Source organism: Streptomyces cyslabdanicus (assembly GCF_052663305.1).
Map to the genome: position 1 here is coordinate 55,715 of NZ_JBQRUW010000045.1, position 55,076 is coordinate 110,790.

At 71.9% G+C, this 55,076-nt stretch carries 51 protein-coding genes, 1 tRNA gene and 1 pseudogene (1 of these 53 cut by a window edge); 25 read left to right on the top strand and 28 right to left on the bottom strand.

What is annotated here, in order from left to right; all coding sequences use genetic code 11:
• The 10 genes from paaN to paaE form a co-directional block, all read left to right on the top strand.
• Window positions 1-303 carry the end of a phenylacetic acid degradation protein PaaN gene (gene paaN, locus ACTYVM_RS26580; RefSeq protein WP_445528381.1) on the top strand. It extends 1,410 nt beyond the left edge of the window, so 303 of the gene's 1,713 nt are visible here — the last part of the coding sequence; its start codon lies off the left edge, out of view; the stop codon is at window positions 301-303.
• On the top strand, window positions 296-1,519 hold the full coding sequence (locus tag ACTYVM_RS26585) for a thiolase family protein (RefSeq protein WP_445528382.1): 1,224 nt from the start codon (window positions 296-298) through the stop codon (window positions 1,517-1,519). The genes paaN and ACTYVM_RS26585 overlap by 8 nt, the downstream gene beginning before the upstream one ends.
• Window positions 1,516-2,268: an enoyl-CoA hydratase/isomerase family protein gene (locus ACTYVM_RS26590; RefSeq protein WP_445528383.1), complete on the top strand. Its 753-nt coding sequence runs from the start codon at window positions 1,516-1,518 to the stop codon at window positions 2,266-2,268. The genes ACTYVM_RS26585 and ACTYVM_RS26590 overlap by 4 nt, the downstream gene beginning before the upstream one ends.
• On the top strand, window positions 2,265-3,125 hold the full coding sequence (locus tag ACTYVM_RS26595; protein WP_400035830.1) for a 3-hydroxyacyl-CoA dehydrogenase family protein: 861 nt from the start codon (window positions 2,265-2,267) through the stop codon (window positions 3,123-3,125). Before ACTYVM_RS26590 ends, ACTYVM_RS26595 begins: the two co-directional genes overlap by 4 nt.
• A complete protein-coding gene (locus ACTYVM_RS26600; protein WP_445528384.1) occupies window positions 3,116-3,967 on the top strand; it encodes an enoyl-CoA hydratase/isomerase family protein in 852 nt (283 codons plus the stop codon). The genes ACTYVM_RS26595 and ACTYVM_RS26600 overlap by 10 nt, the downstream gene beginning before the upstream one ends.
• Before the next feature lie 106 nt (window positions 3,968-4,073).
• Window positions 4,074-5,087 carry a 1,2-phenylacetyl-CoA epoxidase subunit PaaA gene (gene paaA, locus ACTYVM_RS26605; protein WP_445528385.1) on the top strand — a complete coding sequence of 338 codons (1,014 nt, stop codon included), beginning with the start codon at window positions 4,074-4,076 and terminating at the stop codon, window positions 5,085-5,087.
• Window positions 5,084-5,386: a 1,2-phenylacetyl-CoA epoxidase subunit PaaB gene (paaB, locus tag ACTYVM_RS26610; protein WP_225080350.1), complete on the top strand. Its 303-nt coding sequence runs from the start codon at window positions 5,084-5,086 to the stop codon at window positions 5,384-5,386. The genes paaA and paaB overlap by 4 nt, the downstream gene beginning before the upstream one ends.
• A gap of 13 nt (window positions 5,387-5,399) precedes the next feature.
• Window positions 5,400-6,266, top strand: a complete 867-nt coding sequence (gene paaC, locus ACTYVM_RS26615) for a 1,2-phenylacetyl-CoA epoxidase subunit PaaC (protein WP_445528386.1) — start codon at window positions 5,400-5,402, stop codon at window positions 6,264-6,266.
• Window positions 6,260-6,772 (top strand): 1,2-phenylacetyl-CoA epoxidase subunit PaaD, encoded by a 513-nt coding sequence (paaD, locus tag ACTYVM_RS26620; RefSeq protein ID WP_445528387.1) that lies wholly within the window; start codon window positions 6,260-6,262, stop codon window positions 6,770-6,772. The genes paaC and paaD overlap by 7 nt, the downstream gene beginning before the upstream one ends.
• The gene (paaE, locus tag ACTYVM_RS26625) at window positions 6,772-7,893 is read left to right on the top strand and encodes a 1,2-phenylacetyl-CoA epoxidase subunit PaaE (RefSeq protein ID WP_445528388.1); all 1,122 of its coding nucleotides are present in this window, start codon (window positions 6,772-6,774) and stop codon (window positions 7,891-7,893) included. The genes paaD and paaE overlap by 1 nt, the downstream gene beginning before the upstream one ends.
• Window positions 7,894-7,915: 22 nt before the next feature.
• Here the strand turns inward: paaE and ACTYVM_RS26630 are convergent, their stop codons facing one another.
• The 5 genes from ACTYVM_RS26630 to ACTYVM_RS26650 form a co-directional block, all read right to left on the bottom strand.
• Window positions 7,916-8,590, bottom strand: coding sequence for an adenosylcobinamide amidohydrolase (locus ACTYVM_RS26630; RefSeq protein ID WP_445528389.1), 675 nt, complete (start codon window positions 8,588-8,590; stop codon window positions 7,916-7,918).
• A 493-nt stretch (window positions 8,591-9,083) separates the two neighbouring features.
• Window positions 9,084-10,337, bottom strand: coding sequence for an NAD(P)/FAD-dependent oxidoreductase (locus ACTYVM_RS26635; RefSeq protein WP_445528390.1), 1,254 nt, complete (start codon window positions 10,335-10,337; stop codon window positions 9,084-9,086).
• Entirely contained in the window at window positions 10,334-11,770 is a 1,437-nt protein-coding gene (locus ACTYVM_RS26640; RefSeq protein WP_445528391.1) for an NAD(P)/FAD-dependent oxidoreductase, read from the bottom strand. Before ACTYVM_RS26640 ends, ACTYVM_RS26635 begins: the two co-directional genes overlap by 4 nt.
• The gene (locus tag ACTYVM_RS26645; RefSeq protein WP_445528392.1) at window positions 11,767-13,200 is read right to left on the bottom strand and encodes an FGGY family carbohydrate kinase; all 1,434 of its coding nucleotides are present in this window, start codon (window positions 13,198-13,200) and stop codon (window positions 11,767-11,769) included. The genes ACTYVM_RS26640 and ACTYVM_RS26645 overlap by 4 nt, the downstream gene beginning before the upstream one ends.
• Window positions 13,197-14,750: an APC family permease gene (locus ACTYVM_RS26650; RefSeq protein ID WP_445528393.1), complete on the bottom strand. Its 1,554-nt coding sequence runs from the start codon at window positions 14,748-14,750 to the stop codon at window positions 13,197-13,199. Before ACTYVM_RS26650 ends, ACTYVM_RS26645 begins: the two co-directional genes overlap by 4 nt.
• 400 nt (window positions 14,751-15,150) lie before the next feature.
• Here ACTYVM_RS26650 and ACTYVM_RS26655 point away from each other — a divergent pair, with 400 nt between their 5' ends.
• Window positions 15,151-15,912, top strand: a complete 762-nt coding sequence (locus tag ACTYVM_RS26655; protein ID WP_445528394.1) for a DeoR/GlpR family DNA-binding transcription regulator — start codon at window positions 15,151-15,153, stop codon at window positions 15,910-15,912.
• A 103-nt stretch (window positions 15,913-16,015) separates the two neighbouring features.
• Here ACTYVM_RS26655 and ACTYVM_RS26660 read toward each other — a convergent pair whose 3' ends face one another.
• A complete protein-coding gene (locus tag ACTYVM_RS26660) occupies window positions 16,016-16,396 on the bottom strand; it encodes a DUF2511 domain-containing protein (RefSeq protein WP_445528395.1) in 381 nt (126 codons plus the stop codon).
• Window positions 16,397-16,742: 346 nt separating this feature from the next.
• On the opposite strand from ACTYVM_RS26660, the gene ACTYVM_RS26665 reads away from it, so the two are divergent.
• The 3 genes from ACTYVM_RS26665 to ACTYVM_RS26675 all read left to right on the top strand — a co-directional run bounded on the left by ACTYVM_RS26665 (window position 16,743) and on the right by ACTYVM_RS26675 (window position 19,056).
• Window positions 16,743-18,164, top strand: a complete 1,422-nt coding sequence (locus ACTYVM_RS26665) for an amino acid permease (RefSeq protein ID WP_445528396.1) — start codon at window positions 16,743-16,745, stop codon at window positions 18,162-18,164.
• Between the two features lie 407 nt (window positions 18,165-18,571).
• Entirely contained in the window at window positions 18,572-18,757 is a 186-nt protein-coding gene (locus ACTYVM_RS26670) for a DUF6233 domain-containing protein (RefSeq protein ID WP_445528397.1), read from the top strand.
• A gap of 41 nt (window positions 18,758-18,798) precedes the next feature.
• Window positions 18,799-19,056, top strand: coding sequence for a DNA ligase-like domain-containing protein (locus ACTYVM_RS26675; RefSeq protein ID WP_445528398.1), 258 nt, complete (start codon window positions 18,799-18,801; stop codon window positions 19,054-19,056).
• A 67-nt stretch (window positions 19,057-19,123) separates the two neighbouring features.
• Here the strand turns inward: ACTYVM_RS26675 and selB are convergent, their stop codons facing one another.
• From selB to selD, 3 genes are read right to left on the bottom strand one after another with little or no spacing between them, the layout of a single operon-like run.
• A complete protein-coding gene (gene selB / locus ACTYVM_RS26680; RefSeq protein WP_445528399.1) occupies window positions 19,124-20,929 on the bottom strand; it encodes a selenocysteine-specific translation elongation factor in 1,806 nt (601 codons plus the stop codon).
• A complete protein-coding gene (gene selA / locus ACTYVM_RS26685) occupies window positions 20,920-22,302 on the bottom strand; it encodes an L-seryl-tRNA(Sec) selenium transferase (RefSeq protein WP_445528400.1) in 1,383 nt (460 codons plus the stop codon). The genes selB and selA overlap by 10 nt, the downstream gene beginning before the upstream one ends.
• The gene (selD, locus tag ACTYVM_RS26690) at window positions 22,289-23,323 is read right to left on the bottom strand and encodes a selenide, water dikinase SelD (protein WP_445528445.1); all 1,035 of its coding nucleotides are present in this window, start codon (window positions 23,321-23,323) and stop codon (window positions 22,289-22,291) included. Before selD ends, selA begins: the two co-directional genes overlap by 14 nt.
• 108 nt (window positions 23,324-23,431) lie before the next feature.
• On the opposite strand from selD, the gene ACTYVM_RS26695 reads away from it, so the two are divergent.
• Window positions 23,432-23,527: transfer RNA gene (locus ACTYVM_RS26695), tRNA-Sec, on the top strand.
• Window positions 23,528-23,532: 5 nt separating this feature from the next.
• Here ACTYVM_RS26695 and ACTYVM_RS26700 read toward each other — a convergent pair.
• From ACTYVM_RS26700 to ACTYVM_RS26735, 8 genes are all read right to left on the bottom strand, one after another.
• Window positions 23,533-23,790, bottom strand: a complete 258-nt coding sequence (locus ACTYVM_RS26700) for a hypothetical protein (RefSeq protein WP_445528401.1) — start codon at window positions 23,788-23,790, stop codon at window positions 23,533-23,535.
• Window positions 23,787-24,185 carry a hypothetical protein gene (locus ACTYVM_RS26705; RefSeq protein ID WP_445528402.1) on the bottom strand — a complete coding sequence of 133 codons (399 nt, stop codon included), beginning with the start codon at window positions 24,183-24,185 and terminating at the stop codon, window positions 23,787-23,789. The genes ACTYVM_RS26700 and ACTYVM_RS26705 overlap by 4 nt, the downstream gene beginning before the upstream one ends.
• Before the next feature lie 43 nt (window positions 24,186-24,228).
• Window positions 24,229-24,804, bottom strand: a complete 576-nt coding sequence (locus ACTYVM_RS26710) for a hypothetical protein (RefSeq protein ID WP_445528403.1) — start codon at window positions 24,802-24,804, stop codon at window positions 24,229-24,231.
• A gap of 85 nt (window positions 24,805-24,889) precedes the next feature.
• Complete coding sequence (locus ACTYVM_RS26715; RefSeq protein WP_445528404.1) at window positions 24,890-25,231, bottom strand: hypothetical protein; 342 nt, start codon at window positions 25,229-25,231, stop codon at window positions 24,890-24,892.
• Window position 25,232: 1 nt separating this feature from the next.
• Window positions 25,233-25,775 carry a hypothetical protein gene (locus ACTYVM_RS26720; protein ID WP_445528405.1) on the bottom strand — a complete coding sequence of 181 codons (543 nt, stop codon included), beginning with the start codon at window positions 25,773-25,775 and terminating at the stop codon, window positions 25,233-25,235.
• A complete protein-coding gene (locus ACTYVM_RS26725) occupies window positions 25,772-26,320 on the bottom strand; it encodes a MauE/DoxX family redox-associated membrane protein (protein WP_445528406.1) in 549 nt (182 codons plus the stop codon). Before ACTYVM_RS26725 ends, ACTYVM_RS26720 begins: the two co-directional genes overlap by 4 nt.
• A gap of 211 nt (window positions 26,321-26,531) precedes the next feature.
• Complete coding sequence (locus tag ACTYVM_RS26730; RefSeq protein WP_445528407.1) at window positions 26,532-26,843, bottom strand: hypothetical protein; 312 nt, start codon at window positions 26,841-26,843, stop codon at window positions 26,532-26,534.
• 106 nt (window positions 26,844-26,949) lie between these two features.
• Complete coding sequence (locus ACTYVM_RS26735) at window positions 26,950-27,603, bottom strand: hypothetical protein (protein WP_445528408.1); 654 nt, start codon at window positions 27,601-27,603, stop codon at window positions 26,950-26,952.
• Between the two features lie 93 nt (window positions 27,604-27,696).
• Between ACTYVM_RS26735 and ACTYVM_RS26740 the strand changes: the two are divergent.
• A pseudogene (locus tag ACTYVM_RS26740) lies at window positions 27,697-27,941 on the top strand (hypothetical protein); the annotation flags it as partial.
• Between the two features lie 116 nt (window positions 27,942-28,057).
• On the opposite strand, the gene ACTYVM_RS26745 reads toward ACTYVM_RS26740, so the two are convergent.
• The 4 genes from ACTYVM_RS26745 to pgm all read right to left on the bottom strand — a co-directional run bounded on the left by ACTYVM_RS26745 (window position 28,058) and on the right by pgm (window position 35,347).
• The gene (locus tag ACTYVM_RS26745) at window positions 28,058-28,915 is read right to left on the bottom strand and encodes a hypothetical protein (protein ID WP_445528409.1); all 858 of its coding nucleotides are present in this window, start codon (window positions 28,913-28,915) and stop codon (window positions 28,058-28,060) included.
• Window positions 28,916-29,034: 119 nt separating this feature from the next.
• Window positions 29,035-30,096 carry an ABC transporter permease gene (locus ACTYVM_RS26750; RefSeq protein WP_445528410.1) on the bottom strand — a complete coding sequence of 354 codons (1,062 nt, stop codon included), beginning with the start codon at window positions 30,094-30,096 and terminating at the stop codon, window positions 29,035-29,037.
• Between the two features lie 109 nt (window positions 30,097-30,205).
• Window positions 30,206-33,580: a pyruvate carboxylase gene (locus ACTYVM_RS26755; protein WP_445528411.1), complete on the bottom strand. Its 3,375-nt coding sequence runs from the start codon at window positions 33,578-33,580 to the stop codon at window positions 30,206-30,208.
• Between the two features lie 126 nt (window positions 33,581-33,706).
• Window positions 33,707-35,347 carry a phosphoglucomutase (alpha-D-glucose-1,6-bisphosphate-dependent) gene (gene pgm, locus ACTYVM_RS26760; RefSeq protein ID WP_445528412.1) on the bottom strand — a complete coding sequence of 547 codons (1,641 nt, stop codon included), beginning with the start codon at window positions 35,345-35,347 and terminating at the stop codon, window positions 33,707-33,709.
• Window positions 35,348-35,586: 239 nt separating this feature from the next.
• Here pgm and ACTYVM_RS26765 point away from each other — a divergent pair, with 239 nt between their 5' ends.
• The 3 genes from ACTYVM_RS26765 to ACTYVM_RS26775 all read left to right on the top strand — a co-directional run bounded on the left by ACTYVM_RS26765 (window position 35,587) and on the right by ACTYVM_RS26775 (window position 37,988).
• Window positions 35,587-37,122, top strand: a complete 1,536-nt coding sequence (locus ACTYVM_RS26765) for an MFS transporter (protein WP_445528413.1) — start codon at window positions 35,587-35,589, stop codon at window positions 37,120-37,122.
• A gap of 100 nt (window positions 37,123-37,222) precedes the next feature.
• Window positions 37,223-37,651 carry a hypothetical protein gene (locus tag ACTYVM_RS26770; RefSeq protein WP_445528414.1) on the top strand — a complete coding sequence of 143 codons (429 nt, stop codon included), beginning with the start codon at window positions 37,223-37,225 and terminating at the stop codon, window positions 37,649-37,651.
• 142 nt (window positions 37,652-37,793) lie between these two features.
• A complete protein-coding gene (locus ACTYVM_RS26775; RefSeq protein WP_400035786.1) occupies window positions 37,794-37,988 on the top strand; it encodes an antitoxin in 195 nt (64 codons plus the stop codon).
• 117 nt (window positions 37,989-38,105) lie between these two features.
• Here ACTYVM_RS26775 and ACTYVM_RS26780 read toward each other — a convergent pair whose 3' ends face one another.
• From ACTYVM_RS26780 to ACTYVM_RS26790, 3 genes are all read right to left on the bottom strand, one after another.
• Window positions 38,106-38,474, bottom strand: a complete 369-nt coding sequence (locus ACTYVM_RS26780) for a cytochrome C oxidase subunit I (protein WP_400035784.1) — start codon at window positions 38,472-38,474, stop codon at window positions 38,106-38,108.
• Window positions 38,471-40,147: an aa3-type cytochrome oxidase subunit I gene (ctaD, locus tag ACTYVM_RS26785; protein WP_445528415.1), complete on the bottom strand. Its 1,677-nt coding sequence runs from the start codon at window positions 40,145-40,147 to the stop codon at window positions 38,471-38,473. The genes ACTYVM_RS26780 and ctaD overlap by 4 nt, the downstream gene beginning before the upstream one ends.
• A 198-nt stretch (window positions 40,148-40,345) precedes the next feature.
• Window positions 40,346-41,281 (bottom strand): LysR family transcriptional regulator, encoded by a 936-nt coding sequence (locus ACTYVM_RS26790; RefSeq protein ID WP_445528416.1) that lies wholly within the window; start codon window positions 41,279-41,281, stop codon window positions 40,346-40,348.
• A 94-nt stretch (window positions 41,282-41,375) separates the two neighbouring features.
• Here ACTYVM_RS26790 and mdlC point away from each other — a divergent pair, with 94 nt between their 5' ends.
• The 3 genes from mdlC to ACTYVM_RS26805 are packed head-to-tail and all read left to right on the top strand — an operon-like array spanning window position 41,376 to window position 45,752.
• A complete protein-coding gene (gene mdlC / locus ACTYVM_RS26795; RefSeq protein ID WP_445528417.1) occupies window positions 41,376-42,956 on the top strand; it encodes a benzoylformate decarboxylase in 1,581 nt (526 codons plus the stop codon).
• A gap of 49 nt (window positions 42,957-43,005) precedes the next feature.
• Window positions 43,006-44,460 (top strand): benzaldehyde dehydrogenase, encoded by a 1,455-nt coding sequence (locus tag ACTYVM_RS26800; protein ID WP_445528418.1) that lies wholly within the window; start codon window positions 43,006-43,008, stop codon window positions 44,458-44,460.
• Between the two features lie 41 nt (window positions 44,461-44,501).
• Window positions 44,502-45,752, top strand: coding sequence for an MFS transporter (locus ACTYVM_RS26805; protein WP_445528419.1), 1,251 nt, complete (start codon window positions 44,502-44,504; stop codon window positions 45,750-45,752).
• 157 nt (window positions 45,753-45,909) lie between these two features.
• On the opposite strand, the gene ACTYVM_RS26810 is transcribed toward ACTYVM_RS26805, so the two are convergent.
• Entirely contained in the window at window positions 45,910-48,699 is a 2,790-nt protein-coding gene (locus tag ACTYVM_RS26810) for a SpoIIE family protein phosphatase (RefSeq protein WP_445528420.1), read from the bottom strand.
• A gap of 382 nt (window positions 48,700-49,081) precedes the next feature.
• Window positions 49,082-49,651, bottom strand: coding sequence for a TetR/AcrR family transcriptional regulator (locus tag ACTYVM_RS26815; RefSeq protein ID WP_445528421.1), 570 nt, complete (start codon window positions 49,649-49,651; stop codon window positions 49,082-49,084).
• 217 nt (window positions 49,652-49,868) lie between these two features.
• Here ACTYVM_RS26815 and ACTYVM_RS26820 point away from each other — a divergent pair, with 217 nt between their 5' ends.
• Window positions 49,869-51,023, top strand: coding sequence for a S1 family peptidase (locus tag ACTYVM_RS26820; RefSeq protein WP_445528422.1), 1,155 nt, complete (start codon window positions 49,869-49,871; stop codon window positions 51,021-51,023).
• A gap of 104 nt (window positions 51,024-51,127) precedes the next feature.
• Here ACTYVM_RS26820 and ACTYVM_RS26825 read toward each other — a convergent pair whose 3' ends face one another.
• Together ACTYVM_RS26825 and ACTYVM_RS26830 are read right to left on the bottom strand one after the other, a co-directional pair.
• Window positions 51,128-52,414: an FAD-dependent oxidoreductase gene (locus tag ACTYVM_RS26825; protein WP_445528423.1), complete on the bottom strand. Its 1,287-nt coding sequence runs from the start codon at window positions 52,412-52,414 to the stop codon at window positions 51,128-51,130.
• 306 nt (window positions 52,415-52,720) lie between these two features.
• Window positions 52,721-52,933 (bottom strand): hypothetical protein, encoded by a 213-nt coding sequence (locus ACTYVM_RS26830; protein ID WP_445528424.1) that lies wholly within the window; start codon window positions 52,931-52,933, stop codon window positions 52,721-52,723.
• 135 nt (window positions 52,934-53,068) lie between these two features.
• Here ACTYVM_RS26830 and ACTYVM_RS26835 point away from each other — a divergent pair, with 135 nt between their 5' ends.
• Entirely contained in the window at window positions 53,069-53,800 is a 732-nt protein-coding gene (locus ACTYVM_RS26835; RefSeq protein ID WP_445528425.1) for a L,D-transpeptidase family protein, read from the top strand.
• Between the two features lie 129 nt (window positions 53,801-53,929).
• Window positions 53,930-54,769 (top strand): ABC transporter ATP-binding protein, encoded by an 840-nt coding sequence (locus ACTYVM_RS26840; protein WP_445528426.1) that lies wholly within the window; start codon window positions 53,930-53,932, stop codon window positions 54,767-54,769.
• Window positions 54,770-55,076: the final 307 nt, after the last annotated feature.

The window sequence follows — 55,076 nt, forward strand, 5'->3', positions numbered from 1 at the left end:
AGCCTGCGGATCTTCCGTGAGACGGTACGCGCCCACGGCGCGCTGACCGCCGCCGTGCACTCCACGAGCGAGGAGGTCCTCGCCGCCGCCGAGTCGGCGGCCCTGGACGCCGGGGTGCACCTGTCGGAGAACCTCACCGGCCAGGTCTTCGTCAACCAGTCCGCCGCGTTCAGCGACTTCCACGGCAGTGCAGCCAACCCCGCGGCCAGCGCCACCCTGTCCGACCCCGCGTTCGTCACCGGCCGCTTCGCGACGCTCCAGTCGCGCCGCCCCGTCGCCACCGAGGAGAGCACCCATGCCTGACGAGGTCTATCTGATCGACGGGGCCCGCACCCCGCAGGGCCGCTACGGCGGCGCCCTGGCCTCCGTACGCCCCGACGACCTGGCGGCGCTGGTGGTCGGTGAGGCCGTCCGCCGTGCCGCGATCCCGGCCGAGGCCGTGGACGAGGTGATCCTGGGCGCCGCCAACCAGGCCGGTGAGGACAACCGCGACGTGGCGCGCATGGCCGTGCTGCTCGCCGGGCTCCCGCACACCGTGCCCGGCTACACCGTCAACCGGCTGTGCGCCTCGGGCCTGACCGCGGTCGCCTCGGCGGCCCAGGCGATCCGGTCCGGTGAGGCCGACCTGATCGTGGCGGGCGGCGTGGAGTCGATGACCCGGGCCCCGTGGGTGATGGCGAAGCCGGGCACCCCGTGGGCCAAGCCGGGCGAGGTGCACGACACGTCCCTGGGCTGGCGCTTCACCAACCCGCGCTTCGCGGCCGCCGACCGCGCGGTGCCCGCCGGGGCGGGTCCGGACACGGTGAAAACGACCTTGTCGATGGGCGAGACGGCCGAGGAGGTCGCCGCCCTCGACGGCATCACCCGCGCCGACTCCGACGCCTTCGCGCTGCGCAGCCACCAGCGGGCCGTCGCCGCGCAGGAGGCCGGGCACTTCGACCGCGAGATCGTCCCGGTCCCGGTGAAGGACGGCCTGGTGGAGCGCGACGAGGGACCGCGCCCGTCGACGACGCTGGAGAAGCTGGGCTCCCTGCGCACCATCTTCCGCAAGGACGGCATCGTCACCGCGGGCTCGGCCTCCCCGCTGTCCGACGGGGCGGCGGCCCTGGTCGTGGCGAGCGCGGCGGCCGTCGACCGGTACGGGCTCACCCCGCGCGCCCGCGTCGTCACCTCCGCCTCGGCCGGGGTGCAGCCCCACCTCATGGGCCTCGGCCCGGTTCCCGCCACACAGAAGGCACTGGACCGCGCCGGCTGGCAGACCGCAGACCTGGACGCCGTCGAGCTCAACGAGGCGTTCGCCGCGCAGGCGCTGGCCGTCGTACGCCGGCTCAAGCTCGACGAGGACAGGGTCAACGCGGACGGCGGCGCCATCGCGCTCGGCCACCCGCTGGGCTGCTCGGGCGCCCGCATCCTGCTCACGCTGCTCGGCCGCCTGGAGCGCGAGGACACCCGCCGGGGCCTGGCGACGCTGTGCGTGGGCGTGGGCCAGGGCGTGGCGATGCTGGTGGAGCGGGTATGAGCGCGGACGCCTACGAGACGCTGCTCGTCGAGGAGCGTGCGGACCGGGTCGTGGTGACCCTGCACCGCCCCGAGGCGCGCAACGCGATCAGCGGGCTCATGATCCGTGAACTGCACGCGGTCTGCGACCTGCTGGAGGACGATCCGAAGCTGCTGCTGCTCACCGGCCACGGCAACGTGTTCGCGGGCGGCGCCGACATCGCGGAGCTGCTGCGGCGGGGCCGGGACGAGGCGCTGCGGGGGATCAACAGCCGCCTGTTCGAACGGGTGCGCAGGCTGCCGATGCCGACCGTGGCCGCCGTCGACGGCTGGGCACTGGGCGGCGGGGCCGAGCTGTCCTACGCCTGCGACATCCGTATCGCGGGACCCGACGCCGTCTTCGGCAATCCGGAGCCGGGGCTCGGCATCCTGGCGGCGGCCGGGGCGTGCTGGCGGCTTCCGGAGCTGGTCGGCGAGTCGGTCGCCAAGCAGGTGCTGCTGGCCGGGCGGAACCTGGACGCGCGGGCGGCCCTGGCCGCGGGTCTGGTCATCGACGTCGTGCCCGCGGAGGATCTGCTGGACGAGGCGCACGCGCTGCTGGACCGCATGGCGCGGTCCTCGGCCACGGCGCTGCGTCTGACGAAGCTCGTCGTCGACGCGCCGGGCGCGCACCCGGTCGCCGACGACCTGGCGCAGGCCGTGCTCTTCGAGGGTCAGGACAAGCAGGACCGCATGACGCGTTTTCTGGAGAAGAAGAGGAGCAAGGCATGAGCAGTGCGAGCGTGCCCGCCGTCGTCGGTGTGATCGGCGGCGGCCGGATGGGGGCCGGCATCGCGCAGTCGTTCGCGGCCGCCGGCTCGTCGGTGACCGTCGTGGAGAGCGGCGCGCAGGCCGCGGCCGCAGCCGTGGACCGGGTCGCCACCGGACTGCGGCGGGCCGCCGAGCGCGGCCGGCTGGCCGAGCCCGCCGAGCAGGTGCTCGCCCGGGTCACGACCGTGGAGTCCGTGGACGGGCTGGCGCCGGGCACCGAACTGGTCGTCGAGGCCGTGCCCGAGAACGCGGCGCTGAAGGCCGGGCTGCTCGCCGCGGCCGAGGCGGCGGTGGACGACACGACCGTGCTGGCCACCAACACCAGCTCCCTGTCGGTCACCGAACTGGCGGCGGCGCTGAAGGCGCCGGGGCGCTTCCTGGGCATGCACTTCTTCAACCCCGTGCCCGCCTCCGAACTGGTCGAGATCGTCGTGGCACCGGACACCTCGCCCGAGGTCGTACGGGCCGCCCTGGACTGGACCCACGCGCTGGGCAAGAAGGACGTCGTCGTCAAGGACTCCCCCGGCTTCGCCAGCAGCCGTCTCGGCCTGGCGCTCGGCCTGGAGGCGATCCGCATGGTCGAGGAGGGGGTGGCGGAGCCGGAGGCGATCGACGACGCGATGAGCCTCGGCTACAAGCACCCGATGGGGCCGCTGCGCCTCACCGACCTGGTCGGACTCGACGTCCGCCTGGCCATCGCCGAGTACCTGCACGCCACGCTCGGGGAGCGGTTCGCCCCGCCGCAGCTGCTGCGCGACAAGGTCGCCCGGGGCGAACTGGGCCGCAAGTCGGGACAGGGGTTCTACACATGGCAGTGACGCCGCCGGAAGCGGCCACGCCCGACGCGGCGGGGCAGAGTGTCGGCTACCGCGTCGAGGACGGCGTCGCGATCGTCGAACTGCGCAGGCCGGCCGCGGGCAACGCGCTCGACGCGGCCCTGCGGTCCGGGCTGCTGGCCGCCGTCCGCCGGGTGGCCGGTGCCAGTGACGGTGAGGGTGACGGCGAGCCGGTCCGCGCGGTGCTGCTGACCGCCCAGGGCCGGAACTTCTGCGTCGGACAGGACCTCAAGGAGCACGCCGAGGCCCTCGAACACGGCCCGGCGTCGGCGTTCGCCGTGGTGCGCGCCGAGTACAACCCGCTGGTGGAGGCGCTGCACGCGCTGCCCCAGCCGGTGGTCGTGGCGGTCGAGGGCGCGTGCGTCGGGGCTGGACTGGGTCTCGCGCTGTGCGCCGATGTGCGGGTGGCGTCGCAGGGCGCGCGGTTCTCGACCGCGTTCACCGGAATCGGCCTGGCCGCCGACAGCGGTCTGAGCCTGTCGCTTGCCCAGGCGGTCGGCCCGTCGCGCGCCGCCGCCCTCATGCTGCTCGGCGACCGCCTCGACGCCGGGGACGCACAGCTGATGGGGCTGGTGCACCGGGTCGTGCCCGACGGGCAGGCGGCGGCCGAGGCTCTGGCGCTGGCCAGGCGGCTGGCGGCCGGGCCCACCGCCGCGTACGGCGAGGTCAAGGCGTTGCTGCGGGAAGCGGCGGCCGGGGCGGGGCTGAGCGCGGTCCTGGAGCGGGAGGCGGTGGCCCAGGAGCGTCTGGGCGCCACCGACGACCACCGCGGCGCCGTGCGGTCCTTCCTCGCCAAGCAGAAGCCGTCCTTCGAGGGCCGCTGAGCAGGGGCCAGTGAGTACAGGGTCACCGGGATCCAGGGGTTGCCGGGGCCGGAAAAATTCGACAGACTATTACCCGAACGAATGGTCGGTAGGGAAGCTGGTATCGATGACCACGTCACACGGCGCAGTGTCGAGCGGCGACAGCGCGGAGCAACGGCTCCAGGAGCAGTTCGACGCGACGATCGCCAAGGACCAGCGGATCGAGCCCCGGGACTGGATGCCCGAGGGCTACCGCAGGACGCTGATCCGGCAGATCGCGCAGCACGCCCACTCGGAGATCATCGGGATGCAACCCGAGGGTGAGTGGATCACCAGGGCCCCCTCGCTGCGCCGCAAGGCCATCCTCTTCGCGAAGGTCCAGGACGAGGCCGGGCACGGCCTGTACCTGTACTCGGCGGCCGAGACCCTGGGCGCCGACCGCGCGGACCTCACCGACCGCCTCATCGAGGGCCGGCAGAAGTACTCGTCGATCTTCAACTACCCGACGCCGACCTTCGCGGACGTCGGCGTGATCGGCTGGTTCGTCGACGGCGCGGCGATCTGCAACCAGGTGCCGCTGTGCCGCAGCTCGTACGGCCCCTACGCCCGCTCCATGGTGCGGATCTGCAAGGAGGAGTCGTTCCACCAGCGGCAGGGCTACGAGCTGCTGATGACGATGATGCGCGGTACCGACGCCCAGCGCGAGATGGTGCAGGACGCCGTGAACCGCTGGTGGTGGCCGTCCCTGATGATGTTCGGCCCGCCCGACGGCGACTCCCCCAACTCCGCGGCCTCGATGGCCTGGAAGATCAAGCGGCACAGCAACGACGAACTGCGCCGGCGGTTCGTCGACATGACGGTCCCGCAGGCCGAGAAGCTGGGCGTCACCCTGCCCGACCCCGCGCTGCGCTGGAACGAGGAGCGCGGCCGGCACGACTTCGGCACCCCCGACTGGTCCGAGCTCAAGCGGGTGATCAGCGGCGACGGGCCGTGCAACGAGCAGCGTGTGGCACGGCGCAAGGCCGCGCACGAGGACGGCGCCTGGGTGCGTGAAGCGGCGTCCGCGCACGCGGCCAAGCGGGCCGCCGGGACCGGGGCCACCCCGGGCACCCGGAACAACGAGGAAGGAACGGCGGCATGAGCAACACCGAGGGTACGAAGGACAGCTGGCCGCTGTACGAGGTGTTCGTCCGCGGCAAGCGCGGCCTGAACCACGTGCACGTCGGCTCGCTGCACGCGGCCGACGACGCCATGGCGCTCAGCCACGCCCGCGACCTGTACACCCGGCGCAACGAGGGCGTGAGCATCTGGGTGGTGCGCTCGGAGCACATAGCCGCCTCCACCCGCGACGAGAAGGACCCGTTCTTCGCGCCCAGCGCCGACAAGGTCTACCGCCACCCCACCTTCTACGACATCCCCGACGATGTCCCCCACATCTAGGAGCAGGACGGACATGAGCGACGTCACCGACGACCACGTCTACCTGTCCCTGGCCGCGGACCACGGGGAGTCGGACGCCCGCTGGGCCTTCGGCACCGGATTCGAGGACCCGCTGCACGGCGTCGACACCACCGTGCCGGACACGGTCGAGCCCGCCGGGCTGGCCGCGTACTGCCTCGCCCTCGGGGACGACGCCCTGGTCGGGGCGCAGCGACTGGCCGAGTGGTGCACCCGGGCCCCGGAGCTGGAGGAGGAGGTCGCGCTGGCCAACATCGGCCTCGACCTGCTCGGCCAGGCGCGGCTGTTGTACGCGCGCGCCGGCCAGGTCGACGGCACCGGCCGGGACGAGGACGCCTACGCCTACTTCCGGGACGCGGCGGACTTCCGCAACGTCCGGCTCGCCGAACTCCCCAACGGCGACTTCGCGTTCTCCGTCACCCGGCTGCTGATCCTGTCCTGCTGGCGCCTGGCCGTCTTCCAGCGGCTCGCCGCCACCACGCAGGACCCGGTCCTGAAGGCGATCGCGGCCAAGGGCGTCAACGAGCTCGCCTACCACCGGCAGTTCGCGGCGGACTGGGTGGTGCGCCTGGGTGACGGCACGGAGGAGTCCCACCGGCGGATGCGGGCGGCGCTGGCCGCCGTCGGCCGGTACACGGCCGAACTCTTCGAGCCCCGGCCGGGCTTCGGCGTCGACCCGGCGGACGTGCGGGAGGAGACGACCGCGGTACTGCGGCAGGTTCTCGACGCCGCTGGTCTTGAGCTGCCCGAGGCCGAGGCCCTGCCCGGTCAGGGCAGGGAGGGCGACCACACCGAGCATCTGGCCCCCCTGCTGGAGGAGTTGCAGAGCGTGGCCCGCGCGCACCCGGAGGCGACATGGTGAGCGCACTGGACGAGCGGCGCGCGCGGCACGTGGCCGAGCAGGTCCCGGACCCGGAGCTGCCCATGCTCACCCTGGCCGACCTCGGCGTGCTGCGCACCGTCGAGCTCCGGCCGGACGGCACGGTCGTCGCCGGGCTGACCCCCACCTACTCCGGCTGTCCCGCGATGGCGGAGATGCGCGCCGACGTGGCCGCGCGGCTGCGTGCGGCCGGATTCACGCAGGTGGAGATCCGCACGGTCCTCGACCCGCCGTGGACGACGGACTGGATCACCGCGGAGGGCCGGCGCAAGCTCACCGAGGCGGGCATCGCACCGCCCGGCAGCGCGCCCCGGCGGGCCGGCGGCCCCGTGCCGCTGGAGCTGTCCGCCACCCGGCGCACGGTGGCGTGCCCCCGCTGCGGTTCGTCGGACACCGAGGAGACGTCCCGCTTCGCCGCCACCTCCTGCAAGGCACTGTGGCGCTGCCGCAGCTGTCTTGAGCCGTTCGAGTACGTCAAGGAGATCTGATGGCCCCGACCACCACGACGGAGACCGACGCGTCCGCCGCCCCCGCGCGGCGGCGCCGCCGTCCGGCCTTCCACCCGCTGCGGGTCGCCGCGGTGCAGCCGCTGTGCGCGGACGCGGCCGCCGTCAGTTTCGACGTGCCCGAGGAGCTGGCGCAGGAGTTCGCCTACCGTCCGGGCCAGTCGCTCACGCTGCGCCGCGAGGTCGACGGGCGCGAAGAGCGCCGGTCGTACTCCATCTGCTCCCCCGTCGGCGCCCGCCCGCGCATCGGTGTGCGGGTGGTGCCCGGCGGCCTGTTCTCCTCCTGGCTGGTCGACGAGGTCCGCCCCGGCGACACCATCGAGGTGATGGCCCCCACCGGCGCCTTCACCCCCGACCTCGCCGAACCGGGCCACCACGTCCTGATCGCCGCCGGCTCCGGCATCACCCCGATGCTGTCCATCGCCGAGTCCGTCCTGGCCGCCGACTCCCGTTCCCGGGTCACCCTCTTCTACGGCAACCGCCGTACGGACACGGTGATGTTCGCCGACGAGCTCGCCGACCTGAAGGATCTCTACCCCACCCGCTTCCAGCTCGGGCACGTCCTGTCCCGCGAGCCGCGCGAGGCCGAACTCCTGTCGGGGCGTCTGGACGCCGAGCGCCTGGCCGCGCTCATCGACGGGCTCGTCGACGTGAAGAGCGCGGACCACTGGTGGCTGTGCGGCCCGCACGGCATGGTCCGGGACGCGCAGAAGCTGCTCGGGGACCTCGGGGTCCCGGCGGACCGCGTCCACCAGGAACTGTTCTTCGCCGACGACGAGCCGATCCGCGCCGTCCGCCACGAGGAGGACGCCACCGGCGACGGCCCGGTCAGCCAGGTCACCATCACGCTCGACGGCCGCTCCACCACGTCCCCGCTCTCCCGGGAGACGACGATCCTGGACGGGGCGACGCGGGTGCGTCCGGACCTGCCCTTCGCCTGCAAGGGCGGCGTGTGCGGCACCTGCCGCGCCCTGGTCACCGACGGTGAGGCCGACATGCGCCGCAACTACGCGCTGGAGCCCTCCGAGGTGGACGCCGGGTACGTGCTGACCTGCCAGTCGTTCCCCGTCTCCGACTCCCTGACCGTCGACTTCGACAGCTGACGCACAGTCGCCTGCCCGCTCCTCAGTCCCCCGGAGCGGGCAGGGCCGCACGCACCGCGCCGTGCACGGCGCGTGCCAGGCGGGCGCCCCACAGCGAGCGCGGTCCTGCGAAGGCGTGGAGTTCGTCGTCGGTGCGCGGGGTGCGGGCGGCCACGCACACGGCGTCGGTGGGGGTGCCGGAGCAGTCGTAGCCCGCCTCAAGGAGCGCCTGCACCTTGGCCTCGGTCGCGGTGACGACGGCGTTGACCAGTGCGGCGTCCGAGAGGGCGGCCGGAATCGCGGCGACGACGTTGATCGTGCCGGGTGCGCTCGGGCCGGTCGTCCCCGCCGCCGGGGAAGCGGCCCATCCCCGCACCCGGACCCCGGCGGTGGCGACCGCGGTGGCGCCGCCGTCGCCGGCGCTGCCGAGAGCCGTGATGTCGGCGGCGGTCATCAGTCCCACTCCCGCGCCGTGCAGACCGGCCGCCTCGGCCAGGTCGGCGAGGTGGCGTTCGGGGTCGGTGCGCCGATAGCCGTGGGCTACCTGAGCGTTGAGGACCCAGCCGCGCTCTCCGATGCCGCCGCCGAGCACGGCGTTGCTGATCATCCGCCATCCCGGGCCGGCGGGCCACAGCAGCGCGGGCAGCCGCTGCCCGTCCTCCGTACGGGTCAGCAGGCGCGGGGCCGGCAGACCGGCGGGCGCGACGACGGAGGTCACGGGCTCGGAACTCCTTGCGGACGGGACGGGCCCGCTGATGCTACGCGCAGGCGCCCCGGGACGCCGGACCGGGTCCGGGTCCCGCCTCCCGCACGCCCGCGCCTGGGCGCGGCCCCGCGACCTCGGTCAGAACCTGGGCTGCGGGGCCCGGCTCTCGACCAGTTCCGCGGCCTCCTTCGGGGTCGCGACGGAGGGCGGGGAGCCCCCTGGACCAGCCGGAAGAGGATCAGCAGGGTCGGGGCACAGAAGCCGATCGCGGCGTAGGAGGGGATCAGGCCGATGGCGAACGTGCCGATCGCCATCATGATCATGGTCAGGGCGAGGACCCTTGACGGTGATGTCCGTGCGCCGCATGGGTCTCCTCTCTCCCGGGCGTCCTCTGGGCGCGCGGACGTCCATGGGACCGCTTGCTCGCTCAGGGCAGTAGCAAACGGTTCGCCCGGGAGAGAGCGACATTCACCACCCGGGCACCGCGGTGCCCGGGCGGCCGGGATCAGTGCAGGCCGATGTGGACCGGACCTCCGGTGGGCGAGACGTCGTCGAGCAGGGCGGCGGGCACGCGGAAGACGCGGCCGGGGGCGGCGGGCCAGGCGAGGGTGCGGCGGGCGAGGGTCCGTCCGTCCTGGCGGACGGTCACCTTGGGGAAGCGGACGAGCTCGTCGGTCCACAGCAGCAGGCGCCCCCGGGCGGGTGCGGGGTCGTTCGGCCGCAGGAGCTGCGGGGAGATCCAGCGGAAGGGGGCGTCGGCGATCAGGCGGACGCCCTCGGCCGGCCGGTCCTCGCCGTTCAGGTGGTGGACGACCTGCTGGGCGACGTGCCTGCCGTCGAGTGCGGCGACGTCGGCGGTGTCGACGGGGTGCAGCAGATTGCCGGCGGCGAAGACGCCGGGGCGGCTGGTGCGCAGCGCGGTGTCGGTGAGGGGGCCGAGGGTGCCTTCGTCGAGGGTGATGCCGGCGGCGCGGACGAGTTCGTGGTCGGGGATCCAGTCGCCGGTGAAGACGACGGTGTCGCAGGCGACCGTGCGGCGCCGGCCGGTGTCGAGGTGCTCGATCTCCACGGCCTGGCAGCGCCCCTTGCCGATGACGCGGGTGACGCGGGTGCGGGTGGCGACGGGGACGCGCAGGACGGTGCGTCCGGCCGCGTTGAAGGCGGCATAGGACTCCGCCTTCGGGTACTGGCTGACCATGAGGGCGGGGGTGCAGCCGGCCTCGCGCAGGGTGACGGCCGCGGACCAGCTGACGAGTTCGCCGCCGACGATGACGGCACGCTTGCCGACGGGCTGGTGGTGCAGGTGGACGAGGTTCTGCAACTGTCCTGTGGTGTAGACGCCGTGGGGGCGGTCGCCGGGGATGCGGCGTGCGGTGCGGGGCCGTTCGCGGGCGCCGGTGGCCAGCACGATGGCGCGCGGCCGGATCCGGTAGCGGCCGTCGGGGCTGGTGACGTCGACGGTGTGCTCGTCGGCCCAGCCGGTGACCATGGTGCGGGTGCGGATCTCCGCTCCGGCCCGGCCGGCCTGCCCTACGAGGTGGCGGGCGTAGGCGGGTCCTGACATCACACGGCGCAGGTCGCGCAGGCCGTAGCCGGTGTGGTCGCTGTGCCGGGGGATGCCGCCGGCGTCCTGCTCGCGGTCGACGACGAGGACGCGGCCGGCCCGGCGTCCGGCCAGTTCGGCCGCGGCGGTCAGGCCCGCGGGTCCGCCGCCGATGATGAGGACGTCGGGTGTGGTCAGGGGCGGCTGGTGGGTCATCGGTTGTCCTTGTGCTGGCTGCGGCAGCCGTCGTGGGTGTGGTGCTTGTCGCGCAGGGCGGCGACGGCGGCGCCGCAGAAGAAGCCCTGGCAGCGGCCGTTCATCGCGCGGGTGCGGCGGCGCAGTCCCTCCAGGCTGCGGGCGGGTACCGGGGCGTGGCAGGCGTCGCGGATCTCGCCCTCGGTGACCCGTTCGCAGAAGCAGACGATGGTGCCGTAGGCGGGGTCGCGGGCGATGAGGTCGGCGTCCTGGTAGGGGCGCTCGGTGGCTTCGCCGATGTTGGGCATCCGCGGTGGTTCCGGCAGGTCCGCGCGCGGGCGCAGGGCCAGGCCGGCCTCCTCCAGCAGGGTGCGGGCGTGTTCGGCGATGGCAATGCCCGCAGTCAGGCCGGTGGAGCGGATCCCGCCGACGAGGAGGTAGCGCTGCTCGGGACTGGCCTCGATGAGGTAGTCGGAGCGGTCGATGGCGGCACGCAGCCCGGCGTAGCTGGCGGTGACCTCTTCGGCCAGCAGGCGCGGCATGAGGCGTTCGCCCTTGGTGAGCAGGAAGTCGAAGCCGTTCTCGGAGGTGGCGGTGTCGGTGCGGTCGGTGAGGTCCTCGGCGGTCGGGCCGAGCATGACGTTGCCGTAGATGGTCGGGGAGATCAGTACGCCCTTGCCCCGGGAGGTGGGCACCGGGAGCACGATCTTGTTCACCATGGGGCGGGTGAGCTTGTCGAAGACGAAGAGTTCACCTCGGCGGGGGGTGACGGTGAAGCGGTCGTGGCCGAAGAGGCGGTCGATGTGGTCGGCGCCCAGACCGGCGGCGTTCACGACCCAGCGGGCCCGTACGTCACCGGCCGGGGTGTGAAGGGTGGTCGCCTCGTCCTCGTCGTCGACACCGGTCACGGCGTGTTGGAGCAGGATCGTGGTGCCGCGCCGGCGGGCGTCGGTGGCCAGGGCGAGGTTCGTGGTCCAGGTGCAGATGATGGACTCGTCCGGCACGGTCAGCCCGCCGAGCACGCCCTCGCCGAGGTCGGGGACCAGCCGGTACACGTCGTCGGCGCCGATGATCCGGCAGCGGTCGTAGCCGTTGGCCTCGGCCTTCTCCTTCAGGCTGGGCAGCGCCTGGAGCTCTTCGTCGTTCCAGGCCACCAGCACGGCGCCGGTGTGCTCGACGGGGATGCCGGTGGCCTTGGCGTAGTCGCTCAGCAGGTGGTAGCCGCGGGCCACCAGGCGGGATTCGAGCGTGCCGGGCTTGGCGTCGAAGCCGGTGTGCAGGATCGCGGTGTTCGCCTTGCTGGTGGCGTCGCCGACGTCGTCGCGGGCGTCGAGCAGCGCGACGCGGACGTCGTGTCCTGACAGTTCGCGGGCGATCGCCGCGCCGACGATGCCTCCGCCGATCACCGCGACGTCGAAGACGTCGTCGTGGGGACGGTGCGGGGTGGCGGTCATGAATGGTCTCCCTCGGCGGCGCAGGCCGTCGCGGCCTGCGCCCATGCGGTACGGAACTCCTCGGCCCGGTCGGCGGACCAGCGGGGTTCGTAGACGGTGGTCGGCTGCCAGTCGCCGACGGCTTCTTCGAGCCCGAGCGCCGGATCGAGGGCGCAGCGGGCCAGTGCGGCCGCCCCCAGGGGGGTGGCGTGGGCGTGGGGGTAGATGTCGACCGGCATCTGCGCGATGTCGGCCTGGGCCTGCATGAGGACGGCGGAGTTGGTCAGTCCGCCGTCCGCGCGCAGTCGGGTCAGGGGCCGGCCGAGGTCCTTGGCGACCAGGGTGCCCAGCTCGGCGACCTGGGCGGCGATGCCCTGGAGCACGGCCAGGACGAGGTGTTCGCGCCGGGTGGCCAGGGTCATGCCGGTGAGGGAGGCGGTGGCCTCCGGTGCCCACCAGGGGGCGGCGAGCCCGGCGAAGGCGGGCACGCACAGCACGCCCTCGGCGTCGGCCGCGGCCAGCGTGTCCAGGTCGGTCGCGGACTGGATGAGCCCGAGGTCCTGGAGCCAGCGCACCGCCGAGGCGACGGTGTAGACCTGGCCGTCCACGCAGTACGGCGTCCGTCCGGCCGCCCGCCAGGCCACCGAGGTGGTCAGGCCCGCGCTGGAGCGCACCGGGTTCAGGCCGGTGTTCGCCAGCAGGAACGCGCCGGTGCCGTACGTGCACTTCGCGGTGCCCGGTTCCAGGCAGCGCTCCGCGACCAGGGCCGCCTGCTGGTCGACGATCAGCCCGGCCACCGGTACCTCCGGGCCGAAGGCCCGGGTGGTGCCGACGACCTCGTCGCAGGCGGCGATGCGGGGCAGCCGCTCGTCGCCGAGCCCGAACAGGTCCAGGAGTTCCCCGTCCCAGGCGGCGGTGTCCAGGTCGAGGACGAGGGAGCGGCTGGCGGTGGAGGCGTCGGTGACGAACTCCCCCGTGAGGTGGTGCACCAGCCAGGTGTCGGTGGTCGTCACCACCCCGTCGCGGGTGAGGTTGCGTCGCAGCCAGGCCATCTTGGGCGCGGAGAAGTACGGGTCGAGGACGAGGCCGGTGCGGCGGGCGATGCTCTCGGCGTGCTCGGACAGCTCGCCGCAGACGCTCTCCGCGCGCCGGTCCTGCCACACGAGCGCCTGGGTCAGGGGCGTCCCGGTGGCCGGGTCCCAGGCCAGGACCGTCTCGCCCTGGTTGGCCAGGGCCACGCAGGCGATCGGACGGCCAGCCGCGCTCACCGCGCGGCGGCCCGCCCTGAGGACGGAGTCGAGCAGTTCGTGCGGGTTCTGCTCGACCCCTCCGCCGTTCAGGTAGGTGGGGCGGACGGTCTCCTCCGCGATGGCGACGGTGCCTTCCTCGGGGTCGACGACGATGGCCTTCGTGCCCGAGGTGCCCTGGTCGATGGCGAGGATCGCGGTCATCGTGCGCCCCCTTCCGCGGCGGGCCCCGTAGACGTCGCGGCCGTCGCGGCCGAGGGGTCGACGGCGTCCAGGGCGCGGTCGACGTCGGCCATGTCCGGCATGGTCAGCCCGTCCCGCCCGCGCCGGAACAGCAGCCCGGCGAAGTAGACGGCGCCGATGGCGAACAGCACGAGTACGTAGGTCCACGGGGCACGGAAGGAAGCGTCCCGGAAGATCAGCAGTTCGTACACCAGCCAGACGCCCGCGACGACCAGCACCGGCACTTCCCAGCGGCCCAGCGAGAAGCCCTGGGACGCGGGCAGGGAACGGCGCTTGATGGCGTACATCGCGACGGTTCCGGCGTAGATGAGGGCGGGCAGCAGGGTTCCGGCGGAGAACAGCTGGAACAGGGCGTCGGTGGAACGGGAGAAGACCGCCAGGATGATCTGCGCGATGAGCATCATGAACACCGAGGCGTTCACGGGTGTGGCGGTGCGCCGGTCGAGGCGCTTGAGGAGCCGCCAGCCGGGGAAGCGCTCGTCGCGGGACATGGCGTAGACCAGGCGGGTGCCGCTGAGGGTGATCACCAGTCCGCAGGAGAAGATCGACACGACGACCAGGACCAGCAGGATCTTGCCGACGACGGAGCCGAGCACCGCGGTGATGACGGTGGCCACGGGAGTGGCCGACGCGCCGACGCCGTCGACCCGGCCGGCCGCCGCGGTGACCGCCACCAGGAACAGGAAGCCGAGCACGCCCAGGGAGAGCACGGCCTGGACCATGGCCTTGGGGATGACGCGGGCCGGGTTCTTGGTCTCCTCGGCCAGGTTGGCCGCCGACTCGAAGCCGACGATGGTGAACGCGCCGAGCAGGAACGCCAGGGCGAACGGTCCGGCCGTGGTGCCGCCGCCCAGGCCGTAGTAGCCGCTCGCGGGGACGGTCCCGGTGTCGAAGAGGTGCCCGAAGTCGAGCTTGCCGGTGAAGGCGCCCACCGCGAACAGCAGCACGGTCAGGGCGATCATGCCGACGAGCTGCACGGTCACGGCCACGCTGTTGACCCGGTGGGTGGTGCGTGTGGAGGCGGCGACGAGGACGGCCTGGAGCAGGACGACGCCGGCGGTGATCACCCAGGCGTTCTGCGTGGTGCCGACGTAGCGGAACAGCTCCGGAAGGATGGTGGAGGCGATCGTGTAGTCGACGGCGACCAGGACCACGCCCAGGAAGGCGAACGAGATCCATCCCATGATCCAGCCCCATACCGGGCCCACGATCCGTGACACCCACTGGTACGAGTAGCCGCTGATCGGGATGCGTGCGGCGAGGGCGCCGAAGACCAGGGCGATGGAGAGCTGACCGATCACGGAGATCGGCCAGGCCCAGATGCCCCGCGGGCCGGAGGTCGCGAGCACCGAGCCGTAGGTGGTGAAGATGCCGGTGGCGATGGAGACGAACCCGAAGGCCACGGCGAACGAGGCGTACCAGCCGAGTTCCCGCGCCATCTGCGGCTTGGGCTCACCCTTGCCGGGGGCGCCTGTTCCTGATCTCTGGGGACCTGATTCTGCCTGTGCCATGACTCTTTTCCCTGCTTAAGAGTGCCCCGCCGTGGAGTGCGAGAGCCAGTGAACGTGAGCAACCGAACTCGGTCGGCTGAGCGGGCACGCCCCGCGCGGGGTCTGCCGGGGCCTGTCCGCTGGGGAGGCGGCGGGCCCGCGATGGTGCCGCGGGACCCTGACCGGAGCGGTCTCGGCAACCCACCCGGTGACCGTTTCTGTGGATTGTTGACCGCGCGTTACTGGAAGTGTGGACCCCTGCCCGGCTGCCGTCAAGGGTTGTTCACCGTGCTCGGGAACACGAGTCGGCAAGGCGGGAGTCGGCACAGGACTGAGGGAGCCCGGCCCGACCCGGCGTCGGCTGACCGTAGAATGCAGTCACAGATCCACAGAAACGGTCACTCATCCAGGGAGGTGGGACGTGCTCGCCGCCGAGCGCCACCGCAGAATCGTCGCCGAGATCGCCCGGCTGAAGTTCGTCACCACCGACGACCTGACCACGCTGCTCGGCGTCTCCCACGAAACGGTCCGCAGGGACCTCGCCCTGCTCGAACGGCGCGGCGAGCTGTCCCGGGTGCACGGCGGCGCCACCAGCGCCCAGGCACCGGTCGGGGAGGAAGCGCCCTTCAGCGAACGCAGCGGCAGCCTCGCCGCGGAGAAGGAGACCATCGGCCGGGCGGCGGCGGCGCTCATCGAGCCGAACCAGACCGTGGTCATCGACGTGGGCACCACGGCCCTGGAGGTGGCGCGCGCGCTGCCGGCCGACCACGCCGGGGTCATCGCCACCCCGTCCCTGCTCGTGGCCGCCGAGGTCAGCACACGCCCCCGGGTGGAGGTCCTGGTCAGCGGCGGACGGCTCAGGGCGGGCGATCTCGCCTGCTCCAACGCCCAGGCGGTGGAGTTCTTCGGCAATCTGCGCGCGGACGCCGTCTTCCTCGGGTCCGGCGGGGTGGCCCCCTACGGCCTCACCGACTTCCACCTCGACGAGGTCGCCACCAAGCGGGCCATGCTCGCCAACGCGTCCCACCGCTATGCGCTGGCCGACTCGAGCAAGTTCGGCCGTACCGCCGCCCACCGCGTGTGCGAGCTGGACGGCTTCGACACCCTCATCACCGACCGGCCCTGCCCGGCCGACCTGCGCACCGCCCTCACCCGGGCCGGCGCCACGGTCGTCGTGGGCTGATCCCCCCGGAGCCCTGCCCGCCCGCGGTGCGGGGGACGGCGAGCCCGGGCCGCCGCCACGGGCGCCAGGGGTGGGGCGCCCGGAGCGGAAGACGGGACCGGAACTACTTGCAGAGCTCCAGGCCGCGGTTGATGACCGCGTCGAGGGAGATGTTCTTGCCCGGGTTGTTGGGGTCGGCGGCCCAGATGGGGTCGGGCCCCGGGTGCTTCTGCCGGGCGCGGCCGTTGAGACCGTAGGTACCTTCGGCGGTGATGAAGGTGACGGCCTGGTCGGCGCAGGCGAGGTTGCCGGAGGCGACGGTGAACGGCCAGGGGGTGATGGTCCGTTCGGTGATGTAGCCCGTCGAGTCGCCGTCGCCCTGGGTGGTGGCGGGCTGGGCGTTGTCGGTGGATTCGCGATGGGCGGTGCCGTTGCCGCCGGTGCAGCCGGCCAGGGCGAGACAACCGAAGGCCGCGGCCGCAAAGGCGGTGACACGGATGCGCATGATCCCCCTTGGACAGGTGATGAGGCTGAAAACAACATCATCGGGCCGGTGAACAACAACGGTAGATGCCATGTCGGCTCTGTGATGGGATCGTGACGGTCAGTTGAGGCGGCAGCGTACGGGCCGGGCCGGCAGGCCGACCTGACGGCAGAGTGCGGCACAGGACGAACAGAGACCGGCACAGGACGATGGGCGGCTCAGGGCGCGCGATGGCTCATCTTTTGCGGTGCCGCACGGAACCATACAGAACAAAAATGTGCGATTTGGTGCGATGCCGGGGCATCGCCGACCATGGGGTCCGTCCCGGCGACCCCGGGCACCAGCTCGAAGAGAGGCGCACCACCCCATGCACGTCACCGGAACCGTCCCGTCGGCTCCGGCACCGCGGGAGACCCCCGCGGCCCCCGCACCCGCAGAGGACCCCACCGGAAGCTCCGGCAGACACGCCCGGCGCTTCGGACTGCCCGTCGCCACCGCCCTGGTCATGGGCAACATCATCGGCGGCGGGATCTTCCTGCTCCCGGCCTCCGTCGCCCCGTACGGCACGGTCAGCCTGGTCGCCTTCGGTGTCCTGACCCTCGGCGCCATCGCCCTCGCGCTGGTCTTCGGCCGCCTCGCGGAGCGGCACCCGCGCACCGGCGGACCCTACGTCTTCGCCCGCGAGGCCTTCGGCGACTTCGCCGGCTTCCTCGCCGCGTGGGCGTACTGGATCACCACCTGGGTGTCGAACGCGGCGCTCGCCGTCGCCGCCGTCGGCTACCTCGACGTACTGATCCCGGTGGGCGGCCACCGCTGGACGGCGTGTCTGGCCGCGCTCGCCCTCCAGTGGCTGCCCGCGCTCGCCAACTTCGCGGGCACCCGGTACGTGGGCGCCGTGCAGTTCGTCGCCACCGTGCTGAAGTTCGTGCCGCTGCTGCTCGTCGCCGTAGGCGGGCTGTTCTTCTTCGACCCGCGCAACCTCGGCCCGTTCCACGCGGGCGGCGGCAGCACGATCGGCGCGGTGTCCGCCGCCGCCGCGATCCTGCTCTTCTCCTACCTGGGCGTGGAGTCCGCGGCAGTCAGCGCGGGCGAGGTCAAGGACGCCCGGCGCAACGTGGGACGGGCCACCGTCATCGGCACCGCGGGCGCGGCGCTCGTCTATCTGCTGGGCACGCTCTCGGTGTTCGGCACGGTGGCGCACGATCGCCTGGTGAAGTCCACCGCGCCCTTCTCGGACGCCGTGAACGCCATGTTCGGCGGCTCCTGGGGCGGCTGGGCCGTCGCGCTCGCCGCGCTGGTGTCGATGACCGGCTGCCTCAACGGCTGGACCCTGCTGAGCGCGCAGACCCCCTACGCCGCGGCCCGGGACGGCCTGTTCCCCGCCGCGTTCGCGCGCCGACGGCGCGGCGTCCCGACCGTCGGCGTCGCCGTCACCGTCGTGCTCGCCTCGCTGCTCACCGTCTACAACTACACGGCGGGTTCGGCGAAGGTCTTCGAGGTCCTGGTCCTCGTCACCACGTTCACCGCGACCGTGCCGTACCTGCTGGCCACCGCCGCGCAGATCTTCCACCTCGTCTCGGGACGGCGCGAACGGGTCGACCGGGCACGCCTGGTGCGCGACGCCGTGGTGGCGGGCGGCGCGGCCGCCTTCTCGCTGTGGCTCGTCGCGGGCGCCGGGTACGCGGCGGTCTACCAGGGCGTGCTGTTCCTGTTCGCGGGCGTCCTCGTCTACGCGGTGATGGCGGCCCGCCGGAACAGGGCTGCAGAGGGCCCCTCGCACATGCTCTGACCTGCGGTTTCTCTCCGACCTGCGGAAACTTCCACGCTTCGGCTCGCGCCAGACCGTTCCGGCCCGCCTCGGGATGGCATCCGTGTTCCCGTGGGAACACCACACGGGAACACGGCAACGCGCGGTGCCCTGACCAGCCCGTACCCCCTCCAGGGCTCCACGGCCCCGCACCGGCCGCCACCTTGGCCGAAGTTAGCGCGCGCCCGTAGGCGGTCGGACGCCGCAGCGGCCTCGGAACATGTGAGCGATGCCGTGCCTTCCCGTCTGGAGCTGCTGCAGTTCGCGCGGCGCGTGGTGATCCAGCAGGCGCGGGCGAGTCTGGCGCAGCTTGACCGGTGGATGGCGGAGGAGGAACGCCAGGAGGTGGAGCGGCGGCGTGGCGGAAAGGCACAGCCGACGCCACCGGAGTGGCTGGTCGAGCACGGGCTGAACCGCCGGAACGTGGTCGCCGTGCATGCCGGGGACCGCTGGACGGTCCGCAACAGCGGGCGGGGCGTGCCAGTGGGCAGGGGCAGGCGCTTGAGGCGCTGCGGCAGCAGGTGCCGGCGTGCTCGCAGTGCCGTCCGGACACGATGCTCGGTTTCCTGGAGTAGCCCGATGGGCGCACCGGGCGTCGGCGGCGGAGGGCGGTCGTGTGGAGTGGCCCGTTCAGATCGCGCTCGCTCAGCCGGTGGCGACGCTGCCGGCTGGGCGGGGCTGGTGGCATGAGATCAAGCTGGATGGTCACCGCACGGTGCTCGGGCGGACGGCCGAGACGGAGCGGTCGCAGGCGCGTTCGGGGCGGGACGTCACCGCCTGGTGGATGGACATTGCGCTGGCCGGGATGGACCTGCCCGCTGGGGTGGTCCTCGATGGCGAGGCGGTTGTCGTGGTGGACGGGCGGATCTCGTAAGGCGTGGTGCCTCCGAGGTTGCGGTCAGATGCCCGACGATGTGGATGACGCGGCCATTGCCGCATCGTCACCGGTCACTGCACCGGGAGCGCAACTCGCGGTGGATGGTGTCGATTCGTCGAGTGGTTCCCGACCGGTCGAGCAGCTCCAGCAGGGGCAGCACCACCCGGCGGCTGGAGCAGAGCATTCGACGGACATCGCTCACGGTGAACTGCGGTGGCAGTTCTGCCATCCGGCGTACCGCCTCGTCGAGCGCGTCCGGCAGCAGGTGGATTCCATCTGTTATCCGGAGCAGTAGGCCTTCGCGGACAGCGGCGGCGAGTTCTGCGGGGCCCAGCCCGGATTCCACGAGTTCTGCGGCTGTCGGTGGGGCGAACGGGGCACTTCGGAGTTGCTCGGTGAGCGTGCGCAGTGCTTTTTCGACGGCAGGGGTGAACACGACCTTCGCGTCGGGTCTGCTCACCCCGAAGGCGCCGATGATCAGATCTGCTGCGGATGTCAGTGGGGTGAGCAACTCCGGGATGGGCAGGCCGAGAGCCTCGCACGCGGCGTGCCGGGGCAGAGCAGGTGCTATGGGGTGCTGGACGGCCCATTTGTCGACGGCTTCGGTGAGCTCGCAGGTCCACCGCTCCCAGCGGGGGCGGTGGATGAGCCAGTCGCCGATTGGCATCGCGTAGCGGGGCGCGGGTGTTCCACCGGGCAGGAGCCCGGTTTCCGTCGCCCAGGCCCGTCGTACTGTGCCTCTGCGGGCCAGCTCGCTTTGCAGGCTGGGTACTTCGGGCAGGACGGCGAGCTCGCGGGCGCGGGACGCTGCCGCCCCACGGCGCCGCAGTTTCGGCGGTGCCACGTCGAGTACGATGGCTCCTGTGAGGATCTGCTGGCCGCCGGGGTCCCGCAGCACCACCCGCTCGCCGAGGTGCACCGGTACCGGCGTCGCCAGCGTCAGTCGCGCTGCGCTCGGGGTGACGCCAGGCAGTACCCGGACGCGTGCCGGGAGAGCGGCCGACCCCAGGTGCACGACGACTTGCTCGGGGATGCGCTCCCCAGCGTGCAGGAGCCGGACGTCCCACACGGTGCCGGTTGCCCATTGACCCGGCCGTACCAGCACATGCCCCCGGCGAAGCCGCGATGCTCCGTCTCCGCGTAGGTTGACGGCTACCCGGCTGACCGCGCTGGCCTGGGGCACGGGCTGTTTGAGGCACTCCATCGCCCGTATCCGCACGGTGTCGCCGGTAGGTTCCGCGCGAAGCTCGTCCCCGACCTGCATTGAGCCGCTGGTGAGGGTTCCGGTCGCGACGATACCGCTGCCGCGTACGGTGAACGCCCGGTCGATCCACAGTCGTTCCGGTCCGTCCTCCGAGGGCGCGGGCAGTCTCTGATCCAGTCGGCGCAGCGCGGCGCGCAGCTCACCGAGCCCGGAGCCGGTGACGGCGCTGACCGCGACGGTTTCGAGCCCGTGCAGCAGGTCGGTGTCGGCCAGCCGGTCGTGTGCCTCCGCGGTCGCGAGGTCGGCGTCGCCGAGGTCGGACCGGGTCACGGCCAGGACTCCGTGCCGGATCCCCAGTGCGCGCAGCGCGGCGACGTGTTCCTCGGTCTGCCGGCACCAGCCTTCGTCTGCGGCGACGACGAGCAGGACGGCGGGGGCGGGGCCTATGCCGGCCAGCATGTTGCCGACGTACCGTTCGTGTCCCGGCACGTCGACGAAGGCGATGGTGGGGCCGCTGTTCGGCAGGGTGGTCCATACGAATCCGAGGTCGAGGGTCATGCCCCGGCGCCGTTCCTCGTCCCAGCGGTCGGGGTCCATGTCGGTCAGCTTCCGCAGCAGGGTGGACTTTCCGTGGTCGACGTGTCCGGCAGTGGCGATCACTCGCATGTGCTGTCCTCATCGTGATCGAAGTTCTTTGCCGCGGCTGCCACCGCCGACAGCAGCCGGGCGTCGTCCTCTGCAGGTACGCACCGCAGGTCCAACAGGCAGGCGCCGTGCTCGACGCGTCCCACCACGGACGGGCTGCCTCTGCGCAGTGCAGCCGCGTAGCGTTCGTCCAGTCGCACCGCCCACCCCTCCAGTGAGACGCCCGGTGCCCCGCCGCCGCCCACGAGTCCCGTGCTGGGCACCGTGCGCGCGTCGACGCCCAGGCCGGTCAGCTCGTGGACCGCGGCGTCGACGCGTGCCCGCAGCCATGTGGGATCGGCGTGCACGGCCTGGGTGACCGGCGTTCTGGGGCCGGTGAGGGTGGCTTCAAGGGCGGCCAGCGCCAACTTGTCCGGGCGCAGCGCGCGTGCGAACGGATGCCGGCGCAACTGGGTGATGAGGCCGGTGCTGCCCAGGAGCAGACCGGCCTGCGGCCCGCCGAGCAGTTTGTCGCCGCTGGCGGTTACCAGGGCGGCGCCCTGACCGAGCCAGTCGGCCGCGTTCGGTTCGTCGGGCAGTAGCGGGTCGCGGGCCAGGAGGCCGGAGCCGATATCGCCGACCACCGGGACGCCGAGCCCGGTCAGTTCGTGTACGGGAACGGCGTGGGTGAAGCCCTCGACGCGGAAGTTCGAGGGATGGATCTTGAGGATGAATGCTGTGTCGGGGCCGCAGGCGTGGGCGTAATCGGCCACGACGGTGCGGTTGGTGGTGCCGACCTCGCGCAACCGGGCGCCGGTGCTGATCAGCAGGTCCGGCAGGCGGAACCCGTCACCGATCTCGATCAGTTCGCCACGGCTGACGATGATCTCGCGTCCGGCGGCGAGGGCGGCGGCCGCCAGCGCCAGTGCGGCAGCACCGTTGTTGACGACATGCGCGTCCTCGGCCGCCGGCACGGCCGCCAGGAGCGCGGCCAGGGTGGCGCGGCCGCGTCGGGCCCGAGTACCGGTCTCGGTGTCGTACTCGACGTCGACGTAGCCAGCGGCGGTGGACAGTGCGGCCACCGCCGCGGCCGACAGCGGCGCGCGGCCGAGGTTGGTGTGGACCACTACGCCGGTGGCGTTGAGCACGGAGGTCAGCGTGGTCGCGGTCGTGGGCAGCAGACCGGCGGCGGTGTGGGCGACCGCCTCCGGTGCGATCTCCCCTCGCCGGGCGCTGTCCTGGGCACGGTGGATCGCGTGCTTGACTGCCGCAGCGCCCAGCCGGTCCACGGCATCGGCGAACGGCGCCCCGGCCAGCAGCACGTCGGTCCGGGGGATCCGACGCCGGGCGTCTGCGGTGGTTGCCGACCGGTCACCGCCCGCTCTGTGACGGCTGTGTTCGTCAGCGGACGACAACAGGGTGCTCTCCGGCAGGAACGAGCTCTCCGATGACGGGGGCCCCAGGGATCTCTCCGGCGACCAGCAGGCCGCCCGAGGTCTGGGCGTCAGCCAGCAGCAGCCGTTCATTCTCGCTGAGGCCCGGTCCCCACGCCGTGTGGGGACTGGCCCAAGCGAGGTTGCGGTGAGTGCCGCCGCTGACGAACCCGTCGCGTACCGCCTGGCGCGCGCCATCGAGGTAGGGCACGGTAGCGGAGTCCAGCACCGCCGTGACGCCACTCGCACGCGCCAGTTTGAGCACGTGGCCCAGCAGGCCGAAGCCGGTGACGTCCGTGGCGCACTCGACGCCTGCCGCCAGCGCGGCCCGTGACGCCTCCTGGTTGAGCGCCACCATCGTCTCCACCGCGTGTGCGAAGCGCTCCCCGGTTGCCTTGTGACGGGTATTGAGGACGCCGATGCCAAGCGGCTTCGTGAGCGTCAACGGCAGTCCGGGGCGTCCGGCGTCGTTGCGCAGCAGCCGGTGGGGGTCGGCGAGGCCGGTCACCGCCAGGCCGTACTTCGGTTCCGGATCGTCGATGCTGTGCCCCCCGGCCAGGTGGCAGCCCGCAGCCTGCGTCACCTCCAACCCGCCCCGCAGGACTTCACGCAGGAGTTCGACGGGGAGCTCCTCGCGGGGCCAGGCGACCAGATTGACCGCGGTCAGCGGGGTACCACCCATGGCATACACATCCGAGAGGGCGTTGGCTGCCGCGATGCGGCCCCAGTCGAAGGCGTCGTCAACGACAGGGGTGAAGAAATCCGTTGTGAGGACGACGGCGTTGTTCTCTCCGAGGGAGACGACGGCAGCGTCGTCGCCGTTCTCCAGGCCGACGAGCAGAGCCCCGGCGCCCTCCGCGACCAGGGGCGCGACGTGCCTCCCGGACAGGTCACCGACGAGAGCCTCGAGCTCGCCGGGAGGCAGCTTGCAGGCGCATCCGCCGCCGCGCGCGTACTGCGTCAGCCGGAGCGGATCGCGGTGGGCCGTCTCGGATGCGGGCAAGGAGCCGGGTGCGGTCACGGGTGATGCTGCTTTCGTCGATGGGTGAGTTGCGTCGGCCGCTTCCCGGGAAGCCCCCGGAAACCGGCCGAGTCGTTTAGAGTGACGAGCGGAGGCGTCAGGGTTCCTGGTGGGCCTCCCCGCCTTCAAAGCGGGAGGGACGGGGCATCCCCGTCCGGCGGGTTCGATTCCCGTCCGCCTCCGCCACTTCGTCACCGGTCGACGCGAATGCGCACCACTTCGTCGGCCTCGGAGCGGACCAGCGTCGGCTCCGAGGTGCGGAGCATGCTGCCCGCCTTCACGGTCCGCACGGCGTTGCCGAGGTCGACTGCCGGCCGGTTGTAATGGACGGAGACGATTTTGTCGGGGTTTCCGTCGGCCTGGAGTGTCGCGGCGACCAGGACGTCGATGGTGCCGTCACTGTTGTTCTTGATGAACGCGTAGCCCTTGTCGACGGGGGTGATGGTCATGGCTGGCTCCTCCGGTCTGCGTGCGATGAGTGGTGTGGTCGGGCAGGGGAGGCACCGATCGGGCGGATCGGCTCCTCCCCTGCGTCGACCGGGGTCTCGAACATGACGTTCCGCCAGTCCCCCCGGTAGCTGTAGATCCCGCAGGCGGTGGCGGCGCGCAGCCGCCCCGGTATGCGGGCGGCGGAGACGTGCCGCGTCACCTGCCCCATGTCGTAGATGCTCCCCAGGCTGTCCCACACGGAGAAGCTGAGCAGGGTTCGCTGCCGCCACTGGACGTACGTCGTTCCGCCGAGGTAGCCACCGGCGTAACGGCGCACATCCTTCTTCACCGTGCGGTGGAGCAGGCGGATGAGCAGCAGGGCATACAGGCTCCGACACTCGAACCTGGTGATCACTATCTGTCCGCGTGGATCTTCGGCTCGTACTCTCTCGCTCATCTCATCCGCCCTGTACGGCGATCGCCGCAGCCAGCGCCATCAGCGCGATACCCGCGACACGTCGCATCGGCAGGAACCACGTCCGGTCGCGGTCGCCGACGAGCGCCGGACCACGCAGGGCGAAGAGCACACTGCGACCGGCGATAGTGACCACCGACACCATGGTCATCCCGATCAGCACCGCCCAGGAAGCGGACGGTGAGATGAGGACGCACCCCGTCAGCGCACCCCATGTCAGCGATGTGCTCTTCTGCGTGGTGAACAGCAGCGACAGGTCGAACCCCCACACCGCCCCAAGCCGCCACGGCGGCAGGGTGCGCACCAGAGCCTGGGGAACCTGGCGCCAGATGTGCGGCGTACGACCGGCGACGTCCAGGCCACCGAACACCGCGAGCGCGATCGCCGCTGCGATGTACCGAGGTGTGTCCGGCAGTACCGTCCCGACCAGTGTGCCCAGAGCAAAGAACACCGCGGCCAACAGGGTCGACGCGAGGGCTCCTCCGGTCATCAGCCCCAGCAGGAACCTCGTCCCCTGCGCTCGACTGCGGCTCAACATCGGGCCGGCGACCCCGGCCATGGACTGGCCTCAAGGGCTGAATACCTGGAGGATTGCACCGATCCCCCCGACCACGAGCCACGTCACCATGTCCACTCCCCATCCGTCAGTTGTACTGGCACTGCGCTGCAGACAGCTTGTTGCCCGCCGTCTCGCAACAGGCGCAGTGCAGGTAGGGGTTTGCACTGCAGTACCAGATGTAGGCGGCGTGAGCACTGCAGTACGAGTAGGTGGTGTTCTCGGGGTAGTTGGCGAGGCTGCAGCACAGGGGTTGGGCGGACGCCTTCGTGGCCGCGGCGGTGCCGACGAACACGGCGGCGGACGTGGCCAGGCCGGTAGTACCGATTCTGCTCAGCAGCCGCCGACGGCCGAGCTTCTTCCCGTCGCTCCCATGGCCGTCGGGCTGTGCGTTGTCCGCCGCCGTGTTCCTCGCACGCAGATTGAACATGTCAGTGTGCCCCTTCCAGTATGGTTCCGATGAACTGTTCCCGGATGGCCTGTACGGTGCCGAAGGTGTAGGCCTCGGTGAGCACTCCCTCCTCGAAGACGAGGGCCGACGGGCTGGAATTAACGCCGAAATTCCCGGTGACCCACGACCCACCTTCGTCGACCAGATGTGGCATGCGCCCCAGTGCATACTCGGCCACGAACGCCTCGCCCGTCTCTCTGCTACCCGTGGAGACCACCAAGCCGACGGCTTCGCCGAGCGCGCCGTCGGGAAGCTGACCTAGCTCCCCCGCGACCTTGGTGCACGTGGTGCATATCGGGCTGAGAACGAGGACCACTGCACGCTCCATCCCGGCGAGCGGGAGGAGCCCGGCCGGCCATGCGGCGGCAGTGGCACCAGGACGGTAGTCCTTCAGCGGTCTGATCTGATCGGCGGCGGCTTCGTTCTCGGCCGGCAGTCTGGACGACAGTTCACCCAGCATCGCGTAGAGCAGCACGACTGCCGCGGTAAGTGCAAGCAGCGCGGTGGCCAATATGATGGTCATGCGGTTCTTTCCCCTCCGTTGGTGGCGTGGCGAAGAACGGTGCGGAGGTGTTGCCGAGCGCCGACCAGCAGCCACCCGGCCGAGAGGGTGACTGCCAGCAGGGCCGTCGCCGATCCGAACGACGCGTCGTTCGCCGTCCCTCGAAGTGCGAGGGCAAGAACCGTGAAACCGGTGAAAACTGCACCGATCGCGATGTTGGCAGGGCCCAGCGGGCGGCCGCTCTCGGCCCCGAAGCAGCCGCACGGCTTGCCGGTCCCTCGCGCCATACCTCCCGCTCCGGCCGCGGCGAATCCGAGCCCGAGAACCAGCACCATCATGAGTGCCGCAAGACGCAGCACGGGCAGCACAGTCGCGATCGCCGCTGTCATTTCGACTACCCCGAGGGCGCGTATCCAGGCGGTGGGGACGGGGCCATGACTCCGCTTCAGCTCGCCTACCGCTGCCGCAGCGACAGCGGGTGCAGCCAGCTTGGCTGCACCCGCACGGACGAGAACCGCGATCACGGCAGCATGGGCGGCAGCCAGGAACCACGCAACTGCGCTCATCGGGCACCTCCGGCACCCGAGGCAGATCTACCTGACGGACCTTCCATCACGCCCCCCACGCCTATCCAGGGATGGTCAACACCCTTGATATCAATGCCAGTTGAGAAGTATCCGCGAGTCACCGTAGAGGCTCTTCACAGAAAGCGCCATCCTTCGTCACCAGTCAGTTCGACAACCGGCTCATAGCTGACGAAGGCCGCGCCGCACGACATCACGCGGAGCGATAGGAGAGATCGACGGTGTCGGTGTGGCCGCTCCACCGCAGGGTGAAGGTCCAGCAGCCCGCCGCGGGCATGTCAATGATGGAAGGTCCTGGTCCGCCGCGGATGGTCCGCTCAACCACCTGTCCCGAGTCGGCCGCCTCGGCCGTAATGAGCAGGTTCCCGTCCCCACCGGTCGTGTCATTGCCGTCCCGAGCCACCCAGAGGATCTTGTTCTGGCGGCCTTCCCCGACCGGGGCGTGCAGGGGGTGACCGAAGATCACCCCTGCGATCTGGCCGTGGTTACCGACCACGTACTTCACCTCGCTATCGCTGCTGAATCCACTCCGCGCCCACTCGGGGGGCTGCCCCGAGCGGACCTCGGGATGGCAGCCAGCGGCGCTGCGCGTACCGTCTCCACCTCCGGAGTCAGTTGCGCTCGCCGTCCCGTCCTCCCCGGTGCACCCCGTCAGGGCCATCACACAAGCAACAGCGATGCCAAGCAGCCCATGCCTCTTCGTTCCCGTACATCCGGGCGTTCTCATCCGGTCTCCGTTCCGTCGCCCGCCTCTGGTGGCGACGGAACGATCGAACATCCTCCCCCCAGCGCACACAACACCGCGTACGCCCCTGATATCCGCCTGGGACCCTGCCCTTGCCGGAAACCTCGTCCCCCAGGTCACGCTGCGTGTCCGTACTCGTGGGGATGCCGCCGAGGCGCTCGCGTCTGCGTATGTCGAAGCGGGTGATCCGCTCTGGCTCGTTGATCGCTCGGGGCAAGGGGTGCAGCGGTCGGGCGTTTGCGATGCCCTGATGCGGCCCATGGGAATCGTAGAATCGCTCGAACTCCCACAGAGCGCGGCAGAGGTAGCGCTGGCTCCAGATCAACGTGCGGTCCAGCAGCTCACGCCGACACGTCTGCACCCACCTCTCCATGGTCGAGTTCATTCGCGGCATCTGGACCCCGCTGAGCACGACCTCGACCCCCGCGTCCTTCAAGATGGCGTCGAACAGCTCAGGAAACTTGCCGTCCCTGTCCCGGATCATGAAACGCGCTCGGCAACCCACGTCCTCCAGGTCCATGACGAGATTCTTCGCCGCCTGGACCACCCAGACCACGGACGGGTGCGCGGTCGTACCCACAATCCGGACGCGGCGGCTGGCGTGCTCGATCCCGCGCCCTTCTCGGACGCCGTGAACGCCATGTTCGGCGGTTCCTGGGGCGGCTGGGCCGTCGCGCTGGCCGCGCTGGTGTCGATGACCGGCTGCACGCGGCCGCCTTCTCGCTGTGGCTCGTCGCGGGCGCCGGGTACGCGGCGGTCTACCAGGGCGTGCTGTTCCTGTTCGCGGGCGTCCTCGTCTACGCGGTGATGGCGGCCCGCCGGAACAGGGCTGCAGAGGGCCCCTCGCATATGCCCTGACCTGCGGTTTCTCTCCGACCTGCGGAACTTCCACGCTTCAACCCGCGTCAGCCCCTCCCGCCCCGCCTCGGGCCGCCTCGAACCGTCGCTCGCGTTCCCGTGGGAACACCGCGTGGTCACCACGAACGCGTAGTGGACTGGACGGCGTAGCTGTCGACGAGGGAGAAGGCGGCCACGTAGCGGTGCGCGGTGTAGGCGGAGCGACTCACCGTGTCGGTCAACAGGGGGTGCCAGGCGAGGTAGACGGTCCCGTCGACCCCGGACTTCTCCACTGTGCCGCCGATTTGGATGTCGCCGGTGTCCGCTCTGGGCGTGCACGGACGCTCCGCCACCGCCACTCGCAGCCGGACGCCGAGCCCACCGTGCGGAATACCGTGCTTCCGCGTGCCCGGGTTGTACGTCGTGGACAGGCAGATCGGCTGCGAACCCGGGGGTTCGGTGCTTCCCCGCTGCGACGCGGCCGGGGACGGGTCACCGCCGGCCTGGCTCATCCAGGTCGCAGTCCCGGTCAGCGTGTTCGGGGACGAACCCGAGCCCACCCACGCCTGTTCGGCCAGCACCCCGTCGAGTTGGTGGAGGTGCGTGCGGATGTCCCCGTCGAACGCGAGGTAGAGGACGCTGCTGCGGACGCAGTTGATCGGTGCCCAGTCCGCTGGGCCGAAGAACGGGTTCTGGTCCTCCGTCCGGCAGGAGTCCGCCACCGATGTGCCGAGCGGAACGGCCCAGGGCAGCGCCGACGTCAGGCTCGTCAGGCGCGCTGAACTCGTCCGTGCCGCGGCCGCGTCGGCGGCCCGGGTGGCGGCGGAGTGCGCGAAGGCGCCGACGTCGGGCGGCGTACGGTCCAAGGTGCGGTGAAGCTGCCACAGCGCGCAGAGCACCAGCGCGCACACCACGCCGACCGCGACCAGCACGGTGATCACGCATCCGCGTGCCGGCGCCCCCGCCCGGCCGCGTCCCCCCGTTGGATGATCCATGTCTGCATGGTCGCGGGCCGACACCGGGTTCGGGACAACAAACCGGTCTCCTTACGGTCTCGCCAACCGGAACGGTGCGTGGACGGTGACCGATCGCCACCACGGCGTTGCGGTCCGGCTCAGGGAGTCGCGTGGGCCGGGTGGCCCGGGCGGCCGCCGGGGTGGCGGCGGTGCCGGAATCCGAAGACCGTGCAGGAGACGACGATCCAGCCCGCCAGGACCAGGAACGGGAAGGCGTGCTGGTGGCCCGGGAAGTACACGGCGGTGTGCTGGGCGTTCACCGAGGCCCCGGGCGGCAGCCAGCGGCCGACGACTCCGAGCGGGGAGGGCAGCAGCGGCCAGGAGACCGCGCCGCCCGAGGACGGGTTGCCGAGCATCACCAGCAGAACCCACGTCGGCAACATGGCCCAGCGGCCGAACAAGGTGTTGAACATCGTGAAGACCATGCCGGTCGTGAACATCGTCAGCGTCAGGATCAGCCAGGACTCGACGAACGGCAGACGCAGCGCAACGAGCAGCCAGTCCACCACCGCGGCGATCACGAATCCGCCGAGCAGGGCGTAGACGACGGTGAAGGCGATCCGCGCCACCGGGTTCAGCGCGGCCGCGTGCACGCTCAGCTGGATGGCGCCGATGAAGCCGATGACGACGGCCGCAAGCGAGATGTAGAAGATCGCCAGCCCGCGCGGGTCGCCCTGCTGCAGCGGCTTGAGGTCGTGGACCACGACCGGTACGCCGGCGGCCTTCCCGGTCGTCATCGCCGCCTGAGTCAGCACCTGGGCGACGGTCGCGCCCGACGCGCCGGACACGTCCACGGTGATGGCGCGGCCGGGCGTGGGAACGTCGAGCACGGCGAACACCCTCTGGTCGTCCACCGCCTGCTCCGCCGCGCTCCGGCTGCCGAACGCGTGCAAGCGCAGGGAAGCGGCCAGGGCCTTCTCCATGCCCGCGACGAAGCGGACGCCCTGCGGCTGGTCGTAGGCGCCGACGACCGCGACGGGGACGGTGTGCGGGGTGGGGTTCGCCATGGCGTACGTGTAGGACCCCGCGAACAGTCCGGCCGCGGCGGCGAGGATCAGCGTGAGCACGGTCGCGGGCAGGAAGGGCGACACCCGGAAGGCGGCCCAGCGCTCGGCGAGGGTGGGCGGTCGGCCATGAACACCATGCGGCAAGTCGGGCATATCACCCACGCTAGATGATCACGCGACCGAGCCACCCTCCGACGGAACGCGGCAGACGGCTGCGGCACGTCACCACGCCGACGGACGCTCGTACGGCGGCGCCGGCGGCTCAGCCGATCTCGACGAGCAGGTCGCCGCCCTCCACCTGCTGGATGCGGTTGATGGCCGGCCTGGTCACCCGGCCGGCCCTGGGGGCGGTGATGGCGGCCTCCATCTTCATCGCCTCGATGGTGGCCACGGTCGCGCCGGCCGCCACCTCGTCGCCCTCGGCGACCGCGAGGGTCACCACCCCGGCGAACGGTGCCGCCACATGGCCGGGGTTGGCCCGGTCGGCCTTCTCGGTCACGGGGATGTCGGAGGCCGCCGCGGCGTCGCGCACCTGGATCGGGCGGAGCTGGCCGTTCAGCGTGGACATCACGGTGCGCATCCCGCGTTCGTCCGCCTCGCCGATGGCCTGGAGCTCGATGAGGAGCCGCACGCCGGGTTCGAGGTCGACGGCGTACTCGTAGGCGGGGCGCAGCCCGTAGAAGAAGTCCTTGCTGTCCAGCACGCTGGTGTCGCCGTAGGCCTGGCGGTGGGCCTCGAAGTCCCGCGTCGGACCGGGGAACAGCAGCCGGTTGAGCGTGGCGCGGCGGGACTTCTCCAGGCCGGTGCGGTCCTCGGCGCTCAGCTCGGTGACGGGCTTGGCCTCCGCGCGGCCCCGCAGCGCTTTGGTGCGGAACGGCTCAGGCCAGCCGCCGGGCGGCGTGCCCAGCTCACCGCGCAGGAAGCCGATCACGGAGTCGGGGATGTCGAACCGGTCCGGCGCCGCCTCGAACTCCTCCGGGCCCACACCGGCGCCGACCAGGTGCAGGGCGAGGTCGCCGACCACCTTGGACGAGGGGGTGACCTTGACGAGGCGGCCCAGGATGCGGTCCGCGGCGGCGTACATCGCCTCGATGTCCTCGAAACGATCGCCAAGGCCCAGCGCGACCGCCTGGGTGCGCAGGTTGGACAGCTGACCGCCGGGGATCTCGTGGCGGTAGACGCGCCCGGTCGGCGAGGCCAGTCCCGCCTCGAACGGGGCGTAGACCTTGCGGACGCTCTCCCAGTACGGCTCCAGGTCGCCGACCGCCCTCAGGTCGAGGCCGGTGGGCCGGTCGGAGTGGTCGGTGGCGGCGACGATCGCCGACAGCGACGGCTGGGAGGTGGTGCCGGCCATGGAGGCGACCGCGCCGTCCACGGCGTCGGCGCCGGCCTGGACGGCGGCGAGGTAGGTGGCGAGCTGACCGCCGGCGGTGTCGTGGGTGTGCAGGTGGACCGGCAGGTCGAACTCGCGCCGCAGCGCCGAGACGAGCCGGGCCGCGGCGGGCGCGCGCAGCAGCCCCGCCATGTCCTTCACGGCCAGGACGTGCGCTCCGGCGGCCACGATCTGCTCGGCCAGACGCAGGTAGTAGTCCAGGGTGTACAGGCGCTCGGCGGGGTCGGACAGGTCCCCCGTGTAGCACAGGGCGACCTCGGCGACCGCCGTCCCGGTCTCGCGTACGGCGTCGATGGCCGGGCGCATCTGGCCCACGTCGTTCAGGGCGTCGAAGATGCGGAAGATGTCGATGCCGGTGGCGGCGGCCTCCTGGACGAAGGCGTCGGTCACCTCGGTCGGGTAGGGGGTGTACCCCACGGTGTTGCGGCCGCGCAGCAGCATCTGGAGGCAGAGGTTGGGCACCGCCTCGCGCAGGGCGGCCAGGCGCTCCCAGGGGTCCTCGGCGAGGAAGCGCAGGGCGACGTCGTAGGTGGCCCCGCCCCAGCATTCCAGGGACAGCAGCTGGGGCAGGGTCCGCGCCACGACCGGGGCGGCGGCGAGGAGGTCCTTGGTGCGCACCCGGGTGGCGAGCAGCGACTGGTGCGCGTCGCGGAAGGTGGTGTCGGTGACGCCGATGGTCGGCGACTCGCGCAGCCGGCGGGCGAAGCCCTCGGGGCCGAGTTCGACGAGCCTCTGCCTCGAGCCGGGGGGCGTCTCGCCCGCGGGCAGCGGCGGCAGCTTGGTGACCGGGTCGATCAGCTCGGGCCGTTCCCCGTGGGGCTTGTTCACGGTGACGTCGGCGAGGTACGTGAGCAGTTTGGTGCCGCGGTCGGCGGAGGAGCGCGCGGTCAGCAGGTGGGGGCGCTGCTCGATGAACGACGTGGTGACCCGGCCGGCCTGGAAGTCGGGGTCGTCCAGTACGGCCTGGAGGAACGGGATGTTGGTGGCGACCCCGCGGATGCGGAACTCGGCCACGGCGCGCCGGGCCCGGCCGATCGCGGCCTTGAAGTCCCGTCCGCGGCAGGTGAGTTTGACGAGCATCGAGTCGAAGTGCGCGCTGATCTCGGTGCCCGCGTGGGTGGTTCCGCCGTCCAGGCGGATGCCGGAGCCGCCCGGGGAGCGGTAGGCGCTGATGCGTCCGGTGTCCGGGCGGAAGCCGTTGGCCGGGTCCTCGGTGGTGATGCGGCACTGCAGGGCGGCGCCGCGCAGGGTGACGGTGTCCTGGGAGAGCCCGAGGTCGGCCAGGGACTCGCCGGCGGCGATGCGGAGCTGGGCCTGGACCAGGTCGACGTCGGTGACCTCCTCGGTGACCGTGTGCTCGACCTGGATGCGCGGGTTCATCTCGATGAAGACGTGGTTGCCGTCGCGGTCGAGCAGGAACTCCACGGTGCCCGCGTTGCGGTAGCCGATCTCCCGGGCGAAGCGCACCGCGTCGGCGCAGATCCGCTCCCGCAGGGCGGGGTCGAGGTTCGGCGCGGGGGCGAGCTCGATCACCTTCTGGTGGCGGCGCTGGAGCGAGCAGTCGCGCTCGAAGAGGTGGATGACGTCGCCCTGGCCGTCGGAGAGGATCTGCACCTCGATGTGGCGCGGGTCGACGACGGCCTTCTCCAGGAACACGGTGGGGTCGCCGAACGCGGACGCCGCCTCCCGGGACGCCGCCTCGATGGACTCGCGCAGCGCGGCGGGGTCCTCCACCCGGCGCATGCCGCGCCCTCCGCCGCCCGCGACCGCCTTGACGAACACGGGAAAGCCGATGTCCTCGGCGGCGCGGACCAGTTCGTCGACGTCGGTGGAGGGCGCGCAGGAGCCGAGCACCGGCACGCCGGCCGCGCGGGCGGCCGCCACGGCGCGGGCCTTGTTCCCCGTCAGCTCCAGCGTGGCGGCGTCCGGCCCGACGAAGGTGATGCCCGACTCCTCGCAGGCGCGGGCGAGTTCGGGGTTCTCGGACAGGAACCCGTAGCCGGGGTAGACGGCGTCCGCCCCCGCCCGGCGTGCCGCGCGGACGATCTCCTCGACGGAGAGGTAGGCGCGGACCGGGTGCCCCGGCTGGCCGATCTGGTAGGCCTCGTCGGCTTTCAGCCGGTGCAGCGAGTTGCGGTCCTCGTGCGGGAAGACGGCGACGGTTCGCGCGCCCAGTTCGTAGCCGGCGCGGAACGCGCGGATCGCGATCTCGCCGCGGTTGGCGACCAGCACCTTGCGGAACATGCTTCATCCCTTCGGCCTGCCGGTGAAAGGACCCATGGTGTCGGGCATGCCCCCGTCATGCCATGTGAGCCGGGCCACTCGTCCCGATTGTCTCCCGCGCTCCCGCCGCTGTCGTCGGTGCCGTCGTCATCCGCCCAGTGCCGCGTGGACGACGCGTTCGGCCTCGTCCTGGACCTGGGAGAGGTGGTCGGGGCCCCGGAAGGACTCGGCGTAGATCTTGTAGACGTCCTCGGTGCCCGAGGGGCGGGCCGCGAACCAGGCGTTCTCGGTGGTCACCTTGATGCCGCCGATGGGTGCGCCGTTGCCGGGCGCCTCGGTGAGGACGGCGGTGACCTGCTCCCCGGCGAGGGTGTCGGCGGTGACCTGGGCCGGGGACAGCCTGGCCAGACGGGCCTTCTCCTCGCGGGTGGCCGGCGCGTCGACGCGGGCGTAGGCGGGTTCGCCGAAGCGGGCGGTGAGTTCCGCGTAGTGCTGGGACGGCGTCCGGTCGGTGACGGCCGTGATCTCGGAGGCGAGCAGGGCCAGGACGATGCCGTCCTTGTCGGTGGTCCACACCGAGCCGTCCCGGCGCAGGAACGACGCTCCGGCGGACTCCTCGCCGCCGAAGCCGAGCGAGGAGCCGATCAGCCCGTCCACGAACCACTTGAAGCCCACGGGCACTTCGACGAGCCGGCGGCCGAGGTCCGCGGCGACCCGGTCGATCATGCCGGAGGAGACCAGTGTCTTGCCGACGCCCGCCTCGCCGGGCCAGCGGGTGCGGTGGGCGTAGAGGTAGGAGATGGCCACGGCGAGGTAGTGGTTGGGGTTCATCAGCCCGGCGTCCGGGGTGACGATGCCGTGCCGGTCGGCGTCGGCGTCGTTGCCCGTGGCGATCCGGAAGCGGTCGCGCTGCCCGATGAGCGAGGCCATCGCGTACGGCGAGGAGCAGTCCATACGGATCTTGCCGTCCCAGTCCAGCGTCATGAAGCGCCAGGTGGGGTCGGTGAGCGGGTTGACCACGGTCAGGTCGAGCCGGTGCTGTTCGGCGATGCGGCCCCAGTAGCGGACGGAGGCGCCGCCCAGCGGGTCGGCACCGATGCGCACACCGGCGTCCCGGACCGCGTCGAGGTCGAGCACGCTCGGCAGATCGGTGACGTAGGCGCCGAGGAAGTCGTGGCGGCCGGTGCCGGGCGCGGCCAGCGCGCGGGTGTACGGGACGCGCCGTACGTCCTTCAGGCCGCCCGCGATGATCTCGTTGGCCCGGTCCTGGATCCAGGAGGTCGCCGCCGAGCCCGCCGGGCCGCCGTTGGGCGGGTTGTACTTGAAGCCGCCGTCACCGGGCGGGTTGTGCGACGGGGTCACGACCACGCCGTCGGCGAGGCCCGAGGTGCGCGAGCGGTTGTGCGTCAGGATCGCGTGGGAGACGGCCGGGGTGGGGGTGTAGCCGTCCGCCGTGTCGACGAGGACGGTGACGTCGTTGGCCGCGAGGACCTCCAGCGCGGTGACCCGCGCGGGCTCGGACAGGGCGTGCGTGTCCGCGCCCAGGAAGAGGGGCCCGTCGGTACCCTGGCGTGCGCGGTACTCGCAGATCGCCTGGCTGGTCGCGGCGATGTGGTCCTCGTTGAACGCCGTCGCCAGGGACGATCCGCGGTGTCCGGAGGTTCCGAACGCCACCCGCTGTCCCGTCTCGGCCGGGTCGGGGTGCAGCGCGTAGTACGCCGTCACCAGCCGGGCGACGTCGATCAGGTCCTCGGGTCCGGCCGGCTTGCCCGCTCGCTCGTGCCGCATGCCACCCACGCTCCTCCGCGTCGTCGTGCGTCTGCTGTCCGCTCGCGCTCTCATCTTCCCCCCGGGCGCGGGGCGTGAGTCGGGCTCGCGCCGGTCCCGGGTCATGGACCGGTGGTCGAGGGCGTGAGGAACGCCGTTGGGGGCAGCCGCTCCCACACGCACCGGGAGCCGATTCCCCGCAGAATGCCCATACCTCGTACATCCACACACTCATCCACGCACAAGGGCAAGGTGACGCGGTGGTGAACGTGACACCCGACGGGCAGGCCGGTCCCTGCGGCCCGCCCGGGCCGCGGGAGGCCGCCGCGCGGCTGCCGCGGCAGGTCCGCGAGGAGTTGACCCGCCGGCTGCGGCGCAGCCGGCGCGCCCTGCGCGAGGAGGACGTGCAGATCGTCGAGCCCGCGCTGCTCAGGCGTGCGGTCGGGGCCTCCGCCCTCGGCAACTGCATGGAGTGGTTCGACTTCGGCGTCTACAGCTACCTCGCCGCCACCATCGGGAAGGTCTTCTTCCCCGGCGCCTCCCCGGGCGCCCAGGTGATCTCCTCCTTCGCGACCTTCGCCGCGGCGTTCGTGGTGCGGCCGCTGGGCGGCCTCGTGTTCGGTCCGCTCGGGGACCGGATCGGCCGGCAGAAGGTGCTCGCCACCACGATGATCATGATGGCGCTCGGCACGTTCGCCATCGGCCTGATCCCCGGCTACGGAACCCTCGGCATCGCCGCCCCGGTCCTCCTGCTGCTGGCCCGCATGGTCCAGGGCTTCTCCACCGGCGGCGAGTACGGCGGCGCGACCACCTTCGTCGCCGAGTACTCCCCCGACCGCCGCCGCGGTTTCCTCTCCAGCTGGCTCGACTTCGGCACCTTCGTCGGCTACGCGCTGGGCTCCGCCCTGGTCACCGCGCTGACCCTGCTCCTCACCGACACCCAGATGACCGCCTGGGGCTGGCGGGTCCCGTTCCTGATCGCCGGTCCCCTCGGCGTGATCGGCCTGTACATGCGGCTCCGGCTGGAGGAGTCGCCCGCCTTCCAGCAGCAGCTGGACGAGCACGAGCGGAGTCTCGCCCAGAAGTCGGCGCGCAGCGAGCTGCGGACCATCGTCAAGGAGCGCTGGGGCGCCCTGCTGATCTGCATGGGCCTGGTACTGCTCTACAACGTCACCAACTACATGGTCACCGGCTACCTGCCCACCTACCAGACCGAGACCCTGCACCGCTCCAGCAGCTCCGCCGGCCTGCTGGTGCTGCTGGGCATGGTGTGGATCGTGCTGCTGATCACCTTCGTCGGCCGGCTCAGCGACCACGTCGGGCGGCGCCCGGTCTACGGCGTCGCGGCCGCCGCGATGATCGTCCTCGCCATCCCCTCGTTCCTGCTGATCAAGGCGGAGGGGACCTGGGCGCCGGTCTGCGGCGTACTGATCCTGTCCACCCTGCTGGCCTGCTTCGCCGCGCCGAGCGCCGCCACCCTGCCCGCGCTCTTCCCGACCGCGGTGCGCTACGCGGCCATGGGCATCGGCTTCAACTTCGCCGTCGCCGCCTTCGGCGGCACCACCCCGCTGGTGAGCGCGGCCCTGGTCGACGTCACGGGCGACGACATGATGCCCGCCTACTACCTCATGCTGGCCGGCGCGATCGGCCTGCTGACCGTGAGGTTCCTGCCGGAGAGCGCCCAGGTGCCGCTCAGCGGCTCCCGGCCGATGGTGGGCTCCGCGCGGGAGCGGCGTGAACTGCTCATCACCTCGCGGGCCCTGTACCGGGCCACCCGCGGGACGTCCGGGCCCTGAGGACGGTCCCGCTCCGTCCCTGCCCAGGGCCTCGTGCTCGTACGGCACCTCCGCCATGGGAGAGTGGTCCCCTACACAGGGCAGGTCGGGAGGAAGAGCAGTGCCGGAAGGGCGCCCGAAGCGTTCGAGCAAGTCACGTCTCGCGGTGATCGCGCTGGTCGTCGGTCTGGGCACCTGGCTGGGTGTGGTGTGCTATTCGATCGCGACGGAACCCCCGCCCGGCGCACCGAGCGTGGCCGCGCTGGCCGACGGGGTCCAGAAGGCCGCCGCCGACCGGGACGCGGACGGCCTCCAGGGCCTGTTCGACGAGGACACCGTCTCCGACGACTACGCCGCCGACTACCTGGACCGGCTGGGAGAGCACGCCCCCGCGTTGCAGGCCCGGGTGGAGCACCGCGACGGCGACGACTTCCTGCTGCTGCGCTCCGCGCGGGACGACTCCCTGTGCACGGCCTGGCACATCACCGAGCGGGACGGCCGCCGGCTCCTCGACGGTGTGCCACCGGCCGAGAACCTGTGTGCCCGCTGAGCCCGTCCGCCCTTCGCCCTTGAGCGCGCCCGCTGCCGGAGAACCGGTGTTCCCGCAGCTCAACCGCACTGTTCCGGTTGCGGATGCAGTCCCTACCGCCGTCGGCCATGCTGAGAGGAACCACGGTGCGAAGGAGTATGCGATGAGCATGCTGGACAAGCTCAAGGGACTGCTGAAAGGTCACGAGGAGCAGGCCGGCAAGGGCATCGACAAAGCCGGTGACTACGCCGACGAGCGGACCCAGGGAAAGCACCGGAGCCAGGTCGACACCGGCGAGGAGAAGCTCAAGGAGCAGCTCGGCCGACCGGACCCGGGCCAGGACGAGCCGCCGCAGTGACGCTCCCGTGATCACGACCGCCGGCACGGTGGGCCGGCACAACACGCTCGGGCCGCCCCCGTGAGGAGGGCGGCCCGAGGTTGTTCGGCACCGGCCGGACGGGACGGATCCGCGCTCTCAGGGCCGTGCGAGGGCCAGGGCCAGGACCGCCGCCGCGGCCAGCACGGCGAGGGCGACGAGGACGAACGCGAAGCACCGCGCCCGCAACTGGCGGTAGCGCTCCTCGTACTCGCCGCGCAGTGCCCGGCACCGTTCGGCGATCCGCTGGAGGTCCGCCCGGGCCCGCAGCAGGCAGTCGGAGACGTAGTGCTCCTCGATCTCCTCGCGCTGCGCCGTGGTCAGCCACTGCATGGGCTCGGTGAAGGCCTGGGCCCGCTGCTCGGCCTCGGCGACGCGGGCCTGCCACAGCAGATAGCCCTCGACCTGCTCGGCCAGTCCGGTGGGCCCGGCCGGCTGCCCGTCCGGGCGGTTCGCCGCGTCGGTCATCCGGGCAGGCCCAGGTTCTCCCGCTTGTCCGTGACCGAGACCTCCGGGTGGTGCAGGTCGAAGGCCGGGGACTCGCTGCGGATCATGGGCAGGGTGACGAAGTTGTGCCGCGGGGGCGGGCAGGAGGTGGCCCACTCCAGGGAGCGGCCGTAGCCCCACGGGTCGTCGGTCTCGACCCTCTTGCCGTACCTGGCCGTCTTCCAGATGTTGTAGAAGAACGGCAGCAGCGACAGCCCCAGCAGGAACGAGCCGATGGTGGAGATCTCGTTGAGCGTGGTGAAGCCGTCGCTCGCCAGATAGTCGGCGTACCGGCGCGGCATGCCCTCCGCGCCCAGCCAGTGCTGCACCAGGAACGTGGTGTGGAAGCCGACGAACAGCGTCCAGAAGGTCATCTTCCCCAGGCGCTCGTCGAGCATCTTGCCGGTGAACTTCGGCCACCAGAAGTGGAATCCGGCGAACATCGCGAACACCACGGTGCCGAAGACGACGTAGTGGAAGTGGGCCACCACGAAGTACGAGTCCGAGACGTGGAAGTCCAGCGGCGGCGAGGCCAGCAGGACGCCGGTCAGACCGCCGAAGAGGAACGTCACCAGGAAGCCCGTCGCCCACAGCATCGGCGTCTCGAAGCTCAGGGAGCCCTTCCACATGGTGCCGACCCAGTTGAAGAACTTCACCCCGGTCGGGACCGCGATCAGGAAGCTCATGAAGGAGAAGAACGGCAGCAGCACGCCACCGGTGACGAACATGTGGTGCGCCCACACCGTCACCGACAGGCCCGCGATCGAGATGGTGGCGCCGATCAGGCCCATGTAGCCGAACATCGGCTTGCGGGCGAAGACCGGAATGACCTCACTGACGATGCCGAAGAACGGCAGCGCGATGATGTACACCTCGGGGTGCCCGAAGAACCAGAACAGGTGCTGCCACAGCAGCGAACCGCCGTTGGCCGCGTCGAAGACGTGGGCGCCCCACTTGCGGTCCACCTCCAGGCTGAGCAGCGCCGCCGCCAGGACCGGGAAGGCCAGCAGCACCAGGACGCTGGTGAGCAGCACGTTCCAGGTGAAGATCGGCATGCGGAACATGGTCATGCCCGGGGCGCGCATGCAGATGACCGTGGTGATGAAGTTGACCGAGCCGAGGATGGTGCCGAAGCCGGACATGCCGAGGCCGAGGATCCACAGGTCCGCGCCCAGGCCCGGGGTGTGGACGACGTCGTTCAGCGGGGCGTAGGCGAACCAGCCGAAGTCGGCGGCGCCCTGCGGGGTGAGGAAGCCGGCCACGGCGATCAGCGAGCCGAACAGGTACAGCCAGTAGGCGAACATGTTCAGCCGTGGGAAGGCGACGTCCGGGGCGCCGATCTGCAGCGGCATGATCCAGTTCGTGAACCCGGCGAACAGCGGCGTCGCGAACATCAGCAGCATGATCGTGCCGTGCATCGTGAACATCTGGTTGAACTGGTCCGTCGACAGCAGTTGCAGGCCCGGCCGGGCCAGCTCGGCGCGCATCAGCAGCGCCATGATGCCGCCGATCACGAAGAACGTGAAGGAGGTGATCAGATACAGCGAGCCGATCGTCTTGTGATCGGTCGTCGTCACCCACTTCACCACCACGGCACCGGGCCGCAGGCGACGGGGAGCGGCGGTTTCCCGCGCGGTGTGCTGGACGTCTGTCATGCGGCCCGTGACACGCTTTCTCTCGGGAGGTGGTTACGCGAAGGTCCACACGGTCTCCCGCAGGGCCCGGCTTCCATCCTTCCGCCTCGCGCCGCAGAACCGGAGGCCGTCGTCGCCGAGACGGAGTAACGCCCGGCGAATTGCACCCGGTTGGCCTACGCGCCTCACGCTCATGGCGGGCACGGCGCGCGGACCGGCCTACCGGGCGACGGACGGGGGCAGTTGGGCCGGGCTCACCCGCTCTCCCAGGACCTGGGACATGAACTGCACCAGCCACCGCTGGGAGGGGCTGCGCGAGGACTCGTGCCGGGCGTACAGCGCCACCTCGATCGGCTCGGTGTCGAACGGGAGCCGTACCAGGCGAAGTTGGTGGGAGGAGGCGAAGACCTCGCCGACGTACTCGGGGACGATGGCGATCAGGTCGGTCTGTTCCAGCAGGTAGGGCAGCGTCGAGAAGCGGGTGGCGTCCACCACCACCCGGTCGAGGAGCCCGTGCGCGGCGAGCACGGCCCGCGGGACGACGTGCCCACTGGGGCCGAAGACGGTGGCGTGGGACTCGGCGGCGAGCTCGGCCAGGGTGACCGACTCGTCCCGAACGCGGGGGTGGCCGGCGGCGACCATGCCGACGTAGCGCTCGTGGAAGAGCGGGATCCGCACGGTCCGGTGGGAGGTCAGCACCGGGGTGGCCACGAACACGTCGATGTCGCCGCGGCGCAACTGGTGCTCCGCCTCGTCCACGTCCAGGGGGCGCACGGTGAAGGACACCCCGGGCGCCTGCTCGCGGGCCGCGGCCAGCAGGCGTGGCAGCAGGGTGACCTCTCCCAGGTCGGACAGCGCCACCGTGAAGCGGCCGGACATGACCCGCGGATCGAAGACGTCGGCCTGGCGGACGGTGCCGTCGATGTCGGCCAGGGCGCGCTGCAACGGCTCGTACAGCCGGCGGGCGCCGGCGGTCGGCGTCAGTCCGCGTCCGGTGCGCCGGAACAGCTCGTCGCCGAAGTGCCGGCGCAGCTTGCCCAGGCTGTAGCTGACGGTGGGCTGGGTGACGTGGAGCGTGTCGGCGGTGACCGTGACGCTGCCCGTCTCGTACAGCAGCACGAAGACACGGGCGAGGTTGAGGTCGAAGTTCCTCATATCGAAGAACTCTATATCGCGATGGTAAAAGATTTATTGGTGCTCATGTCGGGGCTTGCCTAGCGTGGCGTGCGTCACTCCGAAGGGAACGTCTGTGCCTTCTGTACGCCGCCTCTCCCACGAATTCCTGGAGCGCCAGGGCCTCACCACCGTGTTCGGCAACCCCGGCTCCAACGAACTGCCCTTCCTCGCCGAACTCCCCGACGGCTTCCGCTACGTCCTGGGCCTGCACGAGGGCGCCGTCGTCGGCATGGCCGACGGGTACGCGCAGGCGACCGGCCGTCCCGTCCTGGTCAATCTGCACGCGGCCTCGGGATCGGGGAACGCGATGGGCGCGCTGACGAACGCCGTGGCCTCCCGCACCCCGCTCGTGATCGTCGCCGGCCAGCAGGTGCGCTCCGCCATCGGCCCGGAGGCCAACCTGTCCAACGTGGACGCGCCGGCGCTGATGAGGCCGCTCGTCGGCTGGGCCGCCGAGCCGGCGTGCGCCCAGGACGTGCCGCGCGCCCTCGCGCAGGCCGTCTTCGAGGCGCGGCTCCAGCGGCGCCCGACGTATCTGTCGGTCCCCTACGACGACTGGGCCGCCGAGGCCGGCGACAACGCCCTCGCGATCCTCGACCGGCGGGTCGGCCGTGCGTCCGTCCCCGACGGGGAGCAGGGCCGCCGGCTGGCCGAACGGGTCGCCTCGGCCCGGCGGCCCGCGCTGGTGCTGGGCGGGGACATCGACTCGGCCGGCCTGTTCGACGACGCCGTCCGGCTGGCCGAGCGTCTGGGCGGCCCGGTGTGGGCGGCCCCCTCGCAGTTCCGGCTGCCCTTCCCCAACCGGCACCCGCTGTTCCGCGGGGTGCTGCCCGCCGGCATCGCGCCGATCTGCGAGGCGTTCGAGGGCCACGACCTCGTCCTGGTGCTCGGCGCGCCGGTGTTCCGCTACCACGAGCACCTCCCCGGCCGGTACCTGCCCGAGGGCACCCGGCTGGTCCAGGTGACCGAGGACGCCTCCGCCGCCGCGCGGGCGCCGATGGGCGAGGCGCTGGTCGCCGACCCGGGAGCCGTCATCGACCTGCTCCTGAAGCAGCTCGGCGGCCCCGAGGCGTCGTCCGGTGCCTTCCGGCCCGTTCCCGAGCCGCCCGTGGGCGACGGCTCCCGGCTGCACCCCGAGCAGGTCTTCGCCGCGCTGCGCGACGAACTGCCCGAGGACACCGCGTACGTGGTCGAGTCGACGTCGACGAACGCCTCCTGGTGGCGCCAGATGGACCTGCGCCGGCCCGGCTCGTACTACTTCCCGGCAGCCGGCGGACTCGGGTTCGGGCTGCCCGGCGCGGTCGGGGTCGCCATGGGGCAGCCCGGCCGGCCGGTGGTCGGCGTCATCGGTGACGGCTCCGCCAACTACGGCATCACCGCGCTGTGGACGGCCGCCCAGCAGCGCCTCCCGCTGACCGTCGTCCTGCTGCGCAACGGCACCTACGGGGCACTGCGCTGGTTCGGCGGCCTGCTGGGTGTGCCGGACGCACCCGGTCTGGACATCCCCGGTCTGGACTTCGTCCGGATCGCCGAGGGATACGGCGTCCGGGCCCGGCACGTCGCCGACGCCGAGGAACTGCGGGCCGCCCTCGCCGAGCGTCCGGACCACCCGCGGCTGCTCCAGGTGGACACCGCGCTCACCACCCCGTCCTGACCCGACCGCACGAAAGACCGCACAAAAAGAAGAGAAGAGAGGACAGCCGATGGCACTCCTGGACAGCGCCGTCTGGGGCAAGAGGTTCTTCAGCGACGGCTGGAGGGACGCCGCCGGCGAGCAGCCGGTCGTCGAGCCCGCGACCGGAGAACAGCTCGCGACGGCGGGCCTGGCCACCGCCGAGGACGTGACCCGCGCGTCCGCCCGTGCGGCCGAGGCCCAGCGCGTGTGGGCGGCGACCTCCCCGCAGCGGCGGGCCGCCGTACTGCGCCGGGCGGGCGAGCTGCTGGCCGAGCACGCCACCGAGATCGAGGACTGGCTGGTGCGCGAGGCCGGGTCCGTACGGGCCAAGGCGGCCTTCGAGGCGCAGCTCGCCGTGGGCGAGTGCTTCGAGTGCGCGGGCCTGCCGACGCACCCGCAGGGCGAGGTGCTCACCTCCGAGGACGCCCGCTGGTCGATGTCCCGCCGCCGCCCCGCCGGTGTCGTCAGTGTCATCGCGCCCTTCAACTTCCCGCTCGTCCTGGGCCTGCGCTCGGTGGCTCCGGCGCTCGCCCTGGGCAACGCGGTCCTGCTCAAGCCGGACCCGCGCACGGCGGTGAGCGGCGGTGTCGTCATCGCGCGCGTCTTCGAGGAGGCGGGCCTGCCGGCCGGTGTGCTGCACCTGCTGCCGGGCGACGGCTCGGTCGGCCGGGCGGTGGTCGAGGCGCCCGAGGTCCGGGTGGTCTCCTTCACCGGGTCCACTCCGGTCGGGCGGGCGATCGGCGAGCAGGCCGGACGCCTGCTCAAGCGGGCCCACCTGGAGCTGGGCGGGAACAACGCGCTGGTCGTGCTGCCCGGGGCGGACGTGGCGAAGGCGGCCTCAGCCGGCGCGTTCGGCTCCTATCTGCATCAGGGGCAGATCTGCATGACGACCGGCCGCCACATCGTCCACGAGTCGCTGCTGGAGGAGTACACCGCGGCGCTCGCCGCGAAGGCGGCGGCCCTGCCGGTCGGCGACCCGGCCCGCGAGGACGTCGCGCTCGGCCCGCTCATCGACCGGCGCCAGCTCGAACGGGTGCACGGCATCGTCACCGACAGCGTCGCAGCGGGCGCGACTCTCGCCGCGGGCGGCGAGATCGTCGGCGCGGGCTACCGGGCCACCGTGCTGAGCGGCCTGACGACCGACATGCCGGCCTGGCGCGAGGAGATCTTCGGGCCCGTGGCCCCCGTCATCGGCTTCTCGACGCTGGAGGAGGCCGCCCGGATCGTCAACGACTGCGAGTACGGGCTGTCCGTGGGGATCCTCGGCGACGTGGGGACGGCGATGAAGCTCGCCGACCGGATCGACTCCGGCAAGGTCCACATCAACGAGCAGACCGTCAGCGACGAGCCCAACGCCCCCTTCGGCGGGGTCAAGGCCTCCGGCACCGGGTCCCGGTTCGGCGGCGCCGCCGCCAACGTCGAGGCCTTCACCGAGACCCAGTGGGTCACCGTCCGGCCCGACATCGCCGACTACCCGTTCTGACGCCGCCCCGTCCGCTTCCGTCCCCAGGGGGGAACGTCCTGATGACATCCGCCGTCTCGTCCCGGACGACCGCGCAGACCGGCACCGCCGGGCGCGGCACCTGGACCGTGGTCCTGTGCTGGATCACCGTCATGCTCGAGGGCTACGACCTCGTCGTCCTCGGCGCCATCATCCCGACCCTGCTCAAGACCCACCACCTCGGCATGACCGCGGGCGACGCCACCATGATCGCGACGCTGTCGCTCGTCGGCGTCGCCATCGGCGCCGTCTGCGTCGGCCCGCTGGCCGACCGGCTGGGGCGCCGCCTGCTGCTCATCGCGTCGGTGGTGGTGTTCTCGGTCTTCACGATCCTGGTGCCGCTGGCCGGCTCCGTGACGATGTTCGCCGTCCTCCGGCTCATCGCCGGTCTGGGCCTCGGCGCCTGCATGCCGGTGTCGCTGACGATGATGGCCGAGCACATGCCCGCCAGCCGGCGTGCCCGGGCCAGCACCCTGACCATGACCGGCTACCACACCGGTGCCGTGGTCACCTCCCTGCTGGCCCTCCAGGTGACCGACAACTGGCAGATCCTGTTCTACGTGCTCGGCGTGGCCGGACTCGTCGTGGCCGGCATCCAGTGGTTCCGGCTGCCGGAGTCGGAGGCCTTCGTCCAGGCCAAGGAGGCGATCGGCGCGCAGCGGGTCCCGTTCACCGAGCTGCTCAAGCCGGTCTACCTGCGCGCGGGCATCGGCATCTGGGTCGCCTCGTTCATGGGACTGCTGCTGGTCTACGGCCTGAACACCTGGCTGCCCAAGCTGATGAACGACGCCGGCTATCCCGTCCCCACGGCCGTCACCCAGCTCCTGATACTCAACGTCGGTGGAGTCGTCGGCCTGGTCGTCGGCGGCTTCGTCGCCGACCGGCGGGGCATCAAGGGGACCATACTCGGCTGGTTCGCCGTGTCCGTGGTCATGCTCGGCTGCCTGAGCATCAAGATGAGCAGCGACTCCCTGCTCAACCTCGTCGTCTTCTTCACCGGCGTCTTCGTCTTCTCCGCCATGGTGCTCGTCTACGCCTACGTGACGCACTACTACCCGGCCTCGGTGCGCGGCACCGCCCTCGGCTCGGCCTCCGGCATCGGCCGGATCGGCTCGATCGTCGGCCCGACGATCACCGGGGCCCTGGTCACCGCCGGCATCGGCCACCCCTGGGGCTTCTACTTCTTCGCCGCGGTCGCGGTCCTCGGCTTCCTGGCCGTGCTGACCCTGCCGCGCCACGCTCCGCGGCCGGAGGCCGCCGGGGTCACCGCCTGAGGCGTCCGTCCACCCCTCACGACGGCGCGGGACCGCCCTTCTGGGTGGTTCCGCGCCGTCGCTGCTTCGAGACGGACCGACCGATCGATCGACCGCACCCGTGCACCGTGCACCTGCGCCGGGGCGGGGACCACGCGCCCCGGCCCGATCACGCCCGTCACCCGGACCAGTCGCCCGCTGCCTGGCCTGGAAGCACGGGTGTCCGCGAGGCGGCGGGGCAAGCGTCGGCGGGGTGGGCGGCCGTCCCCGACCTGGTCGCCGCGGGGCTCCCGACGCTCTCGGGCAGGGCCAGCTCCGCCCAGATCACCTTTCCGTGCGGGGAGTAGCGGGTACCCCAGTGCTCGGTCATCTGCGACACCAGGAACAGCCCGCGGCCGCCCTCCTCGGTCGTCGCGGCATAGCGCAGATGCGGCGAGGTGCTGGTGCCGTCGGACACCTCGCAGATCAGCGAGCGGTCGTGGATCAGCCGGACGTGGATCGGCTCGCCGCCGTAGCGCATGGCGTTGGTGACGAGCTCGCTCAGCACGAGTTCCATGCTGAAGCCGAGCTCGGACAGGCCCCACTCGTCGAGCGTGCGGGCGGCCGCGACGCGGACCCGGGCGACGGCTGCGGGTTCGGGCGGCACGTCCCACTCGGCGACCCGGTCGCGCGGCAGTGCCCGGGTCCGGGCGACGAGCAGGGCGACGTCGTCCTTGGGACGCGCGGGCAGCAGCGCGTCCAGCACCGCCTGGCAGCTCTGCTCGGGCGTGCGGTCGGGGTGGCCGGCGAGCGCCTGGCGCAGCATTTCCATGCCGACGTCCAGGTCCCGTCGGCGGTCCTCGACGAGGCCGTCGGTGTACAGGACGAGCTGGGTGCCTTCGGGAAGCTCCAATTCGGCCGTCCTGAAGGGCATGCCGCCCAGGCCGAGCGGCGGCCCGTGCGGCAGATCCGGGAAGGTGACGCCGCCGTCCGGGCTGATCAGCGCGGGCGCGAGATGGCCGGCGCGCGCCATGGCGCAGCGGCGGGTCACGGGATCGTAGATGGCGTACAGGCAGGTGGCTCCGACGACGGCCGCGGCGGCGCCGGTGGAGGCCTCGTCCTGGTCGATGCGGCTGACGAGGTCGTCCAGGTGGCTCAGCAGTTCGTCGGGGGGCAGGTCGAGCGTGGAGAAGTTGTGCACCGCGGTCCGCAGCCGTCCCATGGTGGCGGCGGCGTGCAGGCCGTGCCCGACCACGTCCCCGACGACCAGGGCGACCCGTCCGCCGGGCAGCGGGATCACGTCGAACCAGTCACCGCTCACGCCCGACTGGGCGGGCAGATAGCGGTAGCCGACCTCCAGCGCGCTCAGCTCGGGCAGGGCCCGCGGCAGCAGACTGCGTTGCAGGGTGACCGCGAGCGCGTGCTCGCGGGCGTAGCGGCGGGCGTTGTCGATACTGACCGCGGCCCGGGTCACCAGCTCCTCGGCCAGGGACAGCTCCTCCTCGTCGAACGCGCCGCGCTCCTTGCAGCGCCAGAAGTTGGCCATGCCCAGCACGACACCGCGGGCCCGGATCGGGACGGAGAGCAGCGAGTGGATGCCGTAGTCCACGATCGCCTCGGCGCGCTCCGGGTCCTGCGCCTGCCAGCCGTACGCCGACGACAGGTCCGTCACCAGTTCCAGGTGGCCGGTGCCGTAGCTGCGGGCCATGGGCGTGGACGGCAGGAAGTCGATCAGCCGGCCCTTCTCGTAGAGCGGCGAGTCGTCCTGGACACCGCGTACGGCGATGCGGCGCAGGCCGGTCGCGGTGGCTGCGGGCTCCTCGCCCTGGAGCACGCCCTCGGCGAGGTCCACGGAGACGTAGTCGGCGAAGCGGGGGACGGCGACCTGGGCGAGTTCGTCGGCGGTGCGGGTCACGTCGAGGGTGGTGCCGATGCCCAGTCCGGCGTCGTAGAGCAGTTCCAGCCGTTCCCGGGCGACCTGGGCCCGGCCGGAGATGGCCTGGAGTTCGGTGGAGTCGCGCAGCGTCACCACCGTTCGTCCCGGGCTTCCGTCCTGGTGTGTGGGCCGCTGGTTGACGGCCAGCAGCCGGGATCCGGCGAGGTGCACCTCGTCGGTGGCCATACGGCCGGAGGTGAGCAGTTCGACCGTCTCGGGTTCCAGCGTCGGGAAGTGCGCCACCTGCCTGCCCTCGGCGTCAGCCGGCAGGTCCAGCAGCCGCCTGGCCTCGTCGTTCGCGAGCAGCAGCCGCCCGTCGTCACCGATGATGAGCACTCCTTCGCGTACGGAGTGCAGCACGGCGTCGTGGTGGTCGTACATGCGGGTCATCTCGTCCGGGGCGAGGCTGTGCGTCTGCCGCCGCAGCCGCCTACCGACGAGGGCCGTCACGCCGGTGGCCAGGCCCAGCGCCGCCGCGCCGGCGCCGAGGATGATCGGAACCTGTCGGTGCACCTGGCTGGTCACATGCTTGACCTGGAGCCCGGCGGAGACCAGTGCCACGACGTGGCTGCCGTCCCTGACGGGAACGGTGGCCTGTACCTCGTCGCCGAGCGGCCCGTGGACGGTCTCGGTGTAGACCTTTCCCTCCAGCGACGGCTTGATGGTGCCGATGAAGCGCTGACCGATGCGGTCCGGCAGGGGGTGCGTGTAGCGGATGCCGCTCGTGTCCATGACGACGATGAAGTCGACCCCCGCGGACCCGCGCGCCGCCTCCGTGAGGGGCTGGAGCACCTTCGACGGATCGGGCGTCCGCAGCGCGCTCACGACGCCCGGGGAGTGCGCGAAGGTCTGCGCGACCGCCACGGAACGGCGCTTGGCCTCGGCGTTGATGTCGCGCTGCGACTGAAGGACGAGGGCGAAGACGGCGAAGGCCACAAGCAGCGCCACCAGCGCCACCTGCAGAACGAACACCTGTCCGGCGACGCTTCGCGGGCTTCTCCCCAGCAGCGGGCGCCGCGATATGCGTCGAAGACGGGTAAAACGGTCGACCATCCGGCATTTGTAACATCCGCCACGCCCCGCCGTCACGGCTTGCACGGTTGATCGCTCGCCAGGAGCCCTGCCCGAAACCACCCGGGAGACACCGAATGCCAGGCGTCACGGCGAGGGAAAGCGCTGTCCCCGGCAACGGGGACGATTCCGGCGAAGCGCTCGTCAGGGTCGCGCCGGACCCAGGAATCCGACCGCGGTTCGCTCACGGACGGCAACGGAGCGCAGCCGACGACTACAGGCGCGCGGGCTCGTCTCACGGACGGGCGGCACGGGACTCAGCTCCGCGCGAGCCACGTCCACGCGCGACCGACGGGCAAGCGCCGCGGGTGAACGCGCGCCGCCCGGCCATGCGGGCGGCGCGCGCGTGTCGTGCTGAGGGCGGTCACCTCGGGGGCCAGGTGCGCAGCATCGTGTCGAGGCGGTCGAGGATCCAGGTCCAGGTCTCCTGCGAGTCCGGGGCGCTGTGGGCGAAGCCGCCGGCCAGTTCCAGGCTGACGTAACCGTGGAAGACGCCGCCCAGCAGCCGGACGGCGTGGGTCTGGTCCGGCTCGGGCAGGTCGTAGCCGCGCAGGATCGCGCGGGTCATCTGCGCGTGCCGGCCCCCGGCGCTCACAGCGGCGGTCTCCGGGTCGAGCCGGAGCCGCGCCGCCGCGTACCGGCCGGGATGCTCCCGAGCGTAGTCGCGGTAGACGTTCGCGAAGGCGGTGAGGGCATCCCTGCCGGCCCGCCCGGCCAGCGCGTCGGCGGCCCGGTCCGCGAGTTCCTCCAGGGCGAGCAGGGCGATCCCCGTCTTGAGGTCCTGGGAGTTCTTCAGGTGCGAGTACAGGCTCGCGGCCTTGACGTCGAACCGCCGGGCGAGGGCCGAGACGGTCACCTGCTCGAAGCCGACCTCGTCCGCCAGCTCCGCCCCCGCCCTGACCAGGCGTTCCGTGGTCAACCCCGCACGCGCCATACCGCTCCTCACACCCCAGCACACCAAGAACCTGAAGCCATTGAATATCCACCTAAACCCATTAGGCAAACAGGACGGCGTGGGGCCCGGCGCGAATCCCACCATTGGCATGGACCTGATGACCTGGCCCCGCTAAGCTTCCCCCGACCCGGATGAGAGCGCTCTCAGGTCGCGGTTGTTCCACCCCCACCTCGCTGGAACGACGAAGGGCACCCCTGTGAGACGCACCCGACTCCACCACGTGGCCGTGGCCGCACTCGTGCTGCTCGGCAGCTGGGCCGTGGCGGGCACCACGCCGGCCGGAGCGGCGACCCCCGCCGCCGCATCCCCCACCACCTCCCCCGGCCTGATCCAGGCGATGCAGCGGGACCTGGGACTCTCCGCGCGGCAGGCCGAGGCGCGGCTGGCGGCGGAACGCACCGCCACGGCCGTGGAACCGAAGGCCCGCGCGGCCGCGGGATCCGCCTACGGCGGCTCGTGGTTCGACGACGCGACCGGCCGGCTCACCGTGGCCGTCACCTCCGACGCCTCCGACTCGGCCCTGCGCGCCGTCCGGGCCACCGGCGCCACCGTCCACAGCGTCCAGCACAGCGCCCGGCAGCTGGACACGGCCAAGGCCCGCCTGGACAGCACGTCGGCACCGCGGGGCGTCAGCGGCTGGCGGGTGGACCCGAAGGCCAACACGGTCGTCGTGGACGTCGTCCGCTCCGCGCGCTCCGACAACGATGTCCAACGCTTCCTCGCCCAGGCCCGCACGGCCGGACCCGTCACCGTCCGCACGGTCTCCGCGGCGCCGCGGACCTTCGCGGCGGGCACGGTCGGCGGCGACCCCTACTACACCGGCAACGTCCGCTGCTCCATCGGCTTCTCGGTGTACGGCGGCTTCGTCACCGCCGGACACTGCGGTCGGCCCGGCGCCGGGGTGAGCGGCTGGGACGGCTCGTACATCGGCACCTTCCAGGGATCCTCGTTCCCCGACAACGACTACGCCTGGGTCAGCGTCGGCAGCGGCTGGTGGACGGTTCCGGTGGTCCTCGGCTGGGGCACCGTCCCGGACCAGCTGGTGCACGGCTCCGCGGTGGCACCCGTCGGCTCCTCGGTCTGCCGCTCCGGCTCGACGACGCACTGGCACTGCGGCACCGTGCTGGCGCAGAACGAGACGGTCAACTACGCCGAGGGCGCGGTGCACGAGCTGACGAAGACCAGCGTGTGCGCCGAGCCGGGCGACTCCGGCGGCTCCTTCATCAGCGGTGACCAGGCCCAGGGCGTCACCTCCGGAGGCTGGGGCGACTGCTCCGGCGGCGGGGAGACCTGGTTCCAGCCGGTCAACGAGATCCTCAACCGCTACGGACTGACCCTGCACACCGACTGACCCGCGCCGAGGGGGTTCCGGCCAGGCTCGGCCGGAACCCCCTCGGCGACGGACGGAGTACGTGGTCGGCGGGCGGCACGGCCGGTCGACCGACGACACGCCCGTCAGCGGGCGTCGGCCGCCCGGCGGGCACGGTCCAGGGCGACCCGGGCCGCGGTGTACCCGGTGCCGGCGACGAACCGCAGCATCGGCCCGAACATCGGGGCGGCGAGCGACCCGGTGAAGTACAGACCCGGCACCGACGATTCGAACCCCGGAGTCAGCCGCGGCGCCCTCGACCCCGGCACCAGCCTGAGCGCCTGGCGCACCGCCGGCGCCAGGAACGGCACGGAGTCCAGGTCCAGACGGTAGCCGGTGGCGGCCAGGACGTGGTCGACGTCGAGCGTCTCGGCCACGCCGCCCGGCCCGGTGAGGTCCAGCCGTACGACGGACCCGGCGGTCTCGGCCCGGACGACCCTCCGCGAGGTCCGCACCGGCACGACGCCCTCGACCCGGTCCCGCAGCCACCAGCCGCCCGAGGGCCGCAACGCGCGCCGGAACAGCAGCAGTCGGGCCGCGGCCGGCAGATGCCGTACCGCGCCGGGGGCCCGGCACACCGCGGCCAGGATCCAGCCCGTGCCCAGGGGCGAGGCGGGCCTGCCGATCCGTCGCGCCCAGGACCGGGCCCGCTCCGGGACCGTCCCCCACAGCACTTCGCCCTCCCGGACCAGCACCTGCGCCCGGGCACCGGACTCGTGGAGCAGGGCGGCGCTCTCCAAGGCCGACTGGCCCCCGCCGACAACGGCGACCCGGCGGCCGGCGTACCGGGACAGGTCGGTGTGCTGGCTGGTGTGCGACACCGGCGCCTCGGGTCCCGGGCCTTCGGGCGCCAGGCCGCGCAACTCGGCGGGGATGTGGGCCAGTCCGTTCAGGCCGGTGGCCACGACGACGGCGTCCGCCGCGAGTTCCTGTCCGTCGTCCAGCCGTACGGCGAACCCCGTGCCGGACGTGGCCAGGTCGACGGCCGCCACCCGGGCCGGCTCCACCTCACCGACGTACTGCTTCTGGAACCACTGTCCGTAGCGTACGAACACCTCGCACGGGATGGGCGTCAGCTCGGTCAGCTCCGGCTCGCCGTGCACCCGGAGGAAGTCCGCCAGCCGCCCGCCGGGCGCCGGCGCGGACAGGTCGACGGCGTCCGGTGTCGACTTCAGGAACATCCCGGTCGCCATGGCGTGCCGCCAACTGCCCATGACCTCCCCGAAGACCCGCACCGGGACCCCCGCCGCGCGCAGGTGCGCGGCGACCGACAGCCCGTACGGCCCGGCACCCACCACCACGACCGGAAGCGCCCGGCGCCCCGACCGCGCTCCCCCGCGGGCAGGCCGCTGCCCCGGAAGCGACTGCGTCATGCATCCCCCCGCTGGTCCGCTCGCCGCCTCCCCCGAGGCCGGCGTGACACTCCGGGATGAGCGCGCCGGCACGACGCCGCCGCACGTCTCCCCCCTCCGCCGCTCAGTGTTACCCATCGACCGGTGCCGGAATGCGATATCGGGTCACGTTGCCAAAAATTGGCCCAAGCATTGACCGGCCGCACCCGCGAGCCCGAAGGTGCGAGCCTGACGGAACGTGCCTGACGGAACGAGTTCGCTAGGGACGGGGGAAGCACACCCGGCTCCCGTCCTCGCGGCGGAGGACGGGAGCCGGGTGTGCAGGACCTACTGGTCCGTGGCGGCGGGAGAAGCGACCGCGGATGGTGCGGTCATCAGCTTCCCGAACACCGCCATGCAGCTGGAACAGTGGCCGGCCCGCTGTGCGCTCGCGCCGTCGACATGCCGGCCCAGTTTCTGGCCGCACAGGGTGGTGGTCGTGTGCTTGGCCATGACGTGCCAGACCAGAGCCCCACCGGGCTTCTCTACTCCTGCACACATCTCATACATGATCGGCTCCACTCCCTCGATGGACGCCTCTCTCACTCAAGGAGATACCGAGGGGGCCATCCGCACGCAGCCACGGACGGCCATTCAGGTGAAAAACGCGCCGGGGGCGGTGCCATCATGGGGCTCATGCGGAAAGGCGGAGCGTTGCGGACGGCGGCCGTGGTGGCGGTCGGTGGGGCACTGGCGATGTCACTGACGGCCTGCGGCGGCCCGGGCCACCGGCGCGCGGCCGGCCACGGCGGCCAGCCGGAGCACGCGCCGGGGCGCGACGCGTCCACGCGGCGGGTACCGGGCATCGGCGACCGGATGTGGCATCGGGTGCCGGCCGGGTCCCGCCAGGTGGTCGCCGTCTACGGCGCAGGGCCGGACTCCCCCGACTCGACGGTCGAGTTCTTCACCGAGCACGGCTCGCGCTGGGAGCGGACCGCCTCCTGGCCGGCCCACAACGGCAGGAAGGGCTGGACGACGGACCATCACGAGGGCGACCAGCGCACCCCCGTGGGGGTGTTCACGCTGAGCGACGCCGGTGGCGTGCTGAAGGACCCCGGGGCGAAACTGCCGTACACCCGGTCCGCCGCGTTCCAGGCTCCCCGGTCCTGGACGAAGAACGCCTGGCACGACTTCGACTACGTCATCGCCATCGACTTCAACCGCGTCAAGGGGACGCCGCCCAACGACCCCACCCGGCCGGAGGGGCAGTCCAGGGGCGGCAGCATCTGGCTGCACATGGACCACGGCAGCGGCACGTCCGCCTGCGTGACCCTGTCCCAGTCGGCGATGCGGTACCTGCTGCGCTCCCTCGACCCGCGTCAGCACCCGGTCGTGGTCATGGGAGACAGGCCGGAACTCCAGGCCTGACGCCGCGCGGCCGCGAGACGGCGGACCCGCCGCGTCCACGACCCGGACAGATCGGCGACAAGACGGCGAACGCACCTACCGTTCGTGGTGCCGGTCGAGCGACGGCCTCGGCACCGAGGGGAGCACAGGATGGCCGAGGACACCGCGGAGCGGGCGCCGCAGGGGCACGGTGCGGTCGTCGCCCTCCGCGCGGTGGGCGTCCGCCGCTACACGAGCGGGCAGGTGATCCTCGACGGCGTCGACTGGACGGTGCGGACGGGCCAGCACTGGGCACTGCTGGGCGCCAACGGCGCCGGGAAGACCACGCTGCTGCGGCTGCTCGGCGCCCTGATGCACCCCACGACCGGCAGCGTCGAGGTCCTCGGCGCGCTGCTGGGCCGCGTCGACGTACGGGAACTGCGCGCCCGCATCGGGCACGTCACCACGGCGCAGCGCGTACCCGGGGAACTCGACGCGCACGCGGTCGTGCTCACCGGTCACACGGGCACGGTGCAGCCGCTGTGGCGGATGTACGACGAGGAGGTGCGGCAGCGGGCCCACGAACTGCTGGCCGAGCTGGAGATCAAGGACCTCGCCGACCGGCCGTACGGAGTCTGCTCGGGCGGGCAGCGGGCGCGGATCCTCATCGCCCGGGCCCTCATGGCCGAACCCGCGCTGCTGCTCCTCGACGAGCCGTTCAACGCACTTGACCTGCCGTCCCGCGAGGACCTGGTCGAGGCCATGCACCGGCTCGCGGAGGGACGACCCCGGCTCGCCACCGTGACGGTCACCCACCACCTCGAGGAACTCTCCCCCGCCGTCAGTCACGCCCTGCTGCTGCGCGAGGGCCGGATCCTGTCCCAGGGACTCGTCGAGGACGTACTGACCGGGCCGTGGCTGACCACGTGTTTCGGCCGCCCCATCGCGGTCAGCCGGCACGAGGGCCGCTGGTGGGCCTATTCCGGGCGGCAGAGCCCCGGGAGCGCGTGACGCGGGGAACCCGCCCGATCCGTCCCGCACAGGGGTCCGACGCCGCTTCCCTCTACCCGGAGTAACGTGATCCACTTTGGCTCCGGGCCGTTTTCTCCCGTCACTTCGGGCGCACCGTGCCGTCCGACCCCCGTGCGAAGGATCCCCATGCCGTCTCCAGACGCTGCTCTGCAGCAAGCGCATTCCGACTACGAACAGCACACGCGGACCTGCCGTCAATGTCATGCACACGACATTCCCTGCCCTGCGGCCAAACACCTGATGCGCATCTACAACAACGCCCGAAGAGTCCTCGCCCGCGCCGAGT

What these genes read in the sequence shown, in the direction of transcription:
- ACTYVM_RS26585 (WP_445528382.1), top strand. Translation starts at nt 296, where the DNA reads ATGCCTGACGAGGTCTATCTGATCGACGGGGCCCGCACCCCGCAGGGC.
- ACTYVM_RS26590 (WP_445528383.1), top strand. Translation starts at nt 1,516, where the DNA reads ATGAGCGCGGACGCCTACGAGACGCTGCTCGTCGAGGAGCGTGCGGAC.
- ACTYVM_RS26595 (WP_400035830.1), top strand. Translation starts at nt 2,265, where the DNA reads ATGAGCAGTGCGAGCGTGCCCGCCGTCGTCGGTGTGATCGGCGGCGGC.
- ACTYVM_RS26600 (WP_445528384.1), top strand. Translation starts at nt 3,116, where the DNA reads ATGGCAGTGACGCCGCCGGAAGCGGCCACGCCCGACGCGGCGGGGCAG.
- paaA (WP_445528385.1), top strand. Translation starts at nt 4,074, where the DNA reads ATGACCACGTCACACGGCGCAGTGTCGAGCGGCGACAGCGCGGAGCAA.
- paaB (WP_225080350.1), top strand. Translation starts at nt 5,084, where the DNA reads ATGAGCAACACCGAGGGTACGAAGGACAGCTGGCCGCTGTACGAGGTG.
- paaC (WP_445528386.1), top strand. Translation starts at nt 5,400, where the DNA reads ATGAGCGACGTCACCGACGACCACGTCTACCTGTCCCTGGCCGCGGAC.
- paaD (WP_445528387.1), top strand. Translation starts at nt 6,260, where the DNA reads ATGGTGAGCGCACTGGACGAGCGGCGCGCGCGGCACGTGGCCGAGCAG.
- paaE (WP_445528388.1), top strand. Translation starts at nt 6,772, where the DNA reads ATGGCCCCGACCACCACGACGGAGACCGACGCGTCCGCCGCCCCCGCG.
- ACTYVM_RS26635 (WP_445528390.1), bottom strand. Translation starts at nt 10,337, where the DNA reads ATGACCCACCAGCCGCCCCTGACCACACCCGACGTCCTCATCATCGGC.
- ACTYVM_RS26640 (WP_445528391.1), bottom strand. Translation starts at nt 11,770, where the DNA reads ATGACCGCCACCCCGCACCGTCCCCACGACGACGTCTTCGACGTCGCG.
- ACTYVM_RS26645 (WP_445528392.1), bottom strand. Translation starts at nt 13,200, where the DNA reads ATGACCGCGATCCTCGCCATCGACCAGGGCACCTCGGGCACGAAGGCC.
- ACTYVM_RS26650 (WP_445528393.1), bottom strand. Translation starts at nt 14,750, where the DNA reads ATGGCACAGGCAGAATCAGGTCCCCAGAGATCAGGAACAGGCGCCCCC.
- ACTYVM_RS26660 (WP_445528395.1), bottom strand. Translation starts at nt 16,396, where the DNA reads ATGCGCATCCGTGTCACCGCCTTTGCGGCCGCGGCCTTCGGTTGTCTC.
- ACTYVM_RS26665 (WP_445528396.1), top strand. Translation starts at nt 16,743, where the DNA reads ATGCACGTCACCGGAACCGTCCCGTCGGCTCCGGCACCGCGGGAGACC.
- selB (WP_445528399.1), bottom strand. Translation starts at nt 20,929, where the DNA reads ATGCGAGTGATCGCCACTGCCGGACACGTCGACCACGGAAAGTCCACC.
- ACTYVM_RS26700 (WP_445528401.1), bottom strand. Translation starts at nt 23,790, where the DNA reads ATGACCATCACCCCCGTCGACAAGGGCTACGCGTTCATCAAGAACAAC.
- ACTYVM_RS26710 (WP_445528403.1), bottom strand. Translation starts at nt 24,804, where the DNA reads ATGGCCGGGGTCGCCGGCCCGATGTTGAGCCGCAGTCGAGCGCAGGGG.
- ACTYVM_RS26715 (WP_445528404.1), bottom strand. Translation starts at nt 25,231, where the DNA reads ATGTTCAATCTGCGTGCGAGGAACACGGCGGCGGACAACGCACAGCCC.
- ACTYVM_RS26720 (WP_445528405.1), bottom strand. Translation starts at nt 25,775, where the DNA reads ATGACCATCATATTGGCCACCGCGCTGCTTGCACTTACCGCGGCAGTC.
- ACTYVM_RS26725 (WP_445528406.1), bottom strand. Translation starts at nt 26,320, where the DNA reads ATGAGCGCAGTTGCGTGGTTCCTGGCTGCCGCCCATGCTGCCGTGATC.
- ACTYVM_RS26735 (WP_445528408.1), bottom strand. Translation starts at nt 27,603, where the DNA reads ATGGACCTGGAGGACGTGGGTTGCCGAGCGCGTTTCATGATCCGGGAC.
- ACTYVM_RS26745 (WP_445528409.1), bottom strand. Translation starts at nt 28,915, where the DNA reads ATGGATCATCCAACGGGGGGACGCGGCCGGGCGGGGGCGCCGGCACGC.
- ACTYVM_RS26750 (WP_445528410.1), bottom strand. Translation starts at nt 30,096, where the DNA reads ATGCCCGACTTGCCGCATGGTGTTCATGGCCGACCGCCCACCCTCGCC.
- ACTYVM_RS26755 (WP_445528411.1), bottom strand. Translation starts at nt 33,580, where the DNA reads ATGTTCCGCAAGGTGCTGGTCGCCAACCGCGGCGAGATCGCGATCCGC.
- pgm (WP_445528412.1), bottom strand. Translation starts at nt 35,347, where the DNA reads ATGCGGCACGAGCGAGCGGGCAAGCCGGCCGGACCCGAGGACCTGATC.
- ACTYVM_RS26775 (WP_400035786.1), top strand. Translation starts at nt 37,794, where the DNA reads ATGAGCATGCTGGACAAGCTCAAGGGACTGCTGAAAGGTCACGAGGAG.
- ACTYVM_RS26780 (WP_400035784.1), bottom strand. Translation starts at nt 38,474, where the DNA reads ATGACCGACGCGGCGAACCGCCCGGACGGGCAGCCGGCCGGGCCCACC.
- ctaD (WP_445528415.1), bottom strand. Translation starts at nt 40,147, where the DNA reads ATGACAGACGTCCAGCACACCGCGCGGGAAACCGCCGCTCCCCGTCGC.
- ACTYVM_RS26790 (WP_445528416.1), bottom strand. Translation starts at nt 41,281, where the DNA reads ATGAGGAACTTCGACCTCAACCTCGCCCGTGTCTTCGTGCTGCTGTAC.
- ACTYVM_RS26800 (WP_445528418.1), top strand. Translation starts at nt 43,006, where the DNA reads ATGGCACTCCTGGACAGCGCCGTCTGGGGCAAGAGGTTCTTCAGCGAC.
- ACTYVM_RS26805 (WP_445528419.1), top strand. Translation starts at nt 44,502, where the DNA reads ATGACATCCGCCGTCTCGTCCCGGACGACCGCGCAGACCGGCACCGCC.
- ACTYVM_RS26810 (WP_445528420.1), bottom strand. Translation starts at nt 48,699, where the DNA reads ATGGTCGACCGTTTTACCCGTCTTCGACGCATATCGCGGCGCCCGCTG.
- ACTYVM_RS26815 (WP_445528421.1), bottom strand. Translation starts at nt 49,651, where the DNA reads ATGGCGCGTGCGGGGTTGACCACGGAACGCCTGGTCAGGGCGGGGGCG.
- ACTYVM_RS26825 (WP_445528423.1), bottom strand. Translation starts at nt 52,414, where the DNA reads ATGACGCAGTCGCTTCCGGGGCAGCGGCCTGCCCGCGGGGGAGCGCGG.
- ACTYVM_RS26830 (WP_445528424.1), bottom strand. Translation starts at nt 52,933, where the DNA reads ATGTGTGCAGGAGTAGAGAAGCCCGGTGGGGCTCTGGTCTGGCACGTC.
- ACTYVM_RS26835 (WP_445528425.1), top strand. Translation starts at nt 53,069, where the DNA reads ATGCGGAAAGGCGGAGCGTTGCGGACGGCGGCCGTGGTGGCGGTCGGT.
- ACTYVM_RS26840 (WP_445528426.1), top strand. Translation starts at nt 53,930, where the DNA reads ATGGCCGAGGACACCGCGGAGCGGGCGCCGCAGGGGCACGGTGCGGTC.